Origin of the sequence: Burkholderia sp. HI2761, from assembly GCF_002223355.1 — a bacterium.
In the GTDB taxonomy this organism is placed as follows: Bacteria; Pseudomonadota; Gammaproteobacteria; order Burkholderiales; family Burkholderiaceae; genus Burkholderia.
The window spans coordinates 401,348-459,018 of sequence record NZ_NKFN01000009.1 but is presented as its reverse complement, the minus strand read 5'-3'; the positions used below and the strand labels follow the sequence as shown (position 1 = coordinate 459,018).

The 57,671-nt window shown below is 67.6% G+C and carries 46 protein-coding genes (2 of these 46 running past the window's edge); 15 read left to right on the top strand and 31 right to left on the bottom strand.

Annotated elements, in window-relative coordinates:
• The 3 genes from CFB46_RS33990 to CFB46_RS33980 all read right to left on the bottom strand — a co-directional run.
• Window positions 1-338, bottom strand: the 5' end (the start) of a protein-coding gene (locus tag CFB46_RS33990; RefSeq protein ID WP_027786602.1) for a DUF4149 domain-containing protein. It extends 430 nt beyond the left edge of the window; 338 of the gene's 768 nt are visible here — the first part of the coding sequence; the start codon lies at window positions 336-338; its stop codon lies beyond the left edge, outside the window.
• On the bottom strand, window positions 331-1,248 hold the full coding sequence (locus tag CFB46_RS33985) for a nucleotidyltransferase domain-containing protein (RefSeq protein WP_089502469.1): 918 nt from the start codon (window positions 1,246-1,248) through the stop codon (window positions 331-333). The genes CFB46_RS33990 and CFB46_RS33985 overlap by 8 nt, the downstream gene beginning before the upstream one ends.
• A 203-nt stretch (window positions 1,249-1,451) precedes the next feature.
• Window positions 1,452-2,102 carry a GntR family transcriptional regulator gene (locus CFB46_RS33980; RefSeq protein ID WP_227789465.1) on the bottom strand — a complete coding sequence of 217 codons (651 nt, stop codon included), beginning with the start codon at window positions 2,100-2,102 and terminating at the stop codon, window positions 1,452-1,454.
• 53 nt (window positions 2,103-2,155) lie between these two features.
• On the opposite strand from CFB46_RS33980, the gene CFB46_RS33975 reads away from it, so the two are divergent.
• Window positions 2,156-3,322, top strand: coding sequence for a pyridoxal phosphate-dependent aminotransferase (locus CFB46_RS33975; protein WP_027786599.1), 1,167 nt, complete (start codon window positions 2,156-2,158; stop codon window positions 3,320-3,322).
• Window positions 3,323-3,499: 177 nt separating this feature from the next.
• On the opposite strand, the gene CFB46_RS33970 is transcribed toward CFB46_RS33975, so the two are convergent.
• On the bottom strand, window positions 3,500-4,846 hold the full coding sequence (locus tag CFB46_RS33970) for an MFS transporter (protein ID WP_027786598.1): 1,347 nt from the start codon (window positions 4,844-4,846) through the stop codon (window positions 3,500-3,502).
• 297 nt (window positions 4,847-5,143) lie between these two features.
• On the opposite strand from CFB46_RS33970, the gene CFB46_RS33965 reads away from it, so the two are divergent.
• The 5 genes from CFB46_RS33965 (at window position 5,144) to CFB46_RS33945 (ending at window position 13,467) form a co-directional block, all read left to right on the top strand.
• Complete coding sequence (locus CFB46_RS33965; protein WP_027786597.1) at window positions 5,144-6,181, top strand: LacI family DNA-binding transcriptional regulator; 1,038 nt, start codon at window positions 5,144-5,146, stop codon at window positions 6,179-6,181.
• Between the two features lie 187 nt (window positions 6,182-6,368).
• A complete protein-coding gene (locus CFB46_RS33960) occupies window positions 6,369-8,150 on the top strand; it encodes an IlvD/Edd family dehydratase (RefSeq protein WP_027786596.1) in 1,782 nt (593 codons plus the stop codon).
• Window positions 8,151-8,182: 32 nt separating this feature from the next.
• Entirely contained in the window at window positions 8,183-9,364 is a 1,182-nt protein-coding gene (locus CFB46_RS33955) for a fumarylacetoacetate hydrolase family protein (RefSeq protein WP_027786595.1), read from the top strand.
• A gap of 369 nt (window positions 9,365-9,733) precedes the next feature.
• Window positions 9,734-11,320, top strand: a complete 1,587-nt coding sequence (locus CFB46_RS33950; RefSeq protein ID WP_027786594.1) for a methyl-accepting chemotaxis protein — start codon at window positions 9,734-9,736, stop codon at window positions 11,318-11,320.
• A 188-nt stretch (window positions 11,321-11,508) separates the two neighbouring features.
• Window positions 11,509-13,467 carry a phosphatase PAP2 family protein gene (locus CFB46_RS33945; RefSeq protein WP_027786593.1) on the top strand — a complete coding sequence of 653 codons (1,959 nt, stop codon included), beginning with the start codon at window positions 11,509-11,511 and terminating at the stop codon, window positions 13,465-13,467.
• An 87-nt stretch (window positions 13,468-13,554) separates the two neighbouring features.
• Here CFB46_RS33945 and CFB46_RS33940 read toward each other — a convergent pair whose 3' ends face one another.
• Genes CFB46_RS33940 through CFB46_RS33905 form a run of 8 tightly spaced genes read right to left on the bottom strand, consistent with a single transcriptional unit; the run spans window position 13,555 to window position 22,828 of the window.
• Window positions 13,555-15,078: a UxaA family hydrolase gene (locus tag CFB46_RS33940; RefSeq protein ID WP_027786592.1), complete on the bottom strand. Its 1,524-nt coding sequence runs from the start codon at window positions 15,076-15,078 to the stop codon at window positions 13,555-13,557.
• The gene (locus CFB46_RS33935) at window positions 15,075-16,280 is read right to left on the bottom strand and encodes a mannitol dehydrogenase family protein (protein WP_227789466.1); all 1,206 of its coding nucleotides are present in this window, start codon (window positions 16,278-16,280) and stop codon (window positions 15,075-15,077) included. The genes CFB46_RS33940 and CFB46_RS33935 overlap by 4 nt, the downstream gene beginning before the upstream one ends.
• A gap of 31 nt (window positions 16,281-16,311) precedes the next feature.
• Window positions 16,312-17,322 carry a zinc-binding alcohol dehydrogenase family protein gene (locus CFB46_RS33930; RefSeq protein ID WP_027786591.1) on the bottom strand — a complete coding sequence of 337 codons (1,011 nt, stop codon included), beginning with the start codon at window positions 17,320-17,322 and terminating at the stop codon, window positions 16,312-16,314.
• Between the two features lie 22 nt (window positions 17,323-17,344).
• A complete protein-coding gene (locus CFB46_RS33925; RefSeq protein WP_027786590.1) occupies window positions 17,345-18,220 on the bottom strand; it encodes an amidohydrolase family protein in 876 nt (291 codons plus the stop codon).
• Complete coding sequence (locus CFB46_RS33920; protein WP_027786589.1) at window positions 18,217-19,233, bottom strand: aldo/keto reductase; 1,017 nt, start codon at window positions 19,231-19,233, stop codon at window positions 18,217-18,219. Before CFB46_RS33920 ends, CFB46_RS33925 begins: the two co-directional genes overlap by 4 nt.
• 36 nt (window positions 19,234-19,269) lie before the next feature.
• Window positions 19,270-20,217, bottom strand: a complete 948-nt coding sequence (locus CFB46_RS33915; RefSeq protein ID WP_027786588.1) for an ABC transporter substrate-binding protein — start codon at window positions 20,215-20,217, stop codon at window positions 19,270-19,272.
• A gap of 42 nt (window positions 20,218-20,259) precedes the next feature.
• Window positions 20,260-21,291 carry an ABC transporter permease gene (locus CFB46_RS33910; RefSeq protein WP_027786587.1) on the bottom strand — a complete coding sequence of 344 codons (1,032 nt, stop codon included), beginning with the start codon at window positions 21,289-21,291 and terminating at the stop codon, window positions 20,260-20,262.
• Complete coding sequence (locus CFB46_RS33905) at window positions 21,284-22,828, bottom strand: sugar ABC transporter ATP-binding protein (RefSeq protein ID WP_027786586.1); 1,545 nt, start codon at window positions 22,826-22,828, stop codon at window positions 21,284-21,286. Before CFB46_RS33905 ends, CFB46_RS33910 begins: the two co-directional genes overlap by 8 nt.
• Window positions 22,829-23,061: 233 nt before the next feature.
• Here CFB46_RS33905 and CFB46_RS33900 point away from each other — a divergent pair, with 233 nt between their 5' ends.
• Entirely contained in the window at window positions 23,062-23,763 is a 702-nt protein-coding gene (locus CFB46_RS33900; protein ID WP_027786585.1) for a FadR/GntR family transcriptional regulator, read from the top strand.
• A 250-nt stretch (window positions 23,764-24,013) separates the two neighbouring features.
• Entirely contained in the window at window positions 24,014-26,119 is a 2,106-nt protein-coding gene (locus CFB46_RS33895; protein WP_027786584.1) for a TonB-dependent siderophore receptor, read from the top strand.
• A 29-nt stretch (window positions 26,120-26,148) separates the two neighbouring features.
• Here the strand turns inward: CFB46_RS33895 and CFB46_RS33890 are convergent, their stop codons facing one another.
• The 6 genes from CFB46_RS33890 to CFB46_RS33865 all read right to left on the bottom strand — a co-directional run bounded on the left by CFB46_RS33890 (window position 26,149) and on the right by CFB46_RS33865 (window position 33,122).
• Window positions 26,149-27,402: an arsenic transporter gene (locus CFB46_RS33890; protein WP_027786583.1), complete on the bottom strand. Its 1,254-nt coding sequence runs from the start codon at window positions 27,400-27,402 to the stop codon at window positions 26,149-26,151.
• A gap of 37 nt (window positions 27,403-27,439) precedes the next feature.
• Window positions 27,440-28,705 (bottom strand): MFS transporter, encoded by a 1,266-nt coding sequence (locus CFB46_RS33885; RefSeq protein WP_027786582.1) that lies wholly within the window; start codon window positions 28,703-28,705, stop codon window positions 27,440-27,442.
• 20 nt (window positions 28,706-28,725) lie between these two features.
• Window positions 28,726-29,274, bottom strand: a complete 549-nt coding sequence (locus tag CFB46_RS33880) for a hypothetical protein (RefSeq protein WP_027786581.1) — start codon at window positions 29,272-29,274, stop codon at window positions 28,726-28,728.
• 42 nt (window positions 29,275-29,316) lie between these two features.
• Window positions 29,317-29,898 (bottom strand): hypothetical protein, encoded by a 582-nt coding sequence (locus CFB46_RS33875; protein WP_230469160.1) that lies wholly within the window; start codon window positions 29,896-29,898, stop codon window positions 29,317-29,319.
• 369 nt (window positions 29,899-30,267) lie between these two features.
• Entirely contained in the window at window positions 30,268-31,650 is a 1,383-nt protein-coding gene (locus tag CFB46_RS33870; protein ID WP_027786579.1) for a sigma-54-dependent transcriptional regulator, read from the bottom strand.
• A complete protein-coding gene (locus tag CFB46_RS33865; protein ID WP_089502468.1) occupies window positions 31,632-33,122 on the bottom strand; it encodes a sensor histidine kinase in 1,491 nt (496 codons plus the stop codon). The genes CFB46_RS33870 and CFB46_RS33865 overlap by 19 nt, the downstream gene beginning before the upstream one ends.
• A gap of 223 nt (window positions 33,123-33,345) precedes the next feature.
• Here CFB46_RS33865 and CFB46_RS33860 point away from each other — a divergent pair, with 223 nt between their 5' ends.
• Entirely contained in the window at window positions 33,346-33,603 is a 258-nt protein-coding gene (locus CFB46_RS33860; RefSeq protein WP_027786577.1) for a hypothetical protein, read from the top strand.
• A 134-nt stretch (window positions 33,604-33,737) separates the two neighbouring features.
• On the opposite strand, the gene CFB46_RS33855 is transcribed toward CFB46_RS33860, so the two are convergent.
• The 7 genes from CFB46_RS33855 to xylA form a co-directional block, all read right to left on the bottom strand.
• Window positions 33,738-35,861, bottom strand: coding sequence for a LamG-like jellyroll fold domain-containing protein (locus tag CFB46_RS33855; RefSeq protein WP_227789479.1), 2,124 nt, complete (start codon window positions 35,859-35,861; stop codon window positions 33,738-33,740).
• Between the two features lie 515 nt (window positions 35,862-36,376).
• Window positions 36,377-36,697: a hypothetical protein gene (locus CFB46_RS33850; RefSeq protein WP_027786575.1), complete on the bottom strand. Its 321-nt coding sequence runs from the start codon at window positions 36,695-36,697 to the stop codon at window positions 36,377-36,379.
• Between the two features lie 37 nt (window positions 36,698-36,734).
• Window positions 36,735-37,946 (bottom strand): sugar ABC transporter permease, encoded by a 1,212-nt coding sequence (locus CFB46_RS33845; RefSeq protein WP_027786574.1) that lies wholly within the window; start codon window positions 37,944-37,946, stop codon window positions 36,735-36,737.
• Window positions 37,943-39,502, bottom strand: a complete 1,560-nt coding sequence (xylG, locus tag CFB46_RS33840) for a D-xylose ABC transporter ATP-binding protein (RefSeq protein WP_027786573.1) — start codon at window positions 39,500-39,502, stop codon at window positions 37,943-37,945. Before xylG ends, CFB46_RS33845 begins: the two co-directional genes overlap by 4 nt.
• A gap of 63 nt (window positions 39,503-39,565) precedes the next feature.
• Window positions 39,566-40,594, bottom strand: a complete 1,029-nt coding sequence (gene xylF / locus CFB46_RS33835) for a D-xylose ABC transporter substrate-binding protein (protein WP_027786572.1) — start codon at window positions 40,592-40,594, stop codon at window positions 39,566-39,568.
• A gap of 70 nt (window positions 40,595-40,664) precedes the next feature.
• Window positions 40,665-42,158: a xylulokinase gene (gene xylB, locus CFB46_RS33830; protein ID WP_027786571.1), complete on the bottom strand. Its 1,494-nt coding sequence runs from the start codon at window positions 42,156-42,158 to the stop codon at window positions 40,665-40,667.
• 4 nt (window positions 42,159-42,162) lie between these two features.
• Window positions 42,163-43,485, bottom strand: coding sequence for a xylose isomerase (gene xylA, locus CFB46_RS33825; protein WP_027786570.1), 1,323 nt, complete (start codon window positions 43,483-43,485; stop codon window positions 42,163-42,165).
• Window positions 43,486-43,749: 264 nt separating this feature from the next.
• Between xylA and CFB46_RS33815 the strand changes: the two genes are divergently transcribed.
• Together CFB46_RS33815 and CFB46_RS33810 are read left to right on the top strand one after the other, a co-directional pair.
• Window positions 43,750-44,943, top strand: a complete 1,194-nt coding sequence (locus CFB46_RS33815) for a XylR family transcriptional regulator (protein ID WP_027786569.1) — start codon at window positions 43,750-43,752, stop codon at window positions 44,941-44,943.
• A gap of 27 nt (window positions 44,944-44,970) precedes the next feature.
• Window positions 44,971-46,059: an aldose epimerase family protein gene (locus CFB46_RS33810; RefSeq protein ID WP_027786568.1), complete on the top strand. Its 1,089-nt coding sequence runs from the start codon at window positions 44,971-44,973 to the stop codon at window positions 46,057-46,059.
• Window positions 46,060-46,285: 226 nt separating this feature from the next.
• Here the strand turns inward: CFB46_RS33810 and CFB46_RS33805 are convergent, their stop codons facing one another.
• On the bottom strand, window positions 46,286-47,179 hold the full coding sequence (locus CFB46_RS33805; RefSeq protein WP_027786567.1) for a LysR family transcriptional regulator: 894 nt from the start codon (window positions 47,177-47,179) through the stop codon (window positions 46,286-46,288).
• A 163-nt stretch (window positions 47,180-47,342) separates the two neighbouring features.
• On the opposite strand from CFB46_RS33805, the gene CFB46_RS33800 reads away from it, so the two are divergent.
• Window positions 47,343-48,092, top strand: coding sequence for an SDR family NAD(P)-dependent oxidoreductase (locus CFB46_RS33800; protein WP_089502467.1), 750 nt, complete (start codon window positions 47,343-47,345; stop codon window positions 48,090-48,092).
• 59 nt (window positions 48,093-48,151) lie between these two features.
• Here the strand turns inward: CFB46_RS33800 and CFB46_RS33795 are convergent, their stop codons facing one another.
• Entirely contained in the window at window positions 48,152-49,390 is a 1,239-nt protein-coding gene (locus CFB46_RS33795) for an SfnB family sulfur acquisition oxidoreductase (RefSeq protein WP_034185528.1), read from the bottom strand.
• Between the two features lie 345 nt (window positions 49,391-49,735).
• On the opposite strand from CFB46_RS33795, the gene CFB46_RS33790 reads away from it, so the two are divergent.
• Together CFB46_RS33790 and CFB46_RS33785 are read left to right on the top strand one after the other, a co-directional pair.
• Entirely contained in the window at window positions 49,736-51,007 is a 1,272-nt protein-coding gene (locus CFB46_RS33790; RefSeq protein WP_027786564.1) for an acyl-CoA dehydrogenase family protein, read from the top strand.
• On the top strand, window positions 51,004-52,404 hold the full coding sequence (locus CFB46_RS33785) for an LLM class flavin-dependent oxidoreductase (protein ID WP_027786563.1): 1,401 nt from the start codon (window positions 51,004-51,006) through the stop codon (window positions 52,402-52,404). Before CFB46_RS33790 ends, CFB46_RS33785 begins: the two co-directional genes overlap by 4 nt.
• Before the next feature lie 142 nt (window positions 52,405-52,546).
• Here CFB46_RS33785 and CFB46_RS33780 read toward each other — a convergent pair whose 3' ends face one another.
• Window positions 52,547-53,974 (bottom strand): MFS transporter, encoded by a 1,428-nt coding sequence (locus tag CFB46_RS33780; protein WP_027786562.1) that lies wholly within the window; start codon window positions 53,972-53,974, stop codon window positions 52,547-52,549.
• Between the two features lie 255 nt (window positions 53,975-54,229).
• Complete coding sequence (locus CFB46_RS33775; protein ID WP_152777276.1) at window positions 54,230-55,126, bottom strand: alpha/beta fold hydrolase; 897 nt, start codon at window positions 55,124-55,126, stop codon at window positions 54,230-54,232.
• Window positions 55,127-55,224: 98 nt separating this feature from the next.
• Here CFB46_RS33775 and CFB46_RS33770 point away from each other — a divergent pair, with 98 nt between their 5' ends.
• A complete protein-coding gene (locus tag CFB46_RS33770; protein WP_027786560.1) occupies window positions 55,225-55,611 on the top strand; it encodes a MerR family transcriptional regulator in 387 nt (128 codons plus the stop codon).
• A 186-nt stretch (window positions 55,612-55,797) separates the two neighbouring features.
• On the opposite strand, the gene CFB46_RS33765 is transcribed toward CFB46_RS33770, so the two are convergent.
• Window positions 55,798-56,205, bottom strand: a complete 408-nt coding sequence (locus tag CFB46_RS33765) for a VOC family protein (RefSeq protein WP_027786559.1) — start codon at window positions 56,203-56,205, stop codon at window positions 55,798-55,800.
• Between the two features lie 337 nt (window positions 56,206-56,542).
• Window positions 56,543-57,671: the 3' portion of a YadA-like family protein gene (locus CFB46_RS33760; protein ID WP_027786558.1), read on the bottom strand. 2,465 nt of this gene lie beyond the right edge of the window; only the last 1,129 of its 3,594 coding nucleotides appear in the window; its start codon lies off the right edge, out of view; its stop codon occupies window positions 56,543-56,545.

Below are 57,671 nucleotides of genomic sequence, written 5' to 3'. Positions count from 1 at the left end.
CCAGCCGGCATTTGATTATTGTAGTATCCGACAGTCGTCTCATGCGACAACGCTACTCCAAAGCTCTGAGATATCAAGTCAGCGGATCTTGCGGCTAATGCACGGGGTTGAAGATAGAGTCTGACTGCGGTGCCGATGATAAACGCCAGAACCGCTGCAATGACCAGACCCATTTGCAGCCTATCGTACAACTGCGCGTGGGTGGCTCGGTCAACGAGAATCAGGGTCGCCGACAGCCCAGTTGTGATCCAGAACAGCCACTCACCGAAGGCTTCGCCGATTTCGACGGGGCGATAGTACGTAGCGCGAATAGGGTCGTGACGCTGATTGTTAGCCATAAGAAGGATAGGGATCTCCGAAAATCGCTCGCCATTCGGCTATTGCAAACTCGTGGTTGCCGAGAAAACCATTCAGCCACGCCGAGTTTGCGTGGGTGCACGCGCTACGAAGTCTGTCGGAGAGTCCAATCCGATCTTGCGCCGTTAGGTAATCGTCGATGCGCGCCCCGTCGTAATGCACGGCTGTCAAAACACTGCCATGTACTGCATCAAAAAATCTGTGAAGGGCGAGCGGCAGGCTGCTGCAATCGCCTATTCCGAGAAACAGCACCGCAAGCGCCTCAATGTGGAAGCTTCGCAATATATCTCCGTGCTTCCAATTCCAGTACTTCATCATCTTTATGGCGCGCCGAAAATATTTACCATATGCAGCCGCAGCTTGCTCGACGCGTGCCGTATGTAGCTTCGGCATCGAGCGGATCCATGTCTCCGTGTTCATGTCGGGCACGTTCAGATACTGCGCATCTTCATATCGCTGACCATCGTGACTTGTGAAATACACGGGAACGACGTCGACGTCAGGAAAAGCAGTGTAGCGAAGCGTCACCGCTTGTCCGTTGCGCCTAACGCGCTCCTTGCCCGATAGCGCGGTTCGGATATCAAGTAATACTTGCGAGGGAAGACGGCCGGCGCAGTGCTTCCCATAGTGGAGGACGACAAAGATGTCCATGTCAGCACGGCCATGAAGCGCTGTGTATTTGGGGATTGAGCCGCCAGCGAAAGCATCGATCAAGTGGAATCGATTACCGAGTAGATTGAAAATGTGATCCCGGCGCGCCGACGCTAACGCGCGGAAGTCGCCTGAAAGATTGATCTCGTCGTAAAACTCCGCGAATGCTCCGTCTACGGTGTATGCCACGTAGAGCCCCCGATTTGTTGTCGGAAGATTATAAGCCCGCAGGATCGTCATTGCACTTGGACTGGCACGACGTTGGTGGCCGCTTAGTGCGGTGCAGCTGACGTTCCAGTGCCAGTCTGAAGCGGCTGCGAACGACTGGAACTAGCCGAATGCCGCCCCACGCGTTCAGCTATAACCAACCCGCAGAAGACGCCAGCCATTCCCAAAACCGGCCTTTGGGACCGCTTGACGCCCCCGTCTCGACCTGCATCCCTCTACCGCCTGCGCAACGCCTGAGCCAGTGCGTCCCCCGCAGCCAGAATATGCGAGGACAAGGCCGCACACGCTGCGTCCACATCCCCATCACGTATCGCCCGGACGATGTTCCGATGCTCGTCGTTCGAGCGATCGTGCCAGTCAAGTTGCTGCCACGTCGCGTACAAATGCCGTGCGCTTGCGCGATGCATGTCGCCAATCGCGTCGACGAGCCGCGGCATCCCGCACCGCGCGGTCAGTGCGCGATGAAATCTCAGGTTCAGCGTACCCAGCACGGCTATACCATGCGCCGCCGCCTCCTGATCGAGGATCGCATCGAGTTCCTCCAGCGCACGTGCGTCGAGAGCGGAAATCGCCTCGCGCAGCGCCAGCCCCTCGAAAGCAGCACGCATCTTTGCCATTTCAAGCACGTCCGCCGGCTCGAGCGGCGCCGCCCGCACGCCTCGCCGCGGTTCCACCACGGCCAGCCCCTGCGCTTCCAGGCGTCTGAACGCCTCGCGTACCGGCACATGACTCGCCCCGAACTCCGCCGCGATGTGGTCCTGACGCAGCCACTCCCCCGGCGCGATGACGCCCGAGATGATGCGGTCCCCCAGCGCGACGGCGATCCGATCGGCCAGCGAGCGATCCTCCTTGACTTCAAAGTTCATGCCGACCACCATGCATATATTATCTATTAAATTGTAACAAAATCGGAGGCTCGATGCGCCACCACCGTCCTGCACGCCTGCAGCACATTGCCGGCATCGGCGTCGATCGCATGGGTTCGATCGCCGATCATGCCGACGTCGACCTTTTGCGACTCGAGAATCTCGATACCGACATCCCACCCACTTCCGAGGCGCTCGCCTTCACCCGCGAGGCAATCCAGCGAGACGCGGCCAACTCCTATTTGCCATTCGTCGGCCAGGATCGGCTACGCGCGAGCGCTGCCGCCCACGTGTCGGGGCTTTCGGGGCAATGCTTCACGGCCGACCAGGTGGTGGTGTCGGCGGGCGGACTCTCCGGCATTCTGAACACGCTGCTCGCCACCGTCGAGACCGGCGACGAAGTCATCGTCACCGATCCGACGTACGCAGGCCTGCTGAACCGCGTCCGCCTTGCGGGCGGCGTGCCCAGGCAAGTACCGTTCGCCTTCGCGCCGGGCGGCGAGTGGAAGCTGGATCAGACCGCGCTGCGGGCAGCGATCGGTCCGCAAACACGGGCCATGCTGCTGATGTCTCCGTCGATGCCTTCGGGCGGGTTCTTCGATGCGTCCGACTGGCAACTGATCGCGAGCCTGTGTGTGCAGAACGATCTGCTGCTGATCCTCGACAGCGCGATGGAACGGCTGCTCTTCGATGGACGCACGGTCATCCATCCCGCCGGCCTGCCCGGCATGGCCGAGCGTACGGTCACGGTCGGCGCCGCGTCGAAAGAGCTGCGCATGATTGGCTGGCGCGTCGGCTGGATCGTCGCGCCGGAATGGCTGATTCCCGATCTTGTGGCCGTGTCGCTCGCCAATGTCGTGGTGCCGGTCGGCATTGCCCAGGAGGCCGCGGCGGTTGCGCTCGAACATTCTGCATCCGATCTGCCTGGCTACGTGAGCGAACTCGAGAGGCGCCGGGATACGGTCGCCGCCGAACTGTCAGGTCTTCCGTTCGGCATGCCGGCGGGCGGCTGGTCGATGCTGCTGCGGGTGTCCGATTTCGGCCTGACCGGATCGCAGATGTCGGAGCGGTTGCTGCGCCGTGGCGTATGTGCGACGGCCATGACCGGATGGGGCGTCGCACACGGCGAGCAGTACGTCCGATTCGTGTACTCGAACGAACCGGTCGAGCGGTTGCGCACGCTCGGGGACAAAGTACGCTTCGCCCTGGAAGACGCATGACGGTCGCCCACGAGAAAACTGAGTCGCGCGCAGGGCGTCGCCGGTTGGAGGCATCCGGCATTCCGTCCGTGATGGTCGAGCGAATTCACACGAGATCAATCCACATGACGTGATGCATCCGGCGCCGGGGCGGCGCGATGTCCCGGCCCCGGCTGGACGTGACATCGCGCGAACGCCCTACCGCCCCGCCGGCGGCTGCAGGATGTCCCGCGGAATCAATGCGATCAGCACGCAACTGATCAGCAGGCAGGCGCCGAGCGCATAGGTGCCGTTGTTGATGTCGCCGGTCATTTGCTTAGCGACGCCTGTGATCATCGAGCCCGTGAAGCCGGACAGGTTGCCCACCGAGTTGATCAGCGCGATGCCGGCCGCCGCGGCCGTGCCGGACAGGATCTGTCCGGGGAAGGTCCAGTAGATCGGCATCAGCGCGAGGATGCCGCACGTGGCGACGGTCAGGAACACGATCGACAGCGCCACGTTGTGGGCGAACGCCGCGCTCAGAATCAGGAAGACGCCGCCGATCAGCGCGGGAATCGCCGCGTGCAGGCGGCGTTCGCCGGTCCTGCGCGAGTGCGATGCGTTCCACACCATCGCGAAGATGGCCGTCAGGTACGGAATGGCCGTCAGCAAACCGATATGCAGCGGGCTCCGCACGCCCGACGCGCGGATGATCGACGGCAGCCAGAAGGCCAGCCCGTAGAAGCCGGTATTGAACGTGAGCAGGATGAAGGTGAGCAACCAGACGCGCGGGCTGCGCAGCGCGGCGCCGACGCTGTGCGACTTGTGCGCGGCCTCGGATTCGAGGTTGCGCGACAGCACCGCCTTTTCGTCGGCGGACAGCCACTTCGCCGACCGCGGGCCGTCGCCGAGGCACGCCAGCACGATGAACGCCACCACGATCGACGGCAGCCCTTCGAGCAGCAGCATCCATTGCCAGCCGCTCATGCCCGACAGGCCATGCGTCTGCTCCATCAGCCAGCCGGACAGCACGCTGCCCAGCGTCAGGCTCAGCGGGATCGCCACCAGGAAACCCGACATCGCCACGCTCTGGCGGCGCGCCGGGAACCAGTAGTTCAGGTACAGGATGACGCCCGGGAAAAACCCGGCTTCGCACAGCCCCAGCAGGAAGCGCAGCGTGTAGAACATCGTGGTCGTCTGCACGTGGAAGAACTGCGCGAGCGGCACGATGAAGGCCATCGACGACGACACGATGCCCCACGTGATCATGATCCGCGCGATCCAGAAGCGTGCGCCGTAACGATGCAGCAACAGGTTGCTCGGCATCTCGAACAGGAAATAGCCCCAGAAGAAGATGCTGGCGCCGAGCGCATAGACGCTGTCGCTCAGGCTCAGGTCGTCGAGCATCTGCAGCTTGGCGAAACCCACGTTGACGCGATCCAGATAGGCCACGACGTAGCACAGCAGCAGCAAGGGCAGGATGCGCCGCATGACCTTGCGATAAAGGGCGTCCTCGGACGAGTCGGCCGCGGCCGGTGCGGCAGCGGCCTGCGTAATGGATGGCATCGGTCTGTCTCCTGTTCGTTTAGGTCTTCTTCGTACCGGCGAGTGCGCTTGACGCATCGATGTTACCGATAACATCCGGTGGCAAAAAAAAGCCGACGAGGCGACGGGAGCGAGCAGTGCTTTGATACCGGTAACAAACGCCAAGGTAGCATGCAGCGACAGGCGCGTACAAGTCCCGCCGAACGCGTGGTTTCCCTAGTACGGGCGTCGCTTCGACGAGCGCATCGCGGCCGGCCTGCACGATATGCCGCACCGGTATGATGTAGCCTTTCCGGCTTTCTCCCGATCGCGATTCCGATGCCCAGTCCCACCGCCGTCCGGCCCGCCGGGCCGCCCCGCATGTCCGACGTAGCGCGCCTGGCCGGCGTATCGAAGATGACGGTGTCGCGCGTGCTCGCGGGCCACAGCGTGGCCGCCGAGACGCGCGCACGGGTCTGCGAGGCCATCGACCAGCTCGGCTACGTGGCCGACGCGGCCGCCGGTGCGCTGTCGTCCGGGCGGTCGGAATTCGTCGCGGTGCTGGTGCCGTCATTGTCGAGTTCCAACTTCTCGGACACCGTGCGCGGCCTGACCGATGCGCTCGAACCGCATGGCCTCCAGCTGCTGCTCGGCGACACCGACTACGACCTGGAACGTGAAGAACGGCTAGTGCGCTCGATGCTGCGACACCAGCCGCGCTGCATCGCGCTGACGGGTGCGCAGCACACCGATGCGACGCGCAAGGTGCTGGAGCGCTCGGCGATTCCCGTGGTCGAGATGTGGGATCTGCCCACGCGCCCCATCGACACCGCCGTCGGCTTCTCGAACGTGCGCGCCGCCCGTGCGATGGTGCGCCACCTGGCCGAGCGCGGTTACCGACGCATCGGCTTTCTGGTCGGCGCCAGCGAACTGGATCGCCGCGGCCTCGACCGACTCAAGGGTTACCAGGCAGAGATCAAGGCGCTGGGGCTGGGCGAACCGCGCGTCGTGCGGCTGGGCGAATCGCCGATCACGATGAGCCACGGCGGGCCCGCGATGGCGGCGCTGCTGGAGCAATGGCCGGATACCGATGCGGTGATGTGCGTGAGCGACATGTCGGCATTCGGCGCGATCATGGAATGTCACCGGCGCGGGCTTGCCGTACCCGCCGATATGGCCGTGGCCGGCTTCGGGAACTTCGAAGTGGCGGCGTGCTGCCACCCGACCATCACGACCGTGTCGGTGGACGCGTACGGCATCGGGCTACGCACGGGCGAAGCGTTGCTGGCGGCGCTGCAAGCGCGCGACGGCGGCGAGCGGACCGAGTCGCACAGCATCCGTATCGACTACACGATCGTCGCGCGGGAAAGCGCCTGACGGGTCGACGGCCGCCCACGTGCCGGCGCGCGACGTGCGCGGCGTTGCTCCGGCCCCCTGCCCTCACCTCCGCCACGCGCGCACAAATCCCTTCCGCAACGCAAAAAACCCGTGCTAACATCCAATCGATGTTACCGGTAACTATCCGGCACGCACAATCAAGAAGGCCCTTCGGAGACAGCCTGCCATGTCACAAATCCCTCGCCGCTTGCGCAGCCAGGAATGGTTCGACGATCCCGCGCACGCGGACATGACCGCGCTCTATGTCGAGCGCTTCATGAACTACGGGTTGACGCGCGAGGAGCTGCAGTCGGGCCGCCCCGTCATCGGCATCGCGCAGACGGGCAGCGACCTGGCGCCGTGCAACCGCCACCACATCGAGCTGGCCGAGCGCACCAAGGCGGGCATTCGCGACGCGGGCGGCATTCCGATGGAGTTCCCCGTGCACCCGCTGGCCGAGCAGAGCCGCCGGCCCACGGCCGCGCTCGACCGCAATCTCGCCTACCTCGGGCTGGTGGAAGTGCTGCACGGTTTTCCGCTGGACGGTGTGGTGCTGACGACCGGCTGCGACAAGACCACGCCGGCCTGCCTGATGGCGGCCGCGACCGTCGACATGCCCGCGATCGTGCTGTCGGGCGGCCCGATGCTCGACGGCTGGCACGAGGGCAAGCGGGTCGGCTCCGGCACGGTGATCTGGCATGCCCGCAACCTGCTCGCCGCCGGCGAGATCGACTACGAAGGCTTCATGCAGCTGACCACGGCTTCGTCGCCGTCGATCGGCCACTGCAATACCATGGGCACGGCGCTGTCGATGAACAGCCTCGCCGAGGCGCTGGGCATGTCACTGCCCGGGTGCGCGAGCATCCCCGCCGCCTATCGCGAGCGCGGCCAGATCGCTTACGCTACCGGCAAGCGCGCGGTCGAACTCGTTCGCGACGACCTGCGCCCGTCGACGATCATGACGCGCGCGGCGTTCGAGAATGCGATCGTCGTCGCGTCGGCGCTCGGCGCCTCGACCAACTGCCCGCCGCATCTGATCGCCATCGCGCGCCACATGGGCGTCGAGCTGAGTCTGGACGACTGGCAGCGCTTCGGCGAAGCCGTGCCGCTGCTCGTGAACTGCATGCCGGCCGGCGAATACCTCGGGGAGAGCTTCCATCGCGCCGGCGGCGTGCCCGCCGTGCTGCGCCAGCTCGACGCGGCCGGCCTGCTACGGCGCGACTGCCTGACCGTATCCGGCCGCGCGATCGGCGAGATCGCCGACACCGCGCAGGATGCCGACCGCGATGTGATCCGTACGCCCGACGCGCCGCTCAAGCACGGGGCCGGCTTCATGGTGCTGTCGGGCAACTTCTTCGACAGCGCCATCATGAAGATGTCGGTGGTGGGCGACGCCTTCCGCCGGACCTACCTGGCCGAGCCGGGCGCGGAGAATACGTTCGAGGCGCGCGCGATCGTGTTCGACGGCCCCGAGGACTACCACGCGCGTATCGACGATCCCGCGCTGAACATCGACGAGCGCTGCATCCTCGTGATCCGCGGTTGCGGCACGGTCGGCTACCCGGGCAGTTCGGAAGTCGTGAACATGGCGCCGCCCGCCGAGCTGGTGAAGCGCGGCATCACGTCGTTGCCGTGCATGGGCGACGGACGCCAGAGCGGCACGTCGGCCAGCCCGTCGATCCTGAACATGTCGCCGGAAGCCGCGGTGGGAGGCGGCCTCGCCTTGCTGCGCACGAACGACCGCGTGCGTGTGGACCTGAATCGCCGCAGCGTCGACGTGCTCGTCGACGCGGACGAACTCGCGCGCCGTCGCGAGACCGCGAGCTTCACCGTGCCGGAGGCGCAAACGCCCTGGCAGGAACTCTATCGCCGGTTCGTCGGCCAGTTGTCCACCGGCGGCTGCCTCGAACCGGCCACGCTGTACCTGAAGGTCATCGAGCAGCGCGGCAACCCGCGCCATTCGCACTGACTGCCCCGCCCCCGACTCTTGCCGAGCTGACCATGCGTACTCCTTCCGTTTCCGATTGCCTGCCGCACGACCTCGCCCACGCGCTGCTGATCGGCCGCGTCTGGCGGCACGACGGCGCCCACGCGGGGCCGAGCGTCGTCGCCGTGCGTGGCGGCGAAGTGTTCGACATCACGCGCACCGTGCCGACCACCGCGGACCTGTTCGACCGCCCCGATGCAGTCGCGCTCGCGCGCACGGCTCCCGGCGAATCGCTCGGCCGCGTCGAGCCGTTGTTGCAGGCGACGCTGGACGGCACGCCCGGCGCCACGCGCCTGCTCGCGCCGTGCGACGTGCAGGCCATCAAGGCGTGCGGCGTCACCTTCGCGGTCAGCCTGATCGAGCGCGTGATCGAGGAACAGGCCGGCGGCGATCCGGCCAAAGCGAGGGAGGTACGCGACACCATCGCCGCGACCATCGGCACCGATCTGTCGAAGATCGTGCCGGGCTCGGAAGCCGCACTGCGCCTGAAGGCGGAACTCGAGCGCCGCGGTGCATGGTCGCAATACATGGAAGTGGGCATCGGCCCGGATGCCGAGGTGTTCTCCAAGTCGCAGCCGATGTCCGCGGTCGGCTTCGGCGCGGACGTGGGGCTGCTGCCCGTGTCGGTGTGGAACAACCCGGAGCCGGAGATCGTGCTGGCGGTCGCCAGCGACGGCAGGCCGGTGGGCGCGACGCTCGGCAACGACGTGAACCTGCGCGACATCGAAGGCCGTTCGGCGCTGCTGCTCGGCAAATGCAAGGACAACAACGGTTCGTGCGCGATCGGCCCGTTCGTGCGGCTGTTCGACGACGGCTTCACGCTGGACGGCGTACGGCAGGCCAGCGTGTCGCTGCGCGTCGAAGGCGCGGACGACGGCTTCGTCCTCGACGGCATCAGCCACATGCGCGAGATCAGCCGCGACCCGGCCGACCTCGTCGCGCAGACCTGCGGCGCGCATCACCAGTATCCGGACGGCTTCATGCTGTTCCTCGGCACGATGTTCTCGCCGATCCAGGATCGCGACGCGCCCGGCGGCGGATTCACGCATCACCTCGGCGACCGCGTCACCATCTCCACGCCCGCGCTCGGCGCACTCGTCAACACCGTGCGGCTTTGCACGGAGATCGCGCCGTGGACCTTCGGCGTGCGCGCGCTGTATGCGAATCTGGCCGCGCGCGGGCTGCTTGCTGCGTGAAGGCGGCAGACGGGGCGTGCGAACCGCCGCGCATTGCTCGGTGGCGGTAGCCTCGTCGACGATCGGTCCGTGAAGCACCCGCGCAACGTCGCGTGCGATCGAACCCGCTTCACGTGCCGTTCGCCTGCTCCGGCGCCTCTTGTCGCGTATCAACCGCGACGCACCACGCCGCGCGAAGCGCGAAGGCAGAAGCGGGTCTGTCGGGCGCAAACGGAGCCCTTCGCCCCCTCGACGTGACGAGCTCGGATCGCTGTCGAAATTTTTTTTCGATGGCAGGTCACGCGCAAACGATTGCGCTCGGCAACCGTCCTAAATTGTTCACTCACCGTACCGATAATAAGGAAAGCTATTTGATACTGGACTTTCCCCATGAACGATCGACGGCTAACGGTTCGCACGAAGCTGATCATGGCTTTCGGACTTCTTACGTGCATGGTTGTGGTCGTCTCTCTCGTCGGCATCGTATCGCTCGCCAACGCGAACGCGGCATTCGATAACTATGTCAACGGCACCAACGCCCGCGCGACCCTCGTGGACAAGGTTCGCGTCGCGGTCGACCGGCGTGCGATCGCCGCCCGCAACCAGGTCCTGGCGGCGGGACCGCGCGATGCGGACCTCGAGAAGGAAGCGGCACTGCAGGCCGACCGCGAAGTCGGCACGCTGCTGGGCGAGCTGACGAATGCGGTCCGCGAGGGGAGCGGCGCGTCCGACAAGTCTCGTGAACTGGTTCGGCAAATCGCGGCGGTCGAGGCGCAGTACGGCCCCGTGGCGCGCGCGATCGTCGAAGCGGCGGCGAACAACCGGCGCGATCAGGCGATCACGATGATCAACGAACAGTGCCGACCGCTGCTGGCCCAGCTCGTCGCGGCCACCGAGGCATATGCGACGTACTCGCGCTCGCGGGCCGCCCAACTGGTGAAGGAATCGGAAGACCGATATACCTCGCGGCGACTGATGCTGATCGTGATCTGCATCGCCGCGGCGGCGGCCGCCGCGATCTCGGGCCTCTTCATCATCCGCGGCCTGCTGCGCTCGCTGGGCACGGAGCCTGCCGCGCTCAGCGAGATCGCCCGCCATATCGCCGCCGGCGATCTCGGCGCCGAATCCACGACCGGCGCCGCGCCGGCCGGCAGCGTACTGGCTTCCATGCGCGACATGCAGGCGAACCTGATCCGCCTGATCTCGGAAGTCCGTACCGCATCCGGCAACGTCGCGACGGGCGCCGGCGAAATCGCGTCCGGCAACCAGGACCTCTCCTCCCGCACGGAACAGCAAGCCGCATCGCTGCAGGAAACCGCCTCGAGCATCGAGCAACTGACATCCACCGTGCGTCTGAACGCCGACAACGCGCAGCAGGCAAGCGGCCTGGCCGACAACGCATCGGAAGTCGCCCAGCGTGGCAGCACGGCGGTCGGCCTGATGGTCGACACGATGACGGACATCAGCGCGAGCTCTGCCAAGATCGCCGAGATCACCGGAATCATCGAAGGGATCGCGTTCCAGACCAACATCCTCGCGCTCAACGCGGCCGTGGAGGCCGCCCGCGCCGGCGAGCAGGGCCGCGGCTTCGCGGTGGTGGCCAGCGAAGTCAGAAGTCTTGCGCAGCGCTCGTCGAGCGCCGCGAAGGAAATCCGCGAGCTGATCTCGCAATCGGTCCGGAAAATCCAGGACGGCTCGCATATCGCGAACAACGCGGGCGATACGATGAGCCAAGTCACGCACGCGATCTCGCGCGTGACCGACATCATGGGCGAAATCGCCGCCGCGTCGAACGAGCAGAGCCGCGGCATCGAGCAGGTCAATCTGGCGATTACGCAAATGGACGAAGTCACCCAGCAGAATGCCGCACTCGTCGAGCAGGCCGCCGCCGCATCGAAGTCGCTCGAGGAACAGGGGAACCGGCTTGCCGAGGCCGTATCGCTGTTCCGGCTGGACACCGGCACGGCGAAGGCGTAGCGACTCGACGCGCAGCCGCATATCCGCGACACGCGCATCGAATCGGCGTCCGCCATGTTCAGCACCCGAAATTAACCAGATAGTGGGAATTCACACCCGCCGCGTACGACGCGCAACAATTCCGTAACGACCGCGTAACGATCGCTCACCACAATCCTCCCTCTTCGACCATCAGGATGGAGTCTTGCATGTTTGCGTCACGAAGCCGTTTCCCGCTGCACGTCGCGGCATTGTCGAGTGCGATCGTATTGGCCGCCTGCGGCGGCGGCGACGACGTCGCGTCGACCGCCACGATCGCCGCGGCCGTTCCGGCGCCCCCCGCCGACCCCGGCTTCGTCGACAGCGCGCCGATCCCGAGCGCGCCCGCTTTCGTCGACAACGTCGCGACCAACCAGCGCGGCGATGCGCGCTATGCGACGCTGTCGACCAACGCCGCGGTGCGCGTGTTGAGCCGTTTCCTCGATCTCTGGCAACCGTCGACGATGCTGGTCGACGCGGGCGTGAGCGCGCCGGCGAACGGCGCGTTCCCGGCCATCTCGCCGTCGACCTGCTCCGGACTGCCGAACAGCGGCGTGCCGTGCGGCACGATCCTGAACGATGCGGTGCTGTCGGCCAACGTGCAGTACGTGATCGACGCGACGACCGCCCGTACGCCGCAGCAGGCCGATGCCGCGTACTACGACGACCGGCGCGGCAAGGGATACAGCGTGACCGACGGCATGGGTCCGCTCACCGCCGCGTGGCGCACCGCGGCCCAGCAGACGACCAGCATCACCAGCGTGCCCGCCGATGCCACGACCGTGCTGTACAACGACTCCGGCAACAACGTCGGCGTCGGCAGCAGCGGCAACGCCAGTTTCGGGAAGGTCGTCGACCTGCTCAACGAAATGGGCAACAACGCGTCGACCGAACCTTCGAAGCGCTTCTTCAAATACGCGCGTCCGTACCGCTGGAGCACGAGCGTGATCGTCGCGCCGACGCTGGTGCCGGCCGAAAGCGCGACGCCCGCGACCGACGGCGGCTTCATCAGCGGCCACACGGCCGAAGCGATGCGCGATGCGACGACGATGGCGTGGCTCGTGCCGGAACGCTTCCAGGAAATGGTCAGCCGCGGCCTCGAGCTCGGCGAGAACCGGATCCTGGCCGGCATGCATTCGCCGCTCGACGTGATCGGCGGGCGCATGCTCGCGCTGGCCGTCAGCGCGGCGAACCTGACCGCGTACGCCGGCGACGCGCAGGCCGCCTACACGCAAGCCCATCAGACGTTGCAACAACTGACGGGCACCAGCGCCACGACCTTCTCCGCATTCGCGCACGCCGGCACGACGGCCACCGACCGGTTCGCGGACTACACGACGAACAAGAGCGCGTTCCTGCGCCGCATGACGTTCGGCTTTGGCGCGATCGAATCGACGAACGCACCGCCGGTCGTGCCGAAGGGCTCGGAGATTCTGCTGCAGACGCGCTTTCCGTACCTGAGCGCCGACCAGCGGCGCGTCGTGCTGAAAACAACCGAACTGCCGTCCGGCTATCCGGTCATGGACGACGCGGAAGGCTGGGGTCGCCTGAACCTGTTCGCGGCGGCCGACGGCTACGGCGCGTTCAACGGCAACGTGATCGTGTCGATGGATGCATCGCAGGGCGGGCTCAATGCCGCCGACCTGTGGCGCAACGACGTCGCTGGCGCCGGCAAGCTGACGCTGCAGGGCAGCGGCACGCTGACGCTGGCGGGCAACAACGGCTACACGGGCGGCACGCAGGTGAGCGGCGGCACGCTGGCAGCCGCGTCGACGACGGCGTTCGGCAAAGGGGACGTGTACGTCGGACCGGGCGGCAGCGTGCGAATCGCGGCCGCCGCGCCGGTGACGATCGCCACCCGCTACACGCAGCTCGACAACACGACGCTCGAACTCGACATCGACGGCAACGGCGGCGGACGGCTGCGCGTGGGCGGCCCGCTCACCGTCGCGGGCGGCACGCTGCACGTGAAATTCGTGAACGGCTACGCGCCGAAGGCCGGCGACACCATCGCGCTAATCGACGGCGCGGCGGCTGCCGCGAAGTTCTCGACGGTGACGGTCGACGGGTTCAAGGCCACGCCGGCCTACACCGCGACGGGCGTGTCGATCACGCTGTCGGCGGCGTAGCCGACAACGATCGCCTGCCGGCTCGTGCCGGTTTCCGTCACGGGTGCTCCTTCGCGGCCTGATCGCGCGAGGAGCGTGCGCGGCGCGTCACATGATCGCGCCGCGCAGCCACGGTACGAACTCGCGTTCGCCGATACCGTTGTCCTCGCTGCGCGATCGTCGTCCGGAGGCGACGTCGAGCATCAGCCGAAACAGCCGCGCGCCCGCTTCGTCGACCGTGAGCGAACCGGCGACGATCCCGCCGCTGTCGAAATCCATGTCCGATTGCATCCGCTCGAACAGGCCGGTCGTCGTCGCGATCTTGATCGTCGGCACCGGCTTCGAGCCGAACACCGAACCGCGGCCCGTCGTGAAGCACACGAGATTCGCGCCGCCGGCGATCTGCCCGGTCGCCGACACCGGGTCGTAGCCGGGCGTATCCATGAACACGAGCCCGGCTTGCCGCACCGGCTCCGCATAGTCGTAGACCGCGCGAAGCGGCGAGCGCCCGCCCTTCGACACCGCGCCGAGCGACTTCTCGAGAATCGTCGTGATGCCGCCGGCAAGGTTGCCGGGGGACGGGTTGTTGTTCATTTCGCCGCCGTGATCGGCGACGTAGCGCTCCCACCATTGCAACCGGCCGAGCAGACGCTCGGCGACGTCGCGCGAGGCCGCCCGCGCGATCAGCAGATGCTCCGCGCCGTAGATCTCGGGCGTCTCGGACAGAATCGCCGTGCCGCCGTTGCGGACCAGCAGATCGACGGCCGCGCCGAGCGCCGGATTCGCCGTGATGCCCGAATAGCCGTCGGACCCGCCGCATTGCAGGCCGACCGTCAGCCGCGATGCCGGCACCGCGCTGCGACGCGCGCCGTCGGCCACCTCCAGCAACGCGCGCACGATCGACACGCCTCGGGCAACGGTGTCGCGCACCCCGCCTTCGTCCTGGATGACCAGCGTGCGCACGGTGCCCGGCGCGGCCGCGTCGAGCCGTTCCGCGAGCGCGCCGACCTGATTGACCTCGCAACCGAGACCCACGAGCAGCACGCCGGCGAAGTTCGGGTTGCGTGCATAACCGACGAGCGTGCGGCGCAGCAGTTCGATGCCGTCGCCGGTCGCCGACATGCCGCAGCCGCTCTGATGGGTGATCGCGACGACGCCGTCGACATGACCGAACGCATCGAGCGCGCCGTGCCGGTACGCATCGGCGATCGCATGACAGACGCTCGCCGAACAGTTGACGCTCGCGATCACGCCGACGTAGTTGCGGGTGCCCACGCTGCCGTCGGGCCGCACGAATCCGTCGAAGGTGTCGCCGCGATCCGCCGGAACCTCGTGCGCATCGCCGGCAGGCCCGTCGTCGTGCGCATGACGCTCGGGCATCCCGACGTTGTGCACGTGCACGTGCTCGCCCGCGGCGATGTCGCGCAGCGCGATGCCGATCGGCTGCCCGCATTTGACGATCGCGTCGCCGCGCGCGATCGGCGCCGTGGCGACCTTGTGGCCGGCCGGCACCGCGGCCGCCGGCCGCAACGGCGCGCCGTGCACGTCGATCGGCACGTCCGGCGCCAGCGCGTCGAGTGCGACGGCGACGTTGTCGTCGCCGTGAAGGATCACGATTGCCGGTTGCTTCACGATGCAGTTCTCCCTGTCGTTGCGACGCCTGCCGGGTCGCCGGCCGGGTCGCCGGCCGCCGGATCGCCGGCCGCCATGCCATGGCGGGCGACGAGTTGCCGCAACCGAGGCTGTTCGGCCGGCAGCGCCAGCGAATCCGCGAGCGCGAGCAACGGCTCCATTCGCCGCGCCACCTTCTCGCGATGATTGACCGCGATATCGGCGATGCGATGCGCGAGAAACGGATTGAGAAAGCGCTCGCGCACGCTGTCGACATAGTGTTCGGCCGTTTCGCGCAGGCCCAGCGCCACGAATACCGGCGCGACTTCATCGCGCCACACCGCCTCGAGACCGTCGCGCAGCCGCGCATCGTTCATCGCGTCCAGCACCGTTTCCGATGCGTCGCGCCCCGCCGCGAGCCACTGCTCCGCGAGCCAGCTGTGCCCGAGATTGAGGAAGAACAGCTTCAGGCGCTCATGGCTGCGCAAATCGTCGGTGACGACGATCTGCGCGTGCCGGCACGGCAACGCCATGCCGGCACGCCGTTCGATCGCCCATAGCGCGTAGGGCTCCGCGATCGCGCCGACCGGATGCAGCGGCTCGGACACGATGCGGTCGACGAGCGAGTTGACCCACACGCAGCGGTGGCGCAGATAGTCGGCGAACGCGTCGGGCAGCCGCCACCGGCGCGCGAGGTCCAGCACGATGTCGCGCAGCGTGTCGCCGTTGTTCGTCACCAGCTCGCAAGGCAGGATGGAGATGCCATCGTCGGGACGCACCTGCCAGCGCGCATGCAGCAGCACGAGCAGCTTCGCCGGAAAGCCGCGCGGGGTCTGCTGCGGCCGGTCCGGCAGGTCCGCCGCGTCGCGCGGATCGGTGCGATAGCCTGCGTCGCCGGTGTTCGATACGATCACGCGGACCGTCTCGATCGCGGCGCGGCGTATCTCCGCCCAGTCGCGCTCGGCGTCCCATGCGCGATGCACGGCGCGGCATTCGACGACTTCGTCGACGATGCCGCCGCGGTCGCGCCCGCGAATCCGCACCGGATAGCGACCGGTCGCGCGCAGCGCGTCGATGCGGGCGCGGCTGGCCGGATTGCCGGTCGTCTGCACGATGCCGATGCCGCCCATCGCGTTGCCGTCGTCCAGCGCCTGGGAGACGAACAGGTCGACATGCGCCAGCAGGAAGCGGCTCGTGCCGAATTGCAGGATCGGCGGCGTCATCGCATGCGCTCCACGTGCCGGATTCGACGGATCAACATTCGACGAGCGCCTTCACGACGGTCTGCCCCGCTTCCAGCAGACGCGGAAGCGCGTCCGGCACCTCGTCGAGCCGCATCCGGTGCGTGTTCAGCGCACGGTCCGGAATACGCCCTGAACGCATCGCGTCGAGCACCGTCGCGAAATCCTCGGCGGTGGCATTGCGGCTTGCGAGCAGCGTGGTTTCCCGCTTGTGGAATTCGGGATCCGAAAACGCAACGTGCCCGCGCACGATCGAGATCAACGTGTATTTGCCGCCGTGCGCGACGAATTCGAAACCGCGATTCATCGCATCGAGGTTGCCCGTCGCGTCGAATACCGCATCGAAATACTCGCCGTCGGTCAACGACGCGAGACGCGCCGCGTCGTCTTCCCCCACTTCCACCGCCGCATCGACCGCCAGGTGCTCGCGGCAAAACGCCAGCCGATCGGCCCGCGTGTCGAGGCACGTGACGTCGGCGCCGCGCAGCTTCGCGAAGATCATCGCGGCCATGCCGATCGGCCCGGCGCCGACGACCAGCGCCCGCTGTCCGGCACGGACGTCGGCGCGCCGCACCGCATGCGCGCCGATCGCAAGAAATTCCAGCATCGCCGCCTGGTCGAGCGAAATGCCGTCGGCCTTGTGGACGAACTGGGCGGGCACGCTGAGGTATTCGGCCAGCGCACCGTCGCGATGCACGCCGAGCACCTTGATGTTGACGCAGCAGTTCGTGTTGCCGTGACGGCATGCGATGCAATGCCCGCACGACAGATACGGCATCACGTACACAGCGTCCCCGACGTCGAGCCCCGACTCGGGTTCCGCCTCGACGACCACCGCGGAAAGCTCGTGACCCATCACGCGCGGATAGTCGAGGTATGGCTGGTTGCCGGTGAAGATGTGCAAATCGGTGCCGCAGATGCCGACACGTTGCACGCGCAACAATACTTCGCCGCTGCCGCGCACGGGCAGTTCGCGATGCTGCACGCGCAGCACGCCGGGGGATTCGCAAATCACGCTGAGCATGTCGGGTTCCTTTCGTTCTGGTTCATTCGTCGTGGCGTGCGGTGTCGATCCGGTAAAAGCGGCGCGCGTTGCCGCCGAAAAGATCGGCCAGTGAAGCCGAGCCAAGCAACCGCGTGCAATCGTCCTCGCACGCAGCCAGCCATTCGCCGTAGCCGCCGCATGCCGACGCCAGCCGCAGCACCGGCCAGTCGCTGCCCCACATCAGGCGCGTCGGCCCGAACAGCTCGGCCAGCGCGTGGACATACGGCCGCGTGCGCGCCCGCACGGCATCCGGGCCGGCCGACGACCCGGCCTCCGTCCAGAGGCCGGACAGCTTGCAATGCAGGTTCGGCAGGCTCGCGAGCCGGCGCATCGACGACAGCCACGGCTGCAACTCGCCGCGCTCGACGAATGGCTTGGCGCCGTGGTCGATCACGATCGGCAGATCCGGATGGCGTCGCGCGAACGCATGCAGCGCATCGAGATGGCGCGGCATCACCAGCGCATCGAAACCGAGCCCATGCTCGAGCATCGCGGCGACTGCGCGATCCAGCCGCGGATCGTCGATCCATGCGTCGTCGGGCAGATCCTGCAGCATCGGTCGCAAGCCGCGCGCCTTCGGCGCGGATGCAAACGCCGCGATCCGCGCCGGCGCGTCGTCGGCCTTCATGTCGACCCAGCCGACCACGGCGCCGACGCTCGGCGTGGCGGCCGCGAGATCGAGCAGAAAGCGCGTGTCGGCTTCGCTCGGCAGCGATTGCACGAGGACGGTGGTATCGATGCGCGCGGCATCGAGCAGCGGCGCCAGATCGGCGGGGCCGAAATCGCGGTGAATCGCGTCGAGTTCGGCCGGCGGCCAGCAGCCGGCCCGCGCGCCGATTCGCCAGTAATGCTGATGGGCGTCGATGCGTGCGGTCATGCGCGTGCCCCCGGAACCGGCGCGCGCGCGTCGATCAGACCTTCGTCGCGCAGCGCATCCCACAGTTCGGCCGGCGCGGGGCGCTCGAACCATTCGATGTTCTGCTTAAGCTGAGCCACGCTGCGCGCCCCGACCACGCACGACACGACGGCCGGATGGCCGAACGGAAACTGCAATGCAGCGGCGGGAAGCGGCACGTCGAAGCGGTTGCACAGCGCGCCGAGCCGCGTGGCCTTGTCGATCACGTCGGCGCTCGCATCCGCATAGTTGAACTTGCCGTTGCCGGCAAGCACGCCGGAATTGAACACGCCGCCGATCACGATACCCGTCCCTTCACGGGCGCACGCATCGAGCAGCGGTTCCAGCGCCGTCTGTTCGAGCAGCGTGTAGCGGCCGGCCAGCAGCACGGCGTCGAGCGCCGCTTCGTTCAGCGCATCGGCCGCGACTTCCCATTCGTTCACGCCAAGACCGAACCCGCCGATCTCGCCGCCCGCGCGCAGCGCGTCCAGCGCGCGAAACCCGCCGCCGCGGGTCAACTGCTCCCAGTAGTGCGCGTGACGATCGCCGTGCGTCATCGCGCCGATGTCGTGCACATACAGCAGGTCGATCCGCGCGAGCCCGAGCCGTTGCCGGCTGTCGTCGTGCGAACGCATGATGCCGTCGTAGCTGTAGTCGTAGACCGGCCGGAACGGCAACGGCTCGGCCCAGCCGTCGTCGCCTGGCCGCACGCTCGCGTCGGCGCGCATCAGCCGCCCGACTTTCGTGCTGAGCGTGAAGGCGCCGCGCTCGCGCGGGGCGAGCCCCGCCCCCGTGCGCCGCTCGGACAGCGTGTAACCGTAATAAGGCGCGGTGTCGAAGTAGCGCAGGCCGGCCGCCCACGCGGCGTCGACGAGCGCGGCGGCGTCGGCGGCCGACATCGGACGATAAAGGCCGCCGAGCTGCGAGCAGCCGAGACCGAGCGCGGACACCGTCAGCCCGCTGCGCGGCAACATGCGCGTATCGTTTGCATTCATGCGTCGTGACTCGATGCGGGAAAGCGGCACGGCCGGTCAGTACAGGACATTCTTCGCCGCCTGCGAATCGAGGTTCTGCTTGTCGACCATCACGACGCCGGTATCGATCAGCTTCGGCGCGGGCTTGCGCTCGATGACGTCGAGCGCCGTGCGCACGCCCTGGTTCCCCATTTGCCACGAGCCCTGCACCGCGATCGCCTGCACGGTGCCGTCGCGCACGAAGCCCTGCAGGTCCTCGTTGCCGTCGAACCCGATCGCCACCACCTTGCCCGCCTTGCCCGACTGCTTCAGTGCGCGGCCCATCCCGACCGCGGTCGGCTCGTTCGCGCCGAAGATGCCCTTCAGGTCCGGATTCGCCGACAGCACGTCGGTCGTCTGGTTCAGCGCGGTCGCCATTTGCGATTGCGAGTAGTACGGACCAACGACCTGCAGCTTCGAATGGCTCTCGATATACTTGCGGAACCCGCCGACGCGGCTGACCTCGGACCCGGCGCCCGGCACGTACGACATGATCGCGATCTTGCCGGACTGCCCGACGCGGTCGATCAGCGCCTTCGCGCACAGCGCGCCCGCCTTCTCGTTGTCGGTCGACAGGAACGCCTGGTAATACGGCTTGCCGGCATCCGCGATGGCCGAATCGATCAGCACGACGGGAATATGCGCTTCCCACGCCTTCTTGATCGCGGGTACCAGCGCATCGGGGTCGGACGGCGCGAGCACGATGCCCGCCACATGGCGCGTGACCGCGTTGTCGACCATGTTCACCTGTCCGCTGATGTCGGACTCGGCCGCCGGCCCCTGGAACGTCATCGTGTAGCCCTTGGCCCCGTCGAGCGCCGCCTTCGCGCCTTTCTGCACGTTCTGCCAATAGTTCGAATTGACCGTCTTGACGATCACGGCGATCTCGCCGCCCGCCGCATACGCGCCGCTGTTGCACGCCGCGAATACGCACGCCGATGCCGCCAGCAGGATGGGTTTGTTCATGTCTCGCTCCGCTTCTCGTTGGTAGGGACTGCTTGCTGCCGGTCAGGGCCGGCGACTGCGCAACTGGTCGATCCAGACCGTGCCCAGGATCACGACGCCGATGATGATCTGCTGAATGAAGCTCGACACGCCGTTCATGTTCAGGCCGTTGCGCAGCACGCCGATCACGAACGCGCCGATCGCCGTGCCGGAAATCGTGCCGACGCCGCCCATCAGCGACGTGCCGCCGATGACCGAACTGGCGATGGCGTCGAGCTCGTACATGACGCCCTCGTTCGGCTGCCCCGTGACGAGCCGCGACATCAGCACGCAGCCGGTCACGCCCGCGAGCGCGCCGGACAGCACATAGGTGAACAGCTTCACGCCCTGCACGTTCACGCCCGAGAGCCGGGCCGCCTCCGCGTTCGACCCGACCGCGTAGATATGACGGCCGAGCGACGTTCGAGACAGCAGGACGGACACCACGACGAACAGCACGACCATGATCACGACCGGATACGGAATGCCGGGAAAGGTCGTGTCGGGGAACCCGTCCGCGCCGATGCGCGAGATCCGCAGCAGCGCACCGTTGCCGAGTGCGCCGAACGCGTCGCCGAGATCCGATACCGGCCGGGCGCCCGTGATCTGGAGCGCGATGCCGCGCGCGACGAGCATCATGCCGAGCGTCGCGATGAAGGGCGGCAGGCCCATGCGCGTCACGCAAATGCCGTTGACGAACCCGCACAGCGCGCCGACCAGGATGCCGGCCGCCATGGCCGCCGGCACCGGCACGCCGGCCTTGACCAGCAGCGCCGCGCACACGCCGGCCAGCGCGAGCACCGAGCCGACCGACAGGTCGATGCCGCCCGTGATGATCACGCAGGTCGCGGCCACGCCCAGATAGGCGATGGACGTGACCTGCAGGCCGACGGTCATCAGGTTGTCGACCGAGAAGAACGCCGCGCTCGAAATCGAAAACGCGAACACGAGCACGACCAGGCTGCCCAGCGCCGCGAACTTCTGGATCAGGTCGCGCCGCCGCTGTCGCGCCGCCCGTTCGTCGGCCTGGCTTCGATCGGATGTCATTTCAAGCATGGGAACGCCCCGACGCGTAGTGCATGATCTCCTCCTGACTGGTGTGTTTGGTGTCGAGAAACGCGGTCAATCGACCTTCGTGAAAAACGGCGATCCGATCGGTCATGCCAAGCAGCTCCGGCAGTTCCGAACTGATCAGCACCACGCCGACGCCGTCGGCGGCGAGCCGGTCCATCAGCCCGTAGATCGCGAATTTCGCGCCGACGTCGATCCCGCGCGTCGGCTCGTCGAAGAACAGGATCTTCGAACCGCGGTAGAGCCATTTGCCGATGACGACCTTCTGCTGGTTGCCGCCGGACAGATTGCGCACGCGCTGATGCACGGACGGCGTGCGAATCGCGAGGTCCTGCACGTAGCGGCGCGCCACGTCCAGCTCGGCGTCGAAGCGCAGGAAACCGAGGCGCGACGAGATACCGCGCACGTTCGCGAGCGTGAGGTTCGCCGCGACGGGCATCGGCAGCGCGAGCCCTTCTTTCTTGCGGTCCTCCGACAGATACGCGATGCCGTGCCGGATCGCCTCGCGCGGCGAGCGGATCGTCACGGGCCGGCCGTGCAGCGCGATCGTGCCGCCGTCGGGGCGGTCCGCGCCGAAGATCGCGCGTGCGATCTCGGTGCGCCCGGCGCCCATCAATCCCGCGAAACCCAGGATCTCGCCGCGGCGCAGCGCGAACGACACCGGCCCGAACACACCGTCGCGGCGCAGTTCCCGCACGTCGAGCAGCACGTCGTCCGTCGGCACCGATTGCCGTGACGGATAGGCGTCGTCGAGCGTCCGCCCGACCATGCGCGCGACGATGTCGTCGATGCTCACGTCGGCGAAATCGTCCGTCGAGATGTGGCGCCCGTCGCGCAACACCGTCACGCGATCGACGATCTGCGCCATTTCGTCGAGCCGGTGCGAGATATACAGAATCGCCACGCCGTCGGCGCGCAGTTCCTCGATGATGCGAAAGAGCTGCACCGTTTCCGTTTCGGTCAGCGACGACGTGGGTTCGTCCATGATCAGCACGCGCGCATCGAGCGACAGCGCCTTCGCGATCTCGACCATTTGCTGCTGCGCGATGGACAGCACGCCGACCTTCGTCGTGGGCGCGACATTCAGGCCGATTCGCGCGATGCAGCGCGCCGCATCCGTATTCATGCGCCTCGTATCGACGAACGGCCCGCGCCGCGGCTCGCGTGCGAGAAACAGGTTCTCCGCCACGCTCAGGTGCGGGACGAGATTGAGTTCCTGGTGAATGATCGCGATGCCCGCCGCCTGCGCTTCGGATGCCGAACGAAATCGCACCGGCGCGCCGCGATAGCGAATCACCCCCTCGTCGGGCAGGTACTGACCGCTGATGATCTTCATCAGCGTGGATTTGCCCGCGCCGTTTTCGCCGCACACCGCATGCACCTCGCCGCGGCGCAGATCGAGGCGAATCCGGTCGAGCGCGACGACGCCCGGGAAGCATTTGCGAATCCCTTCCAGGCGCAGGATCTCCCGGTCCGCTTCGTCCTGAGCGGCCTGACCGGGCAGATTGCGAGGCATTGCCATTGCGTCTCCTTGGGGTGGATCGACCTCGGCAGGCTCTGGTCAGTCCAATTTAGACGAATTACAGCAATCAAACCAATTTTGGTCAAGCCAATTTAACTATTCACATCTGATCTTACCAATGGTGAAAACCCGCACATCGGGATGAACGGGCCGCCGCAAAGGGCGAAGCAGCGTGCGTGATAGACTCCGCGACACGCGCTTGCGCCGAAAGCGCATTGACCCCATTGCATCGAATGAAATCGACAGAACCCAAGCGGCTTTACCAATCGGTCGCGGCCCAGATCGTCGCGTTGATTCGTCAGGGCGAATTCGCGATCGGCGAGCGGCTGCCGCCGGAACGCGAGCTGGCGCTGACGCTCGGCGTATCGCGCCCGTCGCTTCGCGAGGCGCTGATCGCGCTGGAAATTGGCGGCCAGATCGAAATCCGGATGGGCTCCGGCGTCTATGTCCGCGACACGGCGGCCGACGATGTCGGCACGATGGTCACGCTCGGCGACAGCCCGTCGGAATTGATGCAGGCCCGCGCGGCCGTCGAAGGCAGCGTCGCCGCACTGGCCGCCGCGCGGATGACGGCCGCGATGCTCGAGCGCCTGCGCCGCACCGTTCAGCGCATGAAGCGGCTCGCGGAGGCCGGCAAATCCCCGGTCGAAGCCGACCGGCAGTTCCACATGCTGATCGCGGAAGCCGCCGGCAATTCGGTGCTCACCCGCTTCGTCGGCGAGCTGTTCGACAGCCGTCACGACCCGATCGCGACGGCCATGCGCGGCCACGCGGAGAATCCTCAGACCTGGACCGCCGCCGTGCGCGAGCACGAGGACGTGCTCCTCGCGCTGCAGGCCGGCGACCCGATCGCGGCGCAGACGGCCATCCGCGCGCATCTTCGCGCGTCCGAGGCGCGCTGGATCGACGGCGGGCTGAAAGCCGATCCCGACTGATCGCGCACCGGCGCCGGCACGCGTCGGCGAGCGCGTCGTCATGTGACGCCAGCCCGGTTTCCGTCCCTCTCTTCCCCTCCTTCGCGGCCGCGTGCCGCGCCGTTTCGCGTTGCGCGTCCGTTCTGAAAATTACGATTGCAAATGCCTCTCATTTGCATTAAATTGCCGCGCAAATGTACTGTTTGGAACACAGATGTCGGCGCGAGGCCGCCCGCCGTGCCCGAACGCGAAACACACCAACAGGAGGCGTATGAGCAGGAGCAACTGGGCGGCCGCACCGATGGCCATCGTGGTCGGCACGGCGGGCATGGGCGCCGCCGACGCGCAGGAAACGTCGCTGCCCACCATCGAGGTATCGGCGCAACGCGCGACGGCGCCGTTTCGCATGCGCGAATCGACGAGCGCGACGCGCGGCGAGGCGGACGTGATGGAGATTCCGTTCGCGGTCAGCAGCGTCGATACGAAGCTGATCCAGACCGTGGCCGCCACGCGCGGCGACGATCTTTACGACTGGGTCGCGGGTGTCTCGCGCCAGAACAACTTCGGCGGCCTATGGGACAACTACGCTGTGCGCGGCTTCGCCGGCGACGGCAACACGTCCGGCACCGACTATCTGGTCAACGGCTTTTCGTGGAATCGCGGCATGAGCGTGCCGCGCGACACCGTCAACCTCGAGCGCATGGAAGTGCTCAAGGGGCCGGCGTCCGCGCTGTATGGCCGCGGCGATCCGGGCGGGATCATCAGCTATACGACGAAGCAGCCGCAGTTCGCACGCGCGAACACCATCGGCGTGTCGGCCGGCAGCTACGGCGCATTGCGCCAGACGCTCGATTCGACCGGCCCCGTCACGAAATCGCTGGCGTACCGCTTCGTCGCGATGAACGAGAACAACGGCAGCTTTCGCGACACGGTGTCGAGCAAACGCTACCTGTTCTCGCCGTCGTTCACCTGGGACATCGGCGCCGACACGACGCTCCACTACGAGTTCGAGAGTGCGCGTCAGCGCGCGCCGCTCGATCGCGGCGTGCTGGCGGTCAACGGGCAGCTCGGCGTGATCCCCGCGTCGCGCTTTCTCGGCGAGCCGCGCGACGGCGACTACGACGTGCGCAACACGGGCCACCAGTTCACGCTCGAGCATCGCATCGATTCGCGCTGGTCGATCAACGCCGGCGTCGCGCAACGCAACACCGACCTGTCGGGGCGTTCGTCCGAAGCCTTCGCGTTGCAGCCGGACGGCCGCACGCTGTGGCGCCGCTACCGGCAAGTCGCGTTTCACTCGAACGACCTGCAAGGCCGCCTCGAGACGACCGGCACGTTCCGCACGGGCGGCATCGGCCATACGCTCGTGATGGGCGTCGATGCGTACCGCTTCAACTACGACCAGTTCGTCACGCGTTCCACGCCGACCGCCGCGGCGCCGTATGCGATCGACATCTTCGATCCGGTCTACGGCCAGCCCGCGCCGACACCGCGCACCGCGACCAACCTGCTCGAGCGCGACGACGGTCAAGGCGTCTACGCACAGGACACGCTCGCGTTCGGGCCGCACTGGAAAATCCTTGCCGGGCTGCGCTGGGATCGCTTCCACCAGTCGATCGACAACCGCCTGAAGGGCGTGACGACGAGCCAGTTGCAGACCGCGGTGAGCCCGCGTGTCGGCGTCGTGTATGAAATGAGCCCCGCGTTGTCGCTGTATGCGAACACCGCGTATTCGTTCCGGCCGAACAACGGCGCCGACGTCGGCGGCCGCGCGTTCGATCCCGAAAAGGGCCGCGGCTACGAAGCCGGGGCGAAATGGGCAGGCGCGCGCTGGCTCACGACCGTCTCGGCGTTCTACGTCACCAAGCGCAACGTGCTCACCGCCGACCCGGCGAACGCCGGCTTCTCGCGCGCGGCCGGCGAAGTGCGCAGCCGGGGCGTCGAATTCGAGTGGAGCGGCGACCTCGGCCACGGCTTGCGCGGCATCGCCAATTTCGCGTACGTCGACGCCGAGGTCACGCGCGATACCGTGCTGGCGCCCGGTTCACGTCTCGTCGACGTACCGCGGCTGAGCGGCAGCGCGCTGCTCATGTACGAGACCACGCTGCCGTTCGCGGACAAGGCCGGCGCCGGCGCGGGCCTGATCTACGTCGGGCGCCGGGCCGGCAACACGGCCAACACGCAGGACGGCTTCGAGCTGCCGGCCTACGCGACCGTCCAGCTCAACGGCTACCTTCAGGTCAACAAGCACCTGCGTGCGTCGGTGGTGCTGAACAACCTGTTCAATCGCACCACCTACGTCAGCTCGTACAACAGCCTGTGGGTCACGCCGGGCGCGCCGCGCAGCCTGTTCGCGTCGCTCGCGTACTCGTTCTAGGCCGGCCGGGACGGCTGACGCATCGCGCGTCAGCCGCCGACCACGAATCGCGCGCCCAGCGCGAGCAGCAACGCCGGCGGCATCACGCACGCACCGACCGCGAGGAATGCGCGGAAACCGACCTGCAGCCCTTCGCGCCGGATCGCCCTCAGCCACAGAATCGTCGCGAGCGATCCGGTGACCGACAGGTTCGGGCCGAGGTCCACGCCGATCAGGATCGCATCGACCACCGTTCGCGGGCTGTGCGCGGCCTGGATCGTCGAGCTCGCGATCAGCCCGGCGGGCAAGTTGTTGACCCCGTTCGACACCAGCGCGACCGCGACGCCCGCCGCCGCGGCGGCGACGTGCTCGCCGCTTTGCATCAGCGCGTGCAGCAGCCCCGCCAGTACGTGCACCGCGCCGGTCCGGTCGAGCGTCTCGACAACGACGAACAACCCCGCGACAAGCGGCAGCACGCTCCATGAAATCGCGCGAACGATCGGCACGCACGCCGCGCGATCCCGCATCGCCACGCACGCGACCGTGACGACGCCCGCCAGTGCGGTCGGCAATCCAAGCGGGCGATCCAGGACCGACACCACCATCAGCGCGACGGCCGTTGCCGCGATGCCCGCCAGCGCGATGCGCCCGCCGCGCGTCAGCGGTTGCACCGGCAGCCCCGACTCGCAACCGCCGGAAAGCGCACGTCGCTGCACGATCCGCAGCATGACGAACGTGCACGCGATCGACGCGACGGACGGCGCCGCGAAGTGCACGAGCCATGGGCCGAGCGACGGCATGCGCGCGCCATACAGCACCAGGTTCGCCGGATTCGAAATCGGCAGCACGAAACTCGCGGCATTCGCGACGAGCGCACAACTGTACAGCAGCGGCATCGGATCGGCCTTCGCGCGGCGCGCGGCGGCAAGGACCGCGGGCGTCAGCACGACGGCGGTCGCATCGTTCGACAGGAACACCGTGGTGACGACACCGACCAGGTAGATCAGCGCGAACAACCGCCGCGGCGAGCCCTGCGCGAGATTGACGACGTGCGTCGCGACCCAGTCGAACAGCCCCTCGCGACGGGCCGCCTCGGACAGCAGCATCATGCCCGTCAGAAAGAGGTACACGTCGCCGCCTTTCGCGACGGCGTCCAGCGCCTGGGCAGCGGGCAGCAGGTTCAACCCGACCAATAGCAGCGCGCCGCTCACCGCCCACGTGGCCTCGGGCCAACCGAACGGACGCGTGATGACGCCCGCGGTGGCGAGCGCGGAAATCAGCCAGGCAAGCGAAACAGGGTTCATGAGCAAAGGGACGGAGGCATGGGAATCGACATCGCTGTCACGACGATGTCGCCGATAGATCGGCGGGCTTGCCGCACACGCTGCTCAGCGATCGCGCGTGGCCGAGCCACAGCGCGAGCGAGCCCGTCGACACGGCGCCCAGCACGACGAACGCGGCCGGATAGCCGAAGTGCTGCGCGAGCACGCCGCCCAGCACCGGACTGAGCGCCGCGCCGATGCCCTGCGCGGTCGCGACGGCGCCCTGCCCGGCATTCACGCGGCCGGAGCCATGCAGCAGGCGAACCACGAGCGCGGGCACGACCACGCTTTGCAGGCCGGCGCCGATACCGTCGAGCACCTGCACCGGCCACACGCCCGCTTCGCTCATCCACGTCGCGGCGACCAGCCCGCGCACCGGCAGCACGAGGTACGAGCACAGCAGCACCCGCCAGTAACCGTGCGTGCGAATCAGTCGGGGCGCGAGCCACGCCGCCGCAATCATCACGCACTGCGCGATAACGATGGTCTGTGCAGTGAACGCGCTCGGGTTGCTGCGATGCGTGACGACGACGCCCATCCCGTAGAGCGGCAGCATCGCGGCGTTGCCGAGATGAAACAGCGCGAGCGACGCGCCGAGCAGAACCAGCGGCCGGTTTTCGGCGAGCGTGCGCAGGCCGCCGACGCGCGACGTCGACGCCGTGTCGAACGCATCGGGATGCGTCGCGTCCGTTCCCGGCGTAGCGCCGGCAGGATCGAGACCACGTGCGGACGCATGATCAATCGCGTGCCCGGGAATCGCCAGGGTGCTCACGATCGCGAGGACCGTAAACACGCCGACGAGCGCGAACACCGCGTCGAATCCGACATGCCAGCCGAGCCACCCAGCGAGCGCCGCACCGGCGACGTTGCCGGCATGGTTCGCCATCTGGTTGCGCCCGAACTGCCGATCGAACCCCTGCCGGCGCACTATGCCGAGCGTCACGCCCGCGGCGGCCGGCGCCAGCACCGCGCCGCTGACCGCCGCCAGGATCTGCGACGCCGCCACCGCCGGATAGCTGTGGACGAAGATCAACGCCAGCGACGCAAGCGCCGTCACCGCGGTCGCCACGACGATCAACGCCTGCTTCGCGCGCACCGCATCGACGAGCGCGCCGGCCAACGGCGTCGCGGCCATCGCGGCGAGCCCGGCCAGCGTCATGACCGAGCCGATCGCATCGGCACCCCAGCCGCGCGACAGCAGAATGACGCCGATGAACGGGCCGATGCCGGCCTGCACGTCGGCCAGGAAGAAGTTGAGCGCTTCGAGCGCGCGTGCCGCTCTCATGTCGTCTCACCGTCGCACGATCATTCGATATCCGCATCGACGAGCTCTGCGATCTCGCTCACGTCGAGCATCGTGCCGTGCGGCGTGACGATGCCGTGGCCCCACGCCTGCACATGGACACCGGGACGCAGATAATCGTGCAGGGCTTCAGCCGCATGCGGCGGTACCCGCAACGCGACGCCGCTCGTCAGCAACGCGCCGTTCAACTCGCCTTTCGGGCCGTGCAGCGCAAACGCGACTTCGCCGCTCGATTCCATCGGTTTTCGAGTGGCGTGCGTCGGCTTCGGCGGTGCAGCGTGCGCAGGCCCGTCGTCGACGATGTCGACGCCGTCGCGCCCGGTCAGTTGCACGGCCGCGATCATCGCCGCTCGACGCGGCTTGACGCCCCGCACGCGAATGCGGTCGCCGACCGCCACACGGCGCACCAGTTCGCGGCCCAGATGCGGCGGCACGTGAACCTGCAGGTCGCCGTTCAGGATCAGGCCGTCTATTTCTCCGTGCGGATTGAGCAGGAACTGCGTGACGCGGCCGCGCGTTTCGGGCAGGCAGGCGGGATCGATCCAGTGCATGGCAGGACTCCTTTCGATGGATTGGGGAACAGCGTCGCGCGATCAGCGCGCGACATCGTCATAGAGATTCACGACATGGCCCGGTGCGCCGAACGCCGTCGCCTGCAACGCTTCACCGTATGCGTTGCGCGTGCCGTAACCGACCGCGGCCACGCGCTCGCCGGGGACGAGCAGCGCGCCGAATTGCTGGGCGGCCGGAACGGTCAGCTTGACGATTGCACCGCTGTCGAGCATTACGCCGTCCGGCTCGCCGCGCGGCGCGCGCGTCACGCGGCGCACGACGCCGGACACGCTCAGGCGGGCGAGGTGGACGCCGCGCAGCATGGGCGGCACGGGCGCGACGGGCGCGGGCGGCTGATCGGACAGCGATGCACCGGTGTCGTCGTTGCGGACGATGCGTGCGCGGATTTCATCGTCGACGCGTCGTTCGCCGGCTACCGTGACACGCTGGCCCGACCGCACGAGCGCTGTCAGTTGCGAACCGAGATGCGGCGGCAGTCGGACGAGCGTGCCGTCGGCGAGCACGAAGCCGTCGACGGTGCCTTCCGGATTGATCGTCAGGCGCGACAGCGTGCCGGAAACCAGCGCATCCGATGCGGTGTCGTTTCCGGGCCCGGCAGGCACGAGCGTGCGAGGCCGAGGAGGAGCAGGAGACGGAGGCGGCACGGCGCCGGGCGGGTCTTCCGCGCGCGGCGCCGGCGGCACCTGCGCCAGGCCGACCGTTGCGACGGCAACGAGTGCGGCGGCGCAGAGCATGCGATACGACCGGCGCACGGCGCCACGGCACCGCGGCCGCGATCGAACGACAGGCAGGTACGACTTCATGACGGGCTCCGGCGACGGATTGCGATGCATCGATATCCGCAATACCCGTGCCAACCCGTGACGCCCCGCGTGGTCATGCGCCGAACGACGACGCGCGCCAAACATGTCGGATTTCCCGACACGTCGCTTCGCCGGATGTCGGCATTCCCGACAGTCGAAACGGCGCGACTAGTCGTCGCGCTCGATCCCGAGATTCGCCATGCGTGCATAGAGCGACTGGCGGCCGATCCCGAGCTGCCTCGCGGCTTCCGCGCGATTGCCGTTCGCGCGCTCGAGCGCATGCATGATCGCCGCGCGCTCGACCGTCGCCAACGCATCGGGCAGCGGCATGTCGAGCAGGTGCGCCGGCACCGCATCGGCGCCCGGCTGGCGCGCCGGCACGGCGGCCAGGCCGAGATCGGCCGCGCTGACGGCCGGCCCGGGGGCGAGCGCGGCCGCCCGCTCCATCACGTTGCGCAGTTCCCGAACGTTGCCCGGCCAGCGGTGATCGAGCAGCGCGCGCTGTGCGTCGTTCGTCAGGTGCAGCGGGCGCATGCCCGCCGCGCTGCCGAGGAAATGCGCGGCCAGCGGAAGGATGTCGGCCACACGCTCCGCGAGCGGCGGCAGGTGCAGCGGAATGACGTTCAGCCGATAGAAGAGATCTTCGCGGAACGTGCCGTTCGCGACCGCCGCGGCGAGGTCGCGGTGTGTCGCGGCCACGACGCGAATGTCTATCGCGGTCGGGCGATCCGCGCCGAGCGGCATCACCTGACGCTCCTGCAGCGCGCGCAACAGCTTCGCCTGCATCGCGGCGGGCATGTCGCCGATCTCGTCGAGAAAAAGCATCCCGCCGTCGGCCTCGACGAGCCGCCCCGCGCGATCGGCATGCGCCCCGGTGAACGCGCCGCGACGATGCCCGAACAACTCGCTTTCGAGCAGATCGGCCGGGATGGCCGCGCAGTTGACGGCGACGAACGGCCCCGCATGCCGCGCCGATGCCGCATGCAGCACGCGGGCCGCCACCTCCTTGCCCGTACCCGTCTCGCCGGTCAGGAGCACGGTCGCATCGCTCATCGCGGCCCGGCCGATCTGCTTTTGCACGTCGCGCATCGCCGCGCTCACGCCCAGCAAGCGCGGTCGGTCCGCGGCAGGTTCGCCCGCGAAACCGCCGTCGGATGGCGCCGGCGCCGGCGGCTGATTCGCCGACACGATGCGTTCGAGCAGTTGCGCGATGTCGCGACGCCCGATCGGCTTCGTCAGGTGATCGAATGCGCCGAGCCGCATCGCTTCGATCGTGTTGTCGCTGGTCGCATGGGCCGTCAGCATGACGACCGGAATCGCGGCCAGGGTGGCATCGTCGCGCAGTTGCGCCAGCACGGCCAATCCGTCCAGATCCGGCAGGCGGAAATCCAGAAAGATGCATTCGATACCGTTGCCACCGCCGTCGCGCAGCACGCTGAGCGCGGCCCGGCCGGTTGCGGCCTCGACGACGCGATGACCGAGATCGGCGAGCGTTTCGGCGAGGCCGTCGCGAAAGGCCGCGTCGTCGTCGACTATGAGGATGTTTGCCATGGAATTTCAATCACGAATGCGGCGCCTCCATCGAGGCGCGCGTGCCCGCCGTGCGCCGCCGCCACTTCGCGGACGACGGCAAGACCGAGACCCGTGCCATCCGCGCGGCCCGTCACGAACGGCTCGAAAATCCGCTCGCGCTGCGCGGCCGGCACGCCGGGGCCGCTGTCCGACACGATGATGCGCAGCCAGTCGCGCCCGGCGAACGCGCGCCGCTCGGCGGCGAGCGTGACCGCGCCGCCGTCGCCCGCGTGGTGCAGCGCGTTGAGCAGCAGATTGTCGAGCGCCCGCCGCATCTGGTCGGGATCGAAAGCGGGAAAATCCGACGGCCACGCGAGCCGTTCGCCCTGCCCCGCGAGCGACAGCGTCAGATCGATCGCTTGCCGCTGCGCCAGCTCGCGGTGCGCATTGACGACCTGCGCGAGCCACGCGTCGACGTCGACACGTGTCGCATGCGGGCGCACCGGCTGCGTCAGCGCGAGCAGGCTCGACAATTGCGCGTCGATGCGCTCGATCTGCGCGAGGATCACGCGCAACGCGTCCTGCTGCCGCCGGCCGTCACCGGCCAGCGCGTTTTCCGCCTTCAGCCGCATCGCGCCCATCGGATTGCGAATCTCGTGCGCAACCTGCGCGGCAAGCTTGCCCAGCATGCCGAAGCGCTCGGCCTGCGCGAGGCGCGTGCGCAGTTCGTCGGCCTGCTGTTGCAACAGGTCCGCGCGCCGCGCCCGCTCGTTGAACGCATCGATGACGCGGTCGAGATCGGGTTCGCCGACGTACGGCAGGTGATGCTCGCGACCGTCGGGCCCCAGCCCCCTCTCGATCCGTGCGAGATTGCGCTTCCATCGGCGCAGCGCCACGGCCAGCGCCGCCGCGATCGCCAGAATCACGGCGAGCACGGCCGCGAGGCCCGTTGCCAGCAGTTCCCCGTGCCGGCCCAGCGGCGGGCGCGCACGCGTCAGCATCCACACGTACAGACCCGAGCCGCCGCGTACCGGGCAGGCCGCCGCGATCACGGCATCCTGCGCGCCTTCGACGACGTTCGCCGTCGCGGCATGCGTCGCGGCCGAGGCACGCAGCGTGCGGAGGATCAGCGGCGTTTCCGCTTCCGGAACGTCGTGTTTGGCGCCGCTGCCCTGATAAGTGGGAAAGGAATACGCGAGAAAGCCGCTCGCCGCAGGGGCGGCGCCGGGCATCCAGAACCCGCCCTCCATGTCCGGCGCACGGGAGAGCACGATATCGAGGATCGCGTGCATCAGCTCCGGCCCGGGCGCGGCGCCCGCCGACGCGGAAGACGCGCTGTAACGCGACGCGACCGCTTCGCATGCCGACGCGCCGGCGGCCTTCGCGCTGGCCACCTGCTGGCTCTCGGCGGAACTCGCCATGACCCAGACGACCGCGACCAGCGTCGCGTACAGCGCCGCGACGAGTGCCCAGAGCATGACGAGTTGGGTGGAAAACGACGGGCGCTTCATCGGATCGGGCTGGCGGTCGAGGACGACAGAATAGCGTATTGCATGTCATGCGAAGCCGTCACGACCGCCATCCATCGCGCCGACGGCTGGCCCGACCGGATGGGAACGGCGACGGCGCGCGCCGCTGCCATCACGCTCGCCGCTTGCATTTCGGAATCGGCGACCGATCCCGACGACCGCGCACCAGGAATGGTCGGCCAATCTGTTCACCACGGCTTCGGACATGTTTCCCAAGGCAGCCGTCGGTTCGGTGGTGGGTATCGGCGGACTGGCGGGTGCGCTCGGCGCAACGCTCTTCCCGCTGCTAGTGGGCGCCGTTCTCGATCACTTCAAGGCGCTCGGGCACATCGGCGCGGGCTACAACATCCTCTTCATGATCTGCGGCTCGGCTTACCTCGTCGTGTGGATCGTCATGAGGGTGATCCGCTCGTCCCACCAGACGGTCGATCTCGCGCGGCTGTCGTCGAAGGCAAGTATGTAATCCGTTCGGGACACAAGGCAGGGCATGATCAGGCTTAAAGGTGTCCGACCGAAAAAACGAACGGGAATCAAAAACGCCCGCCGCCGGAAATCCGGCGCCGGCCATCTCGGCCAATCCTGGCGTGTGGGGCGCCCCTACCGCGCAAGCGCGGCGACTTGCGCCGCCGTCAGCGCCCCCTGGTACACGCGGAAATCGCTCACGAGGCCGTCGAAGGCCGGATCGGCCGCAAACTGCGAACGCCCGATCCAGTTGTTCGCGGTCGAACCGAGTCGCCAGGGCGCGAGAAACGCGTCGGTCGCGCTGCCGACGGCTGCACCGTCGACGTAGAGCGTCGCCGTCGTACCCGCCAGCGTGACGGCAACGTGTGTCCACTGCGCGGCCCGCAGCGGCGCCTTCGCATCGATGCGCCGTTCGCCGTGCGGCCCGTTGACCGTGATCGCGAAGCGCAGCACACCGGTGTCGGCCAGCGGCGTGAGCATCATGTAGCGCCCGGTGCCGGTGCCGAAGTCGAACACCCGCGACCATTTCCGCACGGTGCGCGCGCACACCCACGCGGCAACCGTGAAATCCGACACGTCGGCCAGCACGCCCGCCGCAAGCGCGACATGGCTGCCGGCACCGTCGAGCGACAGCGCATTGCCGTTGCGCCCCGGCGCGAATGCCGCCGCACCGACCAGCGTACCGGCATGCCCGTTGCCGCTGCGATCGGCGGCGGTGGCGCCACGCGACTCGTCGAACGGCAGCCAGATCTGCAACTGCTGGCCGGTCACCACGCGCGCTGGCGCAGAATTCGCCGTTTCGCCCGTCGGCGTCGTCGCGCTCACCACGTAATACCAGGTACCCGCGGCCGGGCTGTCCGTCCACGTCAGCGGATCGACGATGCCGGTCGCCACGGTGGCGTACGGGCCGCCCGATGCCGCGCCGCGCTTGACCGTGTAGTGCGTGGCGTTCGCGACGCCCCACCACGACAACACCGCGCGCCCGGTGCTCGCATGCGCGGTCAGGCCGCTCGGCGCCGGCGCGGCCCCGGCCGGATCGCGCGTGTGCATCAGCGTGCCGTAGCCGAGCTGGTCGTAACCACCGCTGTTGGGCCCGTAGTTGCCGCCCCCGCCCTCGGGCTGCGCCGCGAGCGCGAAACGTTTCGACCACGGCGCCGCGAGCCCCTTGCGGTTCACGTAATGGTTGTACACGAGCGCCCAGCACGGCCGAACGCCGCCCTGTCCGCCGGTCGCGAACTGCGTTTGCGTGACGTTCACGTTCGCGTAGGTGACGTAGGGCACGTCGAAGAACGGACCGTCGGGCGATTGGCGCAGGTTGGCTTTCGCGACGTATTCCGCGCCGGCGAGAAAGCGGTTGTTGTCGTATCCGTACAGGTCGACGCCCTGGTTCCAGGCCATCTCGCAGATCGCGCCCGCCAGCGCGATGCCGAGCGTGTTGTGCCCCTGGTCGCGGCCGCTCTCCTGCCACTGGCCGAGATGGCCGGGATGAAGGTAATACACCGCCTGCGGTATCGCGCCGTTGCCGGGCCCCGACCGGAAATAGTCGATCGCCTCGTCGAACAGCGCGCGGTCGTCGCACAGCACGCCGATCGCGAGAATCGACGCGATATTGCACAGATCCCAGTTCGCCCAGTAGTGCGTGATCTCGGTATTGTTGTGGCGATGCAGGAAATCGGTGTTGATCGGGTAGAACACGGTGCGCATCATCTTCTGGAACGCGGCGAAATCCGCCGCGGCCCAGTTCGGATAGCCGCGCATGATTTCGCCGGCATTCGCGAACTCGTAGCCGTACAGGCCGGCCGCGAGATCGACGTTCGAATCGCCGCCCAGGCGCTGCAGCGTCGACGCCCATTCGTTCATGATCCGCACCGCCGTGTCCGCATACGCCCTGTCGCCGGTCACTTTCCAGCGCAGCGCGCACGCATAGGCGGCGGCGACGTCGTTGTACAGGATTCCATAGTTTTGCGACCCCTTGCCGCCGCGATCGATTTCGACCTGCGGCCGCGGCTTCCACGACGAGTTCGCGTGGCTGTTCGCGATCAGCACCGACCAGCCGTCGAACCACGGCTGCGCGTGCGTCATCATCTTTTGCGCGACGCGATCGAAATCCGCCTGCGTATGCAGCAGGCCCGGATGGACGAAGGCCGGCGACGAGCCCGTCGATACGGCGGCGAGTGCGGTGCTTGCGCCGCCGAACGTCTCGCCGCAGGCGAGCACCGCCAGCGCGCCCAGACTGTGGAGAAACGTGCGCCGCGACATCGCGTCGTCCGACGTCCATTCCGCTTGCGAAGCGTCGCCCGTGCGATGCGCCAGCGCTTCGCGCATCGCCTTGTCCTTCGTCCCTTGCCTGCCGCTCATGCGTCTCCCTTCGTCGTTGCGGCCACGCCCGCGCGCGGCCCTGGGTTCGAACTTCATCGAAAGCGTGCCGCGCGCCGGGAATGCCGGCACGGCGATCGGCGATCCGGAGGGCTGTCGATCGGGCATCCTCCGAAGCGTCCCCGCTTCGCCTGCCCAGCTTCCGGCCGCCACGGCAACACGCCATGCGATCCTAAACGTGAACGGTGACAGTGGTGGGAAGCGGCGGCGACCGCGCATGGTGCGCGTCGGGATCGGCTGGGTCAATTACGTGTTGTAAGCAACGGTCCCGTCGGCTCGCGACGTGGGCAAGCGTCGTCGCCCGATCGGCGTGCGATCCGGTTCGCCGCGTTCAACGTCGACCGTACGGCATGCGTGGCGCTTTCGGCCTGCAGTCCGCGCATCGGCCCCATTGCCTTTCAGCGTGCGTTCGCGGGGACGGCAGCGCGCTTCGCCGCGCCGTCCCGCTCGATCCGCTCGACGATGCGCGCGAGACGAATGATGTCGGTCAGCGCGAAATCGGCCGCATCGGGCCGGGGCCGGCCGCACTGGTCGGCCATGCGCATCGCGAATGCAAGCGCTTCGGAACGCTCGCGCAGCAGCGCGCGCAGTGCATCCGCGATCACCTGCCGGTCGCGCGGGTCACCGAGGTCGAGCATGGAGCCGGCATCCGGCATCGCGAGCGGCCGGGCCGCCCCGAGCACGGAAACATCCGGCAAGCGCATCGTGTCTGGTTCCATGGTCTTCCTCTTTTTCGACTGGCGACCGACCGGCCCGTCACCGCCGGTTCGATCGCGACACCACGTCGATCCACACCGCCAGCACCAGCACCGCGCCCTTGACGATCATCTGCCAGTACGCATCGACGTCCAGCATCGACATTCCGTTGTCGAGGCTCGCCATCACGAGCGCGCCGATCAGCGCGCCGTAGACCGTGCCCGACCCGCCGCGCATCGACGTGCCGCCGATGAAGCACGCGGCGATCGCGTCGAGTTCGCCCATCGAGCCGGCGGACGGCGACCCAGCCGCGAGCCGCGCCGTATTGACGAGGCCGGCAAACGCGCACATCAGCCCCATCAGCGCGAAGATCACGAGCTTCACGCGGTCGGTATCCACGCCCGACAGCCGCGTCGCCTCCAGGTTCGAACCCACCGCATAGATACGCCTGCCGAACACCGTCTGCGTGGCGATCCACGAGAACACGCCGAGCAGCACGAGCAGCAGCAGCACGGGCACCGGAATACCGCCGTAACGGTCGAGCGTCGCGACGAAGGCGAACAGCACCGCCCCGGCGCCCACGATCTTCGCGACGTCCTGCCACAACGGAGCGACCGCGAGCCGGTAGCGCCGCCGCGTGCCGCGCTGCCGCACCACCAGCAGCGTCGCGACCACGAACAGCAGCACCGCGAGGGCGTCCCCGGCCACACGCGGCAGATAGCCCTGCCCGATGAACACGAAGCCGTCCGACACGGGTGCGATCGTCGAGCCGCCCGTCACGCCGAGCAGGATGCCGCGAAACGCGAGCATTCCGCCGAGCCCGACGATGAACGACGGCACGCGCCGATAGGTCGACCACCAGCCGTTGAAGAGCCCGATCACCACGCCGAGCACGAGCACGGCCGGAACCGTCGCCGCGACCGGCCAGTGGCGGTTGACGTCGAGAATCGCGGCGACGCCGCCGAGCAGCCCGAGCAGCGAGCCGACCGACAGGTCGATCTCGCCCGCGATGATGACGAACACCATGCCGCACGCGAGCATGCCGGTGATCGACATCTGCCGCAACAGGTTCGATACGTTGCGCGGCGTGACGAACGCGCCGTCCGTGAGCACCGAGAAGAACGCCCAGATCGCGACCACCGCGAACAGCAGCGCGAGCACCTTGTAGCGCGTGAAGACATGGCGCAACGGCAGCCGCGGCGCGCGGCCGTCGGGACGACGCGCGTTCGCATCCGGCGTCGCCGGGGTCGAGGAAGAAAGTTCGGAATTCATGTCGCACTCGCTGCGGTGGGTTCGGCGGGCAGCCGCGCGGGCTTCAGCGCGGCGCCGAGAATCTGTTCTTGCGTGAGGCCCTGGTTGATGAAATCGCCGCGTAGCTCGCCTTCACCGATCACCAGCACGCGATCGGCCAGGCCGAGCACCTCCGGCAGTTCCGACGACACGACGATCAGTGCGACGCCGCGCTTGGCCAGCGCGAAGATCAGCCGATAGATCTCGGCCTTCGCGCCCACGTCGACGCCGCGCGTCGGTTCGTCGAGGATCAGCACCTGCGGCTCGGTCAGCAGCATCTTGGCGAGCACCGCCTTCTGCTGGTTGCCGCCCGACAGGCTCGCGATCGACAGAAACGGATGCGCGGCGCGCACCGACAGCCGCTGCATCTCGGTGCGGATCGTATCGAGTTCGGCGGCCGCGTCGATCCGCCCGCGCGCCGAGAAGCGCCGCAGCACCGCCAGCGTGATGTTGTGGCCCACGCCGAGCTGCGGCACGATGCCGTGGCGCTTGCGGTCCTCCGGCACCATCGCGATCCCGGCGCGAATCGCGTCGGCCGGCGAGCGGATCGACAGCGGCCGGCCGTTCATCGTCACGGTTGCCGTGCACGCGCCCGGATACGCGCCGAAGATCGCCTGCATCAACTCGGTGCGCCCCGCGCCGACGAGCCCGGCGACGCCGAGAATCTCGCCGCGCCGTACGCTGAACGACACGTCGTCGACGCGCTTGCGGCGCGCGTTCGTCACGTCGCGGCACGTCACGTGGCGCACGTCGAGCACGACGTCGCCGATCTCGTGCGGCTCGCGCGGATACAGGTCGCGAATCTCGCGGCCGACCATCATCGCGATGATCCGGTCGGTGGTCAGCGCGGCCATCGGCTCGGTCGCGACATGGCGGCCGTCGCGGATCACCGTAACCGTGTCGCACACGGCCGCCACCTCGTCGAGCTTGTGCGAGATGTAGACGCAGGCGACGCCGCGGCGCTTCAGGTCGCGCACGATGTCGAGCAGGATGCGCGTCTCCGACGCGCTCAGCGACGACGACGGTTCGTCGAGGATGAGCAGCTTCGCTTGCTTGTTCAGCGCCTTCGCGATCTCGATCAACTGCTGGTGGCCGCCGCCGTAGTTCATCACCGGCTGCGCGACGTTGATCGTGTCGATCCGCAATTCGTGCAGCAGCTCCTCGGCGCGCTGGACCATCGCCGCGAAGTGCATGCGCCCGCCCGGCAGCGTGATCTCGTTGCCGAGGAAGATGTTCTCGGCCACCGACAGCTCGGGCACGAGCATCAGCTCCTGATGGATGATCGCGATGCCCGCGCGCTCGGTGTCGCGCACGCCCGATGCCGTGAGCGGCGCGCCTTCCCAGCGGATCTCGCCGTCCCACGTGCCGTGCGGGTACACGCCCGACAGCACCTTCATCAGCGTCGACTTGCCCGCGCCGTTCTCGCCGCACAGCCCGACGCATTCTCCGGGCCGTACGGTCAGGTCGATACCGTCGAGCGCCTTCACGCCGTCGAATGCCTTGACGATGCCACGCATCGTCAGCAGGGGTTCCGTCATTCGTTCATGCCTCGCAGGATGCGCGCGGGTGCGCCGGTGAAGCGCCGCCCGCGCGTCGCGCCGTTACTGGCTCGCCAGCTGGGCCTGGGTATAGAAGCCGTCCTTCACGACGACGTCGACGTTACGCTTGGTCAACAGCGTCGGCTGCAGCAGCACCGTATCGACCTTCTTCTTGCCGTTGTCGTATTGCGCGTTGAACGCGGGCTTCGTGCCCTTCGCGAGATCGACCGCGAGCTTCGCGGCTTCGCTCGCGATCAGCTTCAGCGGCTTGTAGACGGTCATCGTCTGCGTGCCGGCGATCACGCGCTTGACCGCGGCCAGATCCGCATCCTGCCCGGACACCGGCACCTTGCCGGCCAGATGCTGCGCGGCGAGCGCCTGGATCGCGCCGCCGGCCGTGCCGTCGTTCGACGCGACGATCGCGTCGATCTTGTTGTTGTTCGCGGTCAGTGCGTCCTCGACGATCCGCAGCGCGGTCGACGCGCTCCATTCGGGCACCCACTGCTGGCCGACCACCTTGATGTCGCCGCGGTCGATCGCCGGCTTCAGCACCTTCAGTTGTCCTTCGCGCAGCATCTTCGCGTTGTTGTCGGTCGGCGCGCCGCCGAGCAGGAAATAATTGCCCTTCGGCTTCGCGTCGAACACGCCCTGCGCCTGCAGCTCGCCGACCTTCTCGTTGTCGAACGAGATATACGCGTCGACGTCCGCGTCGAGGATCAGGCGATCGTACGACACGACCTTGATGCCGGCCTTGCGCGCTTCGGCGACGACGTTGCCGAGCGTCTTCGAGTTGAACGGCACGATCACGATCACGTCGACGCCGCGCGAGATCAGGTTCTCGATCTGGGAAATCTGCCGCTCCTCGCTCGCATCGGCCGACTGCACCGACACCTTCGCGCCGAGCTTCGTCGCGGCCGCGACGAAATAGTCGCGATCGCGCGACCAGCGCTCGACGCGCAGGTCGTCGATACAGAAGCCGATCTCGGGCTTGTCCTTGCTCGCGTGGGCGAGCGGCGTGCCCAGCGCGAGGATCGCCAGCGCGGCGGCGCCGGCAAGCGAACTCAATACGGTACGACGCGTCACGGATTTCATGTCTCCACTCCTTGTTATTGAACCACTCACGAACCGCGGGCGGCCGCCGGATGGCACCGCCCGCATCGAGTCACTGCAACGTGCGTCGCGCGCCCGTCGCAAACACCGGTTCGAGCGCACGATACAGCGCGCGAAACGTCGGCCGCCGCACGTCGCGATACCACGCGTGCCGCGCGGGATCGGGCTCGCGCACCGCGACGACCGGCGGTTGCGGACACACGTCGGCGAGCGTCGCACCCGGTTCAAGCGCGAGACGGGCAAGGCGCGCGGCGCCGAGCGCCGGCCCCACTTCGCCGCCCGCGCGCAGCGTCAGCGCACGGCCGCTCAGGTCCGCGAGCATCTGCGTCCAGTACGCGCTGCGCGAGCCGCCGCCGATCACCGTGATGCTGTCGGGCGCGAGCCCGGCCGCATGCAGCGCGTCGATGCCGTCGAGCAGCGCGAAGCCGACGCCTTCGAGCGTCGCGTTCGCGAGATCCGCGCGCCGCGTGTCGGGCTCGAGCCCATAGAACACGCCCTTCGCGTTCACGTCGTTGTGCGGCGTGCGCTCGCCGCTCAGGTACGGCAGGAACCACGGGTGGCTCGCGCGTGCGTTCGTCTCGGCATCGTCGAGCAGCGCCGCGACGCCGTCGTAACCGGCCAGTTGCGCGGTGAAGTCGACGCAGCCGGCCGCGTTCAGCATCACGGACATCAGGTGCCACGTATCCGGCAGCGCATGACAGAAGCTGTGTACCGCCGATTCGGGATTCGCGCGAAACCCGTCCGACACCGCGAAATACACGCCCGACGTGCCGAGCGACAGCAGCGCGTCGCCGGGCCGCACGATGCCGACGCCCACCGCGCCGGCCGCGTTGTCGCCGCCGCCGGCGACCACCGGGATCTCGCGCAGGCCGAGCTCTCGTGCGACCGCCGGAAGCAGCGTGCCGGTGATGCGGTTGCCCTCGAATACGGCCGGCATCTGCGTGCGCGACAGCCCACAGGCGGCGAGCAGCGTGTCGTCGTAGTCGCGCTTCGCGACGTCGAGCCACAGCGTGCCGGCGGCGTCCGACGGATCGGTCGCGAACGCGCCGGTCAGTCGGTAGCGCAGATAATCCTTCGGCAGCAATACGCGGGCGATGCGCGCGAACACGTCGGGCTCGTGACGACGCACCCACAGCAGCTTGGGCGCCGTGAAGCCCGGCATCGCGATGTTGCCGGCCACCGTGCGCAGCGCGGGCGCGAGCCGTTCGAGTTCCTCGCACTCCGCGTCCGCGCGTCCGTCGTTCCACAAGATCGCGGGGCGCAGCACGTCGCCGTCGGCATCGAGCAGCGTTGCGCCGTGCATCTGTCCGGTCAGGCCGAGCGCATCGATGTCGCGCGGGTCGATGCCGGCCGTGCGCGCGTCCGACACGAGTGCGGCAAGCGCGCCGCATGCGGCGTCCCACCAGTCGCGCGGGGCCTGCTCCGACCAGCGCGGCTGCGGCCGGCTCACCGCGAGCGGGCGGCTCGCGCTCGCGCGCACCGCGCCATCGCGGTCGAGCAGCACCGCCTTCACGCCCGACGTGCCGAGATCGAGTCCGATGTACATGGCGTCAGCGCAGCCCGTAGATCGCCTGATTCACGATATTCTCGAGCCGCTCCTGCGCACCGCTTGCATGCCGCGGGTTCACGCCCCGCGCGAGCGCGTCGGCCGCGAGCGACTCCAGCGTATAGCCGCCCGACAGGATCTTGCGGCCGAATGCATCGTCCCACTGCGCGTAGCGTTGCCGGCGCAGCGCGTCGAGCCGGTCGTTCTCGACCAGCACCGCCGCGCGTTCGAGCGCGAGCGCGAGTATGTCGATCGCGCCGACGTGACCGTAGAACAGGTCTTCCGGATCGATGCTCTGGCGCCGCACCTTCGCGTCGAAGTTCATCCCGCCGGTCGTGAAGCCGCCGTGGCGCAGGATTTCATAGAACGCGAGCGTCAGTTCCTCGACGCTGTTCGGGAACTGGTCGGTGTCCCAGCCGTTCTGCGCATCGCCGCGGTTCGCGTCGACGCTGCCGAACACGCCGAGCGCGAATGCATTCGCGATCTCGTGATGAAACGAATGGCCCGCGAGCGTCGCGTGATTCGCCTCGATGTTCACGCGGATCTCGTTCTGCAGTCCGTACTGCACGAGGAAGCCGTGCACCGTTGCCACGTCGTAGTCGTACTGATGCTTGGTCGGCTCCTGCGGCTTCGGCTCGATCAGCAGCGCGCCCTTGAAGCCGATCCGGTGCTTGTGCTCGACGACCATCGACAGGAAGCGTGCGAACTGGTCGCGCTCGCGCTTCAGGTCGGTATTGAGCAGCGTCTCGTAGCCTTCCCGTCCGCCCCACAGCACGTAGTTCTCGCCGCCGAGCCGGTGGGTCGCGTCGAGCGCATGGCACACCTGGGTGGCGGCCCATGCGAACACGTCGGGGTTCGGGTTCGTCGCGGCGCCGGCCGCGAAGCGCGGGTGCGAGAACAGGTTCGCGGTGCCCCACAGGAGCCGCACGCCGCTTGCCTGCTGGCGCTCGCCGAGATAGTCGACCATCCGCGCGAAATTGGCCGCGTATTCGCGCAGGCTGTCGCCTTCCGGCGAGACGTCGGTGTCATGGAACGTATAGAACGGCGTGCCGAGCTTCGTGAAGAACTCGAATGCGGCGTCGGCCTTCATCCGCGCGCGTTCGAGCGCGTCGCCCGGCTGCTGCCACGGCCGCTGAAACGCGCCCTGCCCGAACATGTCGTGGCCGGGCCATACGAACGTGTGCCAGTAGCAGACCGCGATCCGCAGATGCTCGGCGAGCGTCTTGCCCAGCACGCGCTTCTCGGGGTCGTAATGGTGATAGGCGAGCGGGTTGTCCGACTGCGGACCTTCGTAGCGAATCGCGGGAATGTGTTCGAAATACGACATGGCGTCTCCGTGCAGGTTCTTGTTGCAGCGCAACGCACGTCGCGACGACGCACGCGGCCGAGTTCGGTTGGCTGGATCGTGCCCGCACGCCTGCCGGCCGGCAATTGCGAAATTGCGCAGCGCGCTTGATGTTTCTTGCCAGCCGCGCTCGCGCGGCGCACGTTCCGTCCTACAATCGCCGTACACCAGACCACCGCGCCGCCTCCGCGAGCGCGCCCCGGAGACAACGGCACGGCGCCCCCGACGCGCTCACCCGACACCGACATGACACGCGCCCCTTCCGCCCAGACACCGCACCGCATCGCGCTGCTGTTCAACGCGAACAAGGTCTACGACCGCGAGATCATCAGCGGCATCGGCCAGTACCTGCACACGACGCGCGTCGTGTGGGACCTCTTCCTCGAAGACGACTTCCGCTGCCGGCTCACCGGGATCGAGCGTTTCGACGGCGACGGCATCATCGCGGACTTCGACGACCCCGCCGTCGCCGACGCGCTCGCCGGTTCGCCGCTGCCGATCGTCGCGATCGGATCGTCGTACGAGGATCCGACGCAATACCCGGACGGCGTCCCATATATTGCGACGGACAACTCCAAGCTCGTGTCGCTCGCCTATACGCATCTGATCGGGGCGGGCCTCGCGCATTTCGCGATGTACAGCCTGCCGGTCGCGCAGGAGAACCGCTGGGCGCAGCAGCGCGAACTGGCGTTCGACCGGCTCGCGCGCGCGGACGGGCTCGACGCCCCGATCTACCGCGGGCTGTCGACGAGCGCGTCGGGCTGGAATCACGCGATCGAACAACTGGTCGGCTGGCTGCATGCGCTGCCGAAGCCGGTCGGCGTGATCGCGGTGACCGATGCCCGCGCGCGCCACCTGCTGCAGGCGTGCCTGATCGCCGGCATCGCGGTGCCGGAGCAGGTCGCGATCATCGGTATCGACAACGATCCGCTCACGCGCACGCTGACGCGCATTCCGTTGTCGTCGGTGATCCAGGGCACCGAGGAAATGGGCCGCACCGCCGCGCACTTGCTGCACCGGATGCTGCGCGGCGCGCGCTTTCCCGGGCAGCGCATTCTCGTGCCGCCGGTCGGCATCAACGTGCTCGAATCGACGCGCCACCAGCCGCTCGCGAGCCCGCACGTGATGCGTGCCCGGCATTTCATCCGGCAGTACGCGTGCCAGGGAATCAAGACCGAACAGGTCGCCGACTATGTCGGCGTATCGCGCTCGCTGCTCGAGGAGCACTTCCGGCGCGAACTGCAACGCACCGTGCACCAGGAGATCCTGCGCCACAAACTCGAAGCCGCGCAGGCGCTGCTCGCCGGCCGGCAGGCATCGAGCGCCGAAGTCGCGATCCGGTGCGGGTTCACGTCGATTCAGTACATGTACGCGGTGTTCAGGCGTGAACTCGGCTGCACGCCGCGCGAATATCAGGAACGCGCGGCCGCCACGCACTGACGAGCGCCGCCCACCCGACATCCACTCATGCATATCGATACCGATTCCTCATACCTGACGCCCGGCGTGGCACGCGTGCATGCCGAGCCGTGGGGCACGTTGCCCGACGGCGAGCCCGTGCGGCGCTATACGCTGCGCAATGCGCACGGGATGCGTGTCGTCGTCAGCGACCTCGGCGCGACCGTCGTGTCGTGGCTCGCACCCGACCGCACGGGACGCTTTGCCGATATCGTGCTCGCGCACGACACGCCCGCCGAGTACCTCGAATCCGGGGTCTACCTGGGCGCGACGATCGGCCGATGGGCGAACCGGATCGCCGGCGCACGCTTCACGCTCGACGGCGTGGACTACCTGCTCGACCGCAACGAGAACGGCAACCTGCTGCACGGCGGCGCGAACGGTTTTCATCGCGCGCGGTGGGACGTGCTCGACGATAGCGGCGGGCTGACGCTGCGGCTCAATTCGCCGGAAGGCGACGCGGGATTCCCCGGCAACGTGAGCGTGCAGGTTCGCTACACGCTCGACGACGACGGCACGCTGACGATCGACTATACGGGCTGGACCGATGCGCCGACGCCGCTGAACCTGACGAATCACAGCTACTTCAACCTGAACGGGCGCGCGGGCAGCGACGTGCGCGGCCATCTGCTGCACATCGACGCCGACGCGTTCCTCGAAGTGGACGACGCGCTGATCCCGACCGGCACGGCCGACGTGACGGGCACGGCGTTCGATTTCCGGCAAAGCGCGCCGCTCGGTGCACGCCTCGACTGGCCGCATGCGCAACTGGCGCGCGCACGCGGCTTCGATCACTGCTTCGTCGTGGGCAACGGCGCGCGCGAGGTCCGGCCCGTCGCACGGGTCTACGATCCGGAGAGCGGCCGCGAATTGATCGTGTCGACCGATCAGCGCGGACTGCAGCTCTATACGGGCAACTATCTCGACGGCGTGCGCGTGAGCGGCGGCACGCCATGCGCGCGACACGCGGCGCTGTGCGTCGAGGCGGGCGGCTTTCCGGATCAGGTCAACATGGACGGCCTGCGCGACGATGCGATCCTTCATCCGGGCGCCGTCTATCGGCAAACCACCCGGTATCGGGTGGGGGTTCAGGCATAGGAGGCGCACAGGACGCGCGAGCCGCATCGTCGCGCGTCAGGCGGCGTCGACGTCGCCCCGGGCGACTGCCGGCTCCGCCACGGCATCCGGGCCGTCGTGGCGGCGGGTCTTACGCATGACGAACGACCGGTTGCCCCACCGGATCGGCGTCAGCGATGCGCGGTCCCGGTTGTCGTTCCTTCGGTTCGCGTCTCGATGCCGATACGGTGACGATCCCCGTGGTTGCCTAATCGCGCTGGGCAAGAGCGGCGGAAAAGAAGTCGGTCACCATGCGGACGCGTGCCGGCACATACCGGCGTTTCGGCCACACGAGGCTGATGTCCCTCACTTCTTTCAAAAATTCGTCGAGAACCGTGATGATGCCGGGATGCCCGAGTTCGTCGGTAAGCGAAGCCTCAGTGAAGAGGCCAATTCCGACACCCGCCAGCACGCCCGCCCGAATCGTTTCGACGCTGTTCGACGACAAGTTGCCGCGAACGGTCACGCTGAAATCGCCGGCGGGGCCGACGAACGGCCAACTGGCGGCCGATTCCGAAAGGCCCCCGTACAGAAGGCAATTGTGATCGACCAGTTCGTCAGGCGCCTTCGGGGTGCCATGGTGCTCGAAATAGTCTCGGGAGCCGACGCAAACAAGGCGAGTGCTTGCCACGCGTTTGACGACAGCGTCGGCATCGTCGACTCGACCGACTCGAATGGCGAGATCGATGCGATCTTCCACCATGTCTCGCACGAAGTCCGAGAGAACGAGATCGACCTGAAGCCCGGGATTCGATGACAGCAAGTCCGGAATAAGCGGAAGTACGTGCAGGCGGCCGAAGGTCGAAGGCGTCGCTATCCTGACCAGGCCCGTGACATTGAGCGTGCTGCTCGTCATCTCGCCGTCGGCTTCGTCGAACTCGTCGACGAGCGGCTTCATGCGATCGTAATAGCGCTGCCCCTGATCCGTCAGCGTGACACTCCGTGTGCTGCGGTTCAGCAGCATGACGCCGAGACGTTTCTCGAGCGAGCCGACCGCCTTGCTGATGGCCGACTGCGAGTGGCCGGTTCTACGCGCCGCGGCCGAGAACCCGCCTGCGTCGACGACGGCGATGAAGGCGCCGAGTTCGTCCAATCGATCCATTGCAGCCCCTGGCGAAACCGCTCGTTTCCGCGCTCGGATCGCTCACATTGAAGTGCGAGCGATTCTAACAAGGAATAGCGCTTATGAAGATTCGCCCGATTATCATTCGCGGCGCAGGCAGTTACGCTTTCTTCCGTCAACCACGAATACACGGAAGATTCCAATGACTTCTCTCGCAGGCAAGGTCGCCGTCATCAGCGGCGGCACAACCGGTATCGGTCTCGCGATCGCGCAGCGCTATGTCGCCGAAGGTGCGCACGTATTCATTTTCGGGCGCCGGCAGGCTCAACTCGACGCGGCCGCCGAACGGATCGGACGCAATGTCACGGCCATCCAGGCCGACGCGGCGAATCTCGACGATCTCGAACGCGTTGCGTCGGCGGTCAGGGCCGACACGGGCGCGGTCGACATCGTCGTGTCGAATGCGGCGTTGGTCGAACAGGCGTCGATCGATACCCTGACCCCGGAACATTTCGACAAGACGTTCGACCTCAACGCCCGTGGCCCCGTCTTCCTGGTGCAGAAGCTCCTGCCGCTCATGACGAATGGCGGATCGATCATTCTGGTTTCGTCGGCCATGCACGTGATGGGTATTCCGGGTCACACCACCTACGCAGCGACGAAAGCGGCCTTGCGTTCGTATGCACGCACCTGGGCCGCCGAGTTCAAGAATCGCGGCATTCGGGTCAACACGCTGAGCCCGGGCGTCACCGACACGCCGATGCTCGACTCACAGGTGACGAATGCGCAGGAGCGTCAATCCTTGGTCGACATGTACCTGAACATGGTCCCCCTCGGCCGGCTCGCGCAGCCCGAGGAGATGGCGAACGCGGCCGTGTTCCTTGCATCCGATCAAAGCGTGTACATGACAGGCGCGGACATGATGGTTGACGGCGGCGTCGGTCAGGTTTGACGCTCGACGGCATCGCGCGGCCGTCGACCCGCGCGCTGCCGGCGTCCGGCCGCTGACGTTCAATTCCACGCATGGCGCGCCGGGCGCGCGCCGTTCAGGTAGTAGTTGCCGACGAGGTGATATTTCCAGCGCACCGGATCGTGCAGCGTATGCGTGCGCGCATTGCGCCAATGCCGGTCGAGGTTGTGCTCGGCGAGCGTCGATTGCGTGCCGGCCAGCTCGAACAGCTTCTCGCCCGCGAGCAGCGCGACCTCGGTCGTCAACACCTTCGCTTCACCGACCGCGACGGATGCCCGCGCGACATCGTCATCGGTCACGTCGCCCTTTGCCGCGATCTCGTCGAGCGTGCGCGCCGCACGCTCGAGCAACGCGTCGGCCGCGTGCAGCTGGACGTGCAGGCGGCCGATTTCGCGAATCGTCAGCGGATCGTCCGCCGCCCGTTCGACGCCGCTGTCGACCCATGGCCGCGAGCGGGTTCGCACGAATGTCAGCGTATCGTCGATGGCCGCCTTCGCGATGCCCGCGTCGATCGCCGCCTGGATGATCTGCGACAGCGGACCGTTGAGCGTCGGCACGTCCGATACGCGCTGCGCCGGCAGCACGTGCGACGCCGGAATGCGCACCGCGTCGAGCACGACCGTCCCGCTCGCGGTCGTGCGCTGCCCGAATCCCGACCAGTCGTCGATCACGGTCAACCCCGGCGTCGGTTGCGGCACGTACGCGAGCCATGCCTGGCGTGCGTCGTCGAGCCCGAGCACCGGCACGTAATGCGCGAACAGTGCACCGGTCGAGTAGAACTTCGTGCCGTCGACGACATAGTCGTCGCCGTCGCGGCGCACGCGCGTCTTCAGGTCGAGCACGTGCTTCGTGCCCTTCTCCGAGAACCCGTTGCCGAATCGCTTGCCGCTCAGCACTTCGGCGAAGAAATGACGCTTCTGCGCGTCGTTGCCGACGAGCGCGATCACGTCGACGAGCCCGAAATGATTCTGCGGAAGCTGCCCGAGCGACGCATCGGCCGCGGCGACGATCTTGATCACCTCGGTGAGCGTCACATGCGATACGCCCGCGCCGCCGTATGCCTTCGGCACCGTGATCGCCCACAGCCCGGACTGCGAAAACCATTCGATTTCCTCGCGTGGCAGGCGGCGCTCGCGATCGCGTTCGGCCGCCCCTTGCGCCAGGCGTTGCGCCAGCGCATGCGCGACCGCAAGCGCTTGCGCATCGTCGGCGATCACGTTCGCCGCCTGCGATGGCACGTCGGCCGGCCGCTCCTGAATCGTCGCGCTCGTGTCTGACATCGGGTTCTCCTGTCGAATGGCGAAAGCATTCAATCTAGCAGCGCCGCGCGGGCCGGAAAACCGAGCGATTCTTGAAACGATATTCCTTTGGATAACAAACGATGTCGAGCCTGACGCAGGCGAACCGGTGTCTTGGCGTCGAAACGGACGCGAGAACGTCGATGCGGCCCCACTCGGTCGCGGTCGCGGTCGCGGTCGCGGTCGCGGTTCCGGTCGCGGTCGAAGTCGCAGTCCCGGTAATACGCAGCGACGATAACGATCCGAGAATCCGTTATTGGAACGCCCGCGCCGCGCTTCCTATACTGGGCTCCCGGCGCACACGGCCCGTCTTTCGAGGAATACCGCATGACTTCGTCGCACGCAGCCTTCGACCTTTCCACCGGTACCGACTACGATGCGCTCGCGAGCCGGTTCCGGCCGATCTTCGAGCGCATCGCCACCGGCACCGCCGAGCGCGAACGCCGCCGCGAACTGCCGCACGAGGCGATCGGCTGGCTGAAATCCGCTGGCTTCGGCGCGATACGACTGCCGGTCAACGCCGGCGGCGCCGGCGCATCGCTGCCGCAGTTGTTCCGGCTGCTGACCGAGCTGGCCGCCGCCGATTCCAATTTGCCGCAGGCGTTGCGCGGACATTTCGCGTTCGTCGAGGATTGGTTGAACGCGCCGGACGGGCCGCAACGCACGACCTGGCTCGACCGCTTCGCGAGCGGCCAGCTCGTCGGCAACGCGTGGTCGGAAGCCGGCGACGTACCGCTCGGCCAGACCGCCACGAAGGTGTCGGAGCAGCACGGCCGGCTCGTGCTGAACGGCCGGAAGTTCTACAGCACCGGCAGCCTGTTCGCCGACTGGATCGACGTGTTCGCGCAGCGCGCGCACGACGGCAGCGACGTGATCGTCGCGGTTGCGACCGCGCAGCCCGGCGTGATCCGCGAGGACGACTGGGACGGTTTCGGCCAGACGACCACCGGCAGCGGCACGACACGTTTCGAGAATGCGACGGTCGACGCGGACAACGTGATCGATTTCGCGCGCCGCTTCAAGTACCAGACCGCGTTCTACCAGTTGTTCCACGTCGCGACGCTGGCCGGTATCGGCCATGCGATCGTGCGCGACGCGGGCGAACTCGTGCGCAACCGCACGCGCGTGTACAGCCACGGCAATGCACGGCGCGCGGGCGACGACGCACAGCTGCAGCAGGTGATCGGCGAGATCGCGTCATGGGCATACGCGGCCGACGCGCTCGCGCTGCGCGCCGCGCAACCGCTTCAGCAGGCGTACGAAGCGCGCTTCGGCGGCGACGAGGCGGCCGAGCAGGCCGCGAACGTCGCGGCCGAAATCGAATCCGCGCAGAGCCAGCTCGTCGTGTCCGAACTCGTGCTGCGCGCGGCGACGCGCCTGTTCGACGCGCTCGGCGCGTCCGCGACCCGCAGCACGACCGCGCTCGATCGCCACTGGCGCAACGCGCGCACGGTGTCGTCGCACAATCCGCTCGTCTACAAGGCGCGCATCGTCGGAGACTGGATCATCAACGGCCGCACGCCGCCGTTCGTCTGGCGCGTGGGCAACGGTTCGGGCGCCGATGCGGGCACCGGCACGCAAACGGGAGCCGCGCAATGAGCAAGACCATCCGCTTCAACGCGTTCGAGATGAACTGCGTGGGCCACCAGTCGCCCGGCCTGTGGGCGCATCCGCGCGACCGCTCGTGGCAGTACAAGGATCTCGACTACTGGACCGACCTCGCCCGCGTGCTCGAGCGCGGGATCTTCGATGCGATCTTCATCGCGGACGTGATCGGCTACTACGACGTGTACAAGGGCAGCAACTATCACGCGCTGCACCAGGCCGCGCAGATCCCGGTCAACGATCCGCTGCAACTGGCCGCGCCGATCGCGATGGCGACCGAGCATCTCGGCATCGGCATCACCGCGTCGACGACGTTCGAGCACCCTTACACGTTCGCACGCCGGCTGTCGACCGCCGACCATCACACGAAGGGCCGGCTCGCGTGGAACATCGTCACGTCGTACCTGGAGAGCGGCGCGAAGAACGTCGGCGATCACGGGCTGCGCACGCACGACGACCGCTATGCGGTCGCGGCCGAGTACGTCGAGGTGCTGTACAAGCTGTTCGAGGGAAGCTGGGAGGATGGTGCGGTGGTGCGCGATCGCGACGGCCGCGTGTTCACGCATCCCGAGAAAGTGCACGAGATCGGTCACCAGGGCCGCTTCTTCGACGTGCCCGGCTATCACCTGTGCGAGCCGTCGCCGCAGCGCACGCCGGTGCTGTTCCAGGCCGGCGCGTCGGGCCCCGGCAAGGCGTTCGCCGCGCAGCACGCCGAGTGCGTGTTCGTCGCCGCGCCCACCCGCGACCAGCTTGCGCGCTACGTGGCCGACGTACGCGCGCAGGCCGCTGCCGCCGGACGCGACCCGGCCAAGGTGCTGATCTACAACCTCGTCACGGTGATCGTCGACGAGACCGACGAGCGGGCGCAGGCCAAGTTCGACGAGTATCGCCGCTACGTGTCGTACGACGGCTCGCTGGTGTTCATGTCGGGCTGGACCGGTATCGACTTCGGCCAGTACGCGGCGACCGATCCCGTCAGGCGCGTCGAAACGAATGCCATCGTGTCGGCGGTCGAGCACCTGTCGGGCGGCGACACCGCGTGGACGATCGAGGCGCTGGCGGCCTGGGGCGGCATCGGCGGGATGGGCCCGGTATTCGTGGGGTCGGCGGCGACCGTCGCGGACATCCTGCAGGAATGGGTGGCCGCGACCGACGTGGACGGTTTCAATCTCGCGTATGCGGTCGCGCATGAAACCTTCGAGGATGTCGTCCGCCATCTCGTGCCCGAGCTTCAGCGCCGCGGCGTGTATCCGAGCGCGTATGCGCCGGGCACGCTGCGCGAAAAGCTCTTCGGCGGCTCGGCGCGATTGCCCGACGAGCATCCGGCCGCGCGGTTTCGCGATATCGAACAGGTCAAGCGCGAGGCCGAGCGGGAAGCGGTCGGCGCGTAACGAAAACGTCGGGCAATATCGAAGCCGGCCGGTCCGCATATGCGACTCCGGCCGGCTTCAGGACAAACGGCTTCGTGCGGTTCGACGAAGCCGTTCGTGTTTTCCGGGGAAGGCGAGCGTCCCCGTCAGCGCCCGTCAGCGCTTACGCGACGCTTTCGTCGTCGATGTCGTGCGCCGTCGGTTCGTGACGCACGATCAGCAGAAACACGATCGGCGTGACCGCACTGACCGCGACGACCCAGAACATGTCGGTGCCGAGTCGGGCTTGCAGGATCGGCAGCACGAACAGCGCCAGCGCCTGGCCGATGCCGCACAGCGACCGTCCGAAGCCGACGCCGGTGCCGCGGATCGCGGCGGGATACGACAGCGTCGGATAGATCATCATCTGCGCCCCCGGCCCGAACCCTTCCGCGAACAGCCACGTGCCGAGCATCAGCAGCACGACGCCCACCGCCAGTGCGCCATGCGGATGTCCCGCGAGCGCCAGCGCGACGAGCGCGACCGTCTGCAACGCGAAACCCGCGATCGCGACGTGGCGCGACGGATAGCGATACGCGAGACGCATGCCCAGCAAGCCGCCGGTGAACGCGAACAGCACGTTCAGCGCCAGCGATGCCGCGATCGTCTCGAACACGCCCGCACCCAGAAATTGCGACAGAATCGACGGCAGGAAGAACGCAATCGCCGTGTACTCGAACGGGATGCACAGGTTCATCACGCTGGCGACGATCGTGCGCCCCAGATACGGGCGCTGAAACAGCACGCGAATCCGCACGGGCGGCGGGCTCGGCTCGCGTCGCGCGTCCTCCGCTTCGTGCGCGTGAATGCCGTACGACTCGCGCAGGATGCGCGCGGCATTGGCCAGATCGCCCTGATTCGCGGCCCACAGCGGCGATTCGTTCATGAAGCGGTTGCGGAACAGGATGATGACGAGCGCCGGCACCGCGCCGAAAATCAGCGATGCGCGCCACAGCCATCCCGCATGCTCGGCCGGCAGCAGGAAATACAGGCCGAAGATCAGCAGGAAGCAGACCGACGACGCGACGTACCACATCGGGCACCATGCCGCGAGCCGCGACGCCTTGTTGCCGCGGCCGTCGAACTTCGAGAATTCCGCGAGGAACGCCATCGCGACGGGCAGGTCGATGCCGACGCCGAGCCCCATCACGAAACGTGCGGCGATCAGCACCCAGACGTTCGGCGCGAGCCCGGCCGCGATCGCCGCGACCACGAAGAACAGCATGTCGGCCATGAACACCTGATAGCGGCCGATCCGGTCGGTCAGCCAGCCGCCGATCAGGCTGCCGAAGATCGTGCCGATCATGATCGCCGACCCGACCAGCCCGGTCAGCGCGGGCGTCAGCCCGAATTCGCGCGCCACGTCGTCGATGCCGTACGACAGCGTCGTCAGGTCGTACGCGTCGAGAAACACGCCGCCGAGCGCCAGCAGCACGATCATCCGTGCATGGCTGACCGAACTGCCCACCGTGTTGATCAGGCGCGCGACGTCGCTGGCCGAGCGGATGGGGGAAGAAACCGGCGTGACGGGGCTCAGATCGATCGAACTCATCGGATTCCTTAGTTTATTGCCGAATGCACGGCAAGGTCGTCGTGAAGCCGGGAACCGGGCAGGTGCCTTCGCGATCATCGCGGCGCCAAGCGAACGCGGCGCCGCTGTGGGCGGGTTCCGGCAGCAGAAATTCTGTTCCTCCGATCCGGCAATCCCAAGCGATATAAAGCGATAAATTAATCGGCGTGCGTCATAAACACGGCCGGAATCCCGGTCACGCCGGCCCGACATCGCCGGCCCGCACGGCACACGACTTCATGGCGAGGACGCCGACCGGACGAACTCGGCCAGATCGCGATTGAACCGCTCGGCTTCCTCGATGAACGGCGCGTGCCCCGACTCCGCGTACACCTTGCTGGCAATGCGTGGATTCAGCTCGGCCGCGCGGGCCAGCGTCGCATGCGTATCGACCAGCGCGTCGCGGCCGCCGTAGACGAAGAGCAGCGGCACGCGCGCGTTGCCGAGCCCCGCGGCGGCGAACACCGACATCGTCGGGATGGCCTTTTGCATGTCCCACGACGCCATCGCGGCGTTGGCGAGCAACCGCTCGAACGTGACGGCATCCGGCCGACGGTTGAAGCACAGACCGACGAACGTACGTTCGCCGTCGAGATGCGTTTTCAGATCCGTCGCGTTCATGTCCCGGTACACGTCCGGATGATCGACGATCTGGCCCGGCGCAAGCTCGACCACGCCGTCGACGTACACAGCGCCCGCGATCGCGCGATCGCCGTACCTGGCGAGGTAGTTCGAGATCACCACGCCGCCGAGCGACCAGCCGACCACGACGGGTTTGCGCGCATGCGCGCCTTCGATGACGGCGGCGAGATCGTCGCCCCAGCGGGTTCCGTCGCGATACGGCTGCGCGCCGGACGGCTTGTCCGACAGCCCGTGGCCGCGCAGATCGTACGTGATGATCCGGAATCCACGCAGTTCGGGGCTGCGGACCTGCGCGTCCCAGTTCAGACGGCTGCCGAGCAGGCCGTGAATCAGGATGATCGGTACGCCGTCGGGGTCGCCGCTTTCCTGAACGGCCAGCTTCACGCCGTCCGTCGACGTGACGGTATAGCTCAGCGGCGCGGCCGCCGCGTCGTACGCCCATGCGAAGGGCGTCGCCCACCAGATCGCGGCAATCAGCCAGTGGATCAGCATTCGGATATTCACGATTTTTCCTGTAAGGATGAACGGGCGTACAGTCTCAACCCTCACACTGATGTGAGAGTCAAGCGAATCGTGCTAACCTGCCTTTCATGAAAAACCCGCCTCCGCCACCGCTGCTGACCGTCCGCAAACTCGCGCAGCTCACCGGCGCGAGCGTGCGCTCGATCCGGCACTACGACGAGCACGGCTTGCTCGCGTCGGTGCGCGCCGGCAACGGCTATCGCCTGTTCCCCGACAAGGCGGTGACGCAGGTCAAACAGATTCAGCGCATGATCGCGACCGGTTTCACCCTCGACGACATTCGCGGCTTTCCGGACTGCATGCTGCTGATCGAGGGCGCGCGTTCGTGCGATCAGAACACCGACGTCCAGCGCGACCGCCTCGAAGCGATCGACCGTCAGATCGCCGATCTAGAAAAGCGGCGCGCGCGGCTCGTCAAGATGTTGCGGGATGGCGCGGTGCCGCCGCTCGATTGACGCGGTGGCGTTCGCGGCACGGATCGCCTCTCCTCGCCCTTCGGCTACTCATACGCGCATCTGCAATGGACGGAGATCACCAAACCGTCGCGTACCCGCGCGGTCATCGAGTCCCTCGCCCTCACCCGAGCCGGCGGTAGCGATTGCGATTGCGATTGAGCGCGGCACGGCACGAACCGCCTCGCGTCAATCGTCGAAGGTGCCCTGATATTCCGGCGCGGCATCCGCGCGCGTGTTCAGTTCGAACATCACGCCGCCCGGCGCGCGGCAAAAGAAGCGCGAACCGCGCCCGTTGTTGAAGACGCCCGTCTCCATCGCGACGCCCTCTTGCTTGAAGCGCGCGAACAGCGCTTGCACGGCATCGAGGCTCGGCAGTTCGAAGCCGACGTGGAAATTGGCGGGCCACGCGGGCACGCCGTCGCCGACGTGATCGATCACGACGTCGAAACCCGGGCGTTTGAGGATCCACGATTTCTCCCAGCTTCCCGCGATCGTGAAGCCGAGGTATCGCTCGAAGAATCGGGCGGTCGCCAGTGTGTCGGCGGACGGAAAGCTCAGGTGGTTGAGCTTCATCGTGGGTGTCGTTTCGGTCATTGTCGCGTGCTCCGATGCGGTGGTGGGCGCAGGCCCCATGCCGTGCCGCCCGGTGACTTCAGAATACGAGCGCGGGCTCGCATTCCACAACTCGCATTGGACGCACCCGCCGAAAGGACGCCCAGCCCGCGTGAGGCGGTCGTTCGGGCGGCGAGCGACGCTCGCAACGGATCGCGCTGCTCGCATTCGGCGTCGTGCGACCGATCGCACCGGCGTGCGTCAAACGACGAAGGCCCGGCGTCCACACTCGGACGCCGGGCCACCGATCTACGGCGAATACCGGGCTTTGCATGCATTGCCCGGCACCTGCGCATCGCTCAACGCGACGCGACCTGCATCAGAACTGATAACCCGCGCCGACCACCGCGCCGAAGTCCGACCGCGCGTTGCCCGTTACCGATGCCTTGACGACCCAGCGGTTGCTCTCCGTCACGTACGAGTAGCCGGCCGCAAAGCCCTGCTGGCCGTGATAGTTCGACGTCGCCGCCGATACCATCGAGCGCCCCGCCCCCGTCGGCTGCGGCAAGCCTGCCACCGCCATCGCCGACGCCACGCCGCCGTACATGTCCTTCTTCAGGTCGTTGAACGAGTTGTATACCTGTCCGATGCGCTGGTCGGTATAACCCTTCGCCTGCGTCGACGCCGTCGCGAGGTTGTCGTTCAGCTGCTGCACGTTCACCGCGTCGGTCGGCGCCGTGCCGGCCGCGACGTTCGTGATCTGGCGCTCGCTGCCCTTCGCGCCGACCGAGAACGAGTTGTCGCGATCGGCGACGGAGCCCTGCCCGACCGCCACCGCGTTCTTGCCGGTCGCGGTCGCCGTCGAACCGATTGCACCGGCATCGGCACGCGCGATCCACGTGGTGTTCGAATCGGTTGCGGCCGCACGGATCTTGTCGTTGGCCGCCACGTTCTTCAGCGCGTTGTTGAACTGACCCACGTTGACCGCGTCGTTGTCGCTCACGCCCGCCGCGACACCGGTCAGCACGCGGTCGCCCGCCGTGCCGGTGAAGTTCACGCTCGCGCCGCCGGAGTCCTTGCCGACCGTGATCGCGCCGTTCGGATCCTGCTGCTGCACGAGGCCGGCCTTGCCGTTCGCGATGTTGGTCACGCTGCCTTGCAGGTTCGAAATGTCGGTGGTGTTCTTCGACACCTGCTGATTGGTCGCGTAGAGCTGCGAACCGTTCACCGCGTCGGTGCTGGTCGCGCCGAGCGTGCCGGCCTGCACGTTGGTGATGCGCGTGCCGCCCGCACCGCCGAGCGTGATCGTGCTCTTCGAGCTGTCGTCGTACTGCACCGCGAGCGCGCCGAGCTGATTCAGGTTCGACTGCACGTCCTTCAACTGCTTCACGTTCACCGCGTCGGTATCGCTGGTGCCCGCCGCGACGTTCTTCAGCACGACCGCCGACGTTGCGTCGCCGCCGACGAGCGACACTGAATTCAGCCGGTTGCCGCTCGGGTCGACGTCG

Bases quoted from the DNA above. Each gene is read 5' to 3' on its own strand.
- CFB46_RS33865 (WP_089502468.1), bottom strand. From the start codon at position 33,122: ATGAAGCGCCCGTCGTTTTCCACCCAACTCGTCATGCTCTGGGCACTC.
- CFB46_RS33955 (WP_027786595.1), top strand. From the start codon at position 8,183: ATGCGTACTCCTTCCGTTTCCGATTGCCTGCCGCACGACCTCGCCCAC.
- CFB46_RS33785 (WP_027786563.1), top strand. From the start codon at position 51,004: ATGAGCAAGACCATCCGCTTCAACGCGTTCGAGATGAACTGCGTGGGC.
- CFB46_RS33775 (WP_152777276.1), bottom strand. From the start codon at position 55,126: ATGCTGATCCACTGGCTGATTGCCGCGATCTGGTGGGCGACGCCCTTC.
- CFB46_RS33800 (WP_089502467.1), top strand. From the start codon at position 47,343: ATGACTTCTCTCGCAGGCAAGGTCGCCGTCATCAGCGGCGGCACAACC.
- CFB46_RS33860 (WP_027786577.1), top strand. From the start codon at position 33,346: ATGTTTCCCAAGGCAGCCGTCGGTTCGGTGGTGGGTATCGGCGGACTG.
- CFB46_RS33810 (WP_027786568.1), top strand. From the start codon at position 44,971: ATGCATATCGATACCGATTCCTCATACCTGACGCCCGGCGTGGCACGC.
- CFB46_RS33795 (WP_034185528.1), bottom strand. From the start codon at position 49,390: ATGTCAGACACGAGCGCGACGATTCAGGAGCGGCCGGCCGACGTGCCA.
- CFB46_RS33805 (WP_027786567.1), bottom strand. From the start codon at position 47,179: ATGGATCGATTGGACGAACTCGGCGCCTTCATCGCCGTCGTCGACGCA.
- CFB46_RS33790 (WP_027786564.1), top strand. From the start codon at position 49,736: ATGACTTCGTCGCACGCAGCCTTCGACCTTTCCACCGGTACCGACTAC.
- CFB46_RS33780 (WP_027786562.1), bottom strand. From the start codon at position 53,974: ATGAGTTCGATCGATCTGAGCCCCGTCACGCCGGTTTCTTCCCCCATC.
- CFB46_RS33890 (WP_027786583.1), bottom strand. From the start codon at position 27,402: ATGAACCCTGTTTCGCTTGCCTGGCTGATTTCCGCGCTCGCCACCGCG.
- CFB46_RS33985 (WP_089502469.1), bottom strand. From the start codon at position 1,248: ATGACGATCCTGCGGGCTTATAATCTTCCGACAACAAATCGGGGGCTC.
- CFB46_RS33845 (WP_027786574.1), bottom strand. From the start codon at position 37,946: ATGAATTCCGAACTTTCTTCCTCGACCCCGGCGACGCCGGATGCGAAC.
- xylA (WP_027786570.1), bottom strand. From the start codon at position 43,485: ATGTCGTATTTCGAACACATTCCCGCGATTCGCTACGAAGGTCCGCAG.
- CFB46_RS33815 (WP_027786569.1), top strand. From the start codon at position 43,750: ATGACACGCGCCCCTTCCGCCCAGACACCGCACCGCATCGCGCTGCTG.
- xylF (WP_027786572.1), bottom strand. From the start codon at position 40,594: ATGAAATCCGTGACGCGTCGTACCGTATTGAGTTCGCTTGCCGGCGCC.
- CFB46_RS33930 (WP_027786591.1), bottom strand. From the start codon at position 17,322: ATGCTCAGCGTGATTTGCGAATCCCCCGGCGTGCTGCGCGTGCAGCAT.
- CFB46_RS33910 (WP_027786587.1), bottom strand. From the start codon at position 21,291: ATGCTTGAAATGACATCCGATCGAAGCCAGGCCGACGAACGGGCGGCG.
- CFB46_RS33905 (WP_027786586.1), bottom strand. From the start codon at position 22,828: ATGGCAATGCCTCGCAATCTGCCCGGTCAGGCCGCTCAGGACGAAGCG.
- CFB46_RS33850 (WP_027786575.1), bottom strand. From the start codon at position 36,697: ATGGAACCAGACACGATGCGCTTGCCGGATGTTTCCGTGCTCGGGGCG.
- CFB46_RS33920 (WP_027786589.1), bottom strand. From the start codon at position 19,233: ATGAATGCAAACGATACGCGCATGTTGCCGCGCAGCGGGCTGACGGTG.
- CFB46_RS33935 (WP_227789466.1), bottom strand. From the start codon at position 16,280: ATGACGCCGCCGATCCTGCAATTCGGCACGAGCCGCTTCCTGCTGGCG.
- CFB46_RS33915 (WP_027786588.1), bottom strand. From the start codon at position 20,217: ATGAACAAACCCATCCTGCTGGCGGCATCGGCGTGCGTATTCGCGGCG.
- CFB46_RS33895 (WP_027786584.1), top strand. From the start codon at position 24,014: ATGAGCAGGAGCAACTGGGCGGCCGCACCGATGGCCATCGTGGTCGGC.
- CFB46_RS33950 (WP_027786594.1), top strand. From the start codon at position 9,734: ATGAACGATCGACGGCTAACGGTTCGCACGAAGCTGATCATGGCTTTC.
- xylG (WP_027786573.1), bottom strand. From the start codon at position 39,502: ATGACGGAACCCCTGCTGACGATGCGTGGCATCGTCAAGGCATTCGAC.
- CFB46_RS33885 (WP_027786582.1), bottom strand. From the start codon at position 28,705: ATGAGAGCGGCACGCGCGCTCGAAGCGCTCAACTTCTTCCTGGCCGAC.
- CFB46_RS33770 (WP_027786560.1), top strand. From the start codon at position 55,225: ATGAAAAACCCGCCTCCGCCACCGCTGCTGACCGTCCGCAAACTCGCG.
- CFB46_RS33975 (WP_027786599.1), top strand. From the start codon at position 2,156: ATGCGCCACCACCGTCCTGCACGCCTGCAGCACATTGCCGGCATCGGC.
- xylB (WP_027786571.1), bottom strand. From the start codon at position 42,158: ATGTACATCGGACTCGATCTCGGCACGTCGGGCGTGAAGGCGGTGCTG.
- CFB46_RS33870 (WP_027786579.1), bottom strand. From the start codon at position 31,650: ATGGCAAACATCCTCATAGTCGACGACGACGCGGCCTTTCGCGACGGC.
- CFB46_RS33765 (WP_027786559.1), bottom strand. From the start codon at position 56,205: ATGACCGAAACGACACCCACGATGAAGCTCAACCACCTGAGCTTTCCG.
- CFB46_RS33970 (WP_027786598.1), bottom strand. From the start codon at position 4,846: ATGCCATCCATTACGCAGGCCGCTGCCGCACCGGCCGCGGCCGACTCG.
- CFB46_RS33965 (WP_027786597.1), top strand. From the start codon at position 5,144: ATGCCCAGTCCCACCGCCGTCCGGCCCGCCGGGCCGCCCCGCATGTCC.
- CFB46_RS33855 (WP_227789479.1), bottom strand. From the start codon at position 35,861: ATGTCGCGGCGCACGTTTCTCCACAGTCTGGGCGCGCTGGCGGTGCTC.
- CFB46_RS33945 (WP_027786593.1), top strand. From the start codon at position 11,509: ATGTTTGCGTCACGAAGCCGTTTCCCGCTGCACGTCGCGGCATTGTCG.
- CFB46_RS33960 (WP_027786596.1), top strand. From the start codon at position 6,369: ATGTCACAAATCCCTCGCCGCTTGCGCAGCCAGGAATGGTTCGACGAT.
- CFB46_RS33925 (WP_027786590.1), bottom strand. From the start codon at position 18,220: ATGACCGCACGCATCGACGCCCATCAGCATTACTGGCGAATCGGCGCG.
- CFB46_RS33900 (WP_027786585.1), top strand. From the start codon at position 23,062: ATGAAATCGACAGAACCCAAGCGGCTTTACCAATCGGTCGCGGCCCAG.
- CFB46_RS33880 (WP_027786581.1), bottom strand. From the start codon at position 29,274: ATGCACTGGATCGATCCCGCCTGCCTGCCCGAAACGCGCGGCCGCGTC.
- CFB46_RS33980 (WP_227789465.1), bottom strand. From the start codon at position 2,102: ATGAACTTTGAAGTCAAGGAGGATCGCTCGCTGGCCGATCGGATCGCC.